Source organism: Pandoraea nosoerga, assembly GCF_902459585.1.
GTDB lineage: Bacteria > Pseudomonadota > Gammaproteobacteria > Burkholderiales > Burkholderiaceae > Pandoraea > Pandoraea nosoerga.
This window is the reverse complement of the sequence record NZ_CABPSC010000013.1, coordinates 1-55619: the sequence shown is the minus strand read 5'-3', so window position 1 is coordinate 55619 and position 55619 is coordinate 1. Positions and strand designations below refer to the sequence as shown.

Genomic DNA, 55619 nt, shown 5'->3' with positions numbered 1-55619 from the left:
TACGACGCCTTCGTCGAGAAATTGACCGCCGCCGTGGGCGAGCTGCGCGTGGGCAACGGCTTCGAGCCGGGCGTCGTGGTCGGTCCGCTGATCGAAGACGCCGCCGTGCAGAAGGTCGAGCGCCACGTGCAAGATGCCGTCGCCAAGGGCGGGCGCGTGACGGTCGGCGGCAAGGTGCTGCACGGACGCTTCTTCGAGCCGACCGTGGTGGCCGACGCCAGCGCGGACATGCTCGTCGCGCAGGAAGAGACGTTCGGCCCGCTCGCGCCGGTCTTTCGCTTCAAGGACGAAGCAGAAGGCGTGCGCCTCGCCAACGCCACCGACTTCGGCCTGGCCTCGTACTTCTTCGCGCGCGACGTCGGCCGCGTCTGGCGCGTGGCCGAGGGCATCGAAGCCGGCATGGTCGGCATCAATACCGGCCTCATCTCGAACGAGGTCGCACCGTTTGGCGGCGTCAAACATTCCGGGCTGGGTCGCGAAGGCTCCAGATACGGCATCGACGAGTATCTCGAACTGAAATACCTGTGCCTTGCCGGGGCATGAAACCGCATGGAACCGCAGGGGAACCTTTGATCTGACCCTTTAACGGTTCGTCATAGGCGCGTGTCGCCCTGCGCGAGCCGCGCCCTTGCTGGTTCGGGCGTGTTTTGACCGCTTGTCGCCGATCCGCAAGCCAATGCAAAAGTGTTACAAAGTCCCACAGACGCCGTCTGGCTCGGGTAGAATCGCGCTTTTTTCGCGAACGGCGACTCCGACCCCAATTCGGATGATGTCCCTCATCCGGACGCCGCAGCGTCGGAACCGCGTCGAAATTCGCGAGAAACCCATCAACGAAGTCGCACCGGTGAGCGCCGCCCCCGCGCCGTCATGCTCGCGCAGACGGCGACCGGCCAGCCGGTAGTTTGTCCGCCCTCGCGCAGGGCCGCTCCGCTCCGGGCGGGGCCGGCACCTGCCCCCCGGGCGTGGAGAAGACAATCAATGGATAACCACCCGTCCCTCATGCGCAACATCGGGCCGTTCGCCCTGATGCTGACCGGCCTTGGCTCGATCATCGGCTCCGGCTGGCTGTTCGGTGCCTGGAAAGCCGCCAAGATCGCCGGCCCCGCCGCCCTGCTCGCCTGGGTCATCGGCGCCGTCGTGATTCTGGCCATCGCCCTGACCTACGCCGAACTGGGCGCCATGTTCCCCGAGTCGGGCGGCATGGTGCGCTACTCGCGCTATTCGCACGGCAGCCTCGTGGGCTTCATTGCCGCGTGGGCCAACTGGATCGCCATCGTGTCGGTCATTCCGATCGAGGCCGAGGCGTCGATCCAGTACATGAGCACCTGGCCCTACGCCTGGACCCACGGCCTTTTCGTCGACGGCACGCTTACCACGAGCGGCCTCACGCTCTCGGCGCTGCTCGTGATCGTCTACTTCATGCTGAACTACTGGGGCGTGAAGCTCTTCGCCCGCGCGAACACGGCCATCACGCTGTTCAAGTTCGCCATTCCGGCCCTGACCGTGGCCGGCCTGATCATTGCGGGCTTTCATCCGGGCAACTTCAATCTCGCCGAACACGGAGGCTTCGCGCCGAACGGCATGTCGGCCGTGCTGACCGCGGTCGCCACGTCGGGCATCGTGTTCGCGTTCAACGGCTTCCAGAGTCCGGTGAATCTGGCCGGCGAAGCGCGCGACCCGGGCCGCAGCATTCCGTTCGCGGTGGTCGGCTCGATCCTGCTCGCGACCGTCATCTACCTGCTGCTGCAGGTGGCCTACATTGGCGCCCTCTCGCCCGAGCAACTCGCCGGCGGCTGGCACATGGTGAGCTTCAGCTCCCCGTTCGCGGAACTGGCGATCGCACTGGGCCTGAACTGGCTCGCTATCGTGCTGTACTTCGACGCCTTCCTGAGCCCGAGCGGCACCGGCACCACCTACATGGCGACCACGAGCCGCATGATCTACGCGATGGAGCGCAACCGCACGCTGCCCTCGATCTTCGGTCGCGTGCACCCGCTCTACGGCGTGCCGCGTCAGGCCATGTGGTTCAACCTGGCCGTATCGTTCCTGTTCATGTTCTTCTTCCGCGGATGGGACTCGCTCGCCGCCGTGATCTCGGTCGCCACCGTCATTTCGTATCTGACGGGTCCGATCAGCGTGATGGCGCTGCGCCATTCGGCGCCGGACATGCACCGTCCGCTGCGCTTGCCGGGTCTGTCCGTGATCGCCCCCATCGCGTTCGTGTGCGCGTCGCTGATCCTGTACTGGGCGCGCTGGCCGCTCACCGGCCAGATCATCGTGCTCGTGGTCGTCGCCCTGCCGGTGTACTTCTACTATCAGGCGAAGGACAAGTGGGCCGGCTTCGGCCGCGATCTGAAGGCTTCGTGGTGGCTGATCGGCTACCTGCCGGCCATGGCGCTGTGCTCGTATGTCGGCAGCCAGGAATTCGGCGGCACGGGCCTGCTGCCATACGGCTGGGACATGGGCGTGGTCGCCGTGCTCTCGCTCGCGTTCTATCACTGGGGCGTGAAGGCCGGGTGGCGCACGCCGTACCTGTCGGAAGAACGCGAACAGGACGCGGCCAGCATGGAAGGCATGCCCGCGCTGTCGCACTGAGCTCGCAGACACTCGACGACAAGCCCGCCGCCCGGCGGGCTTTTTCATTGCGCACGCCGGACCATATCCCCATATCGCGGTATCGACGCCTCACCGATGGGCGCGACGGCGTTCGATGAACAGGCTGTTGCCCAGCGCGCGCTTGGCCATCTTCTTCGCGTCGGCCGCCGCGGCGGAGACTTCCACGTGCGACGGAAAGCTCTCCGGCGTGACGGCCACCACACCGATCGACAGACTCGTAATCGGATGGAAAATGACCATGCCGCGGCGGTCCTCCGCCTCGAAGCCGCCCGCCGCGATCTGGTCGGGATGGAAATACTCCGTCACCGCCTCGCCGAAACGGGCGAGCGCCTCGCGGCACCGCGCTTCCCAGTCGGGGCTGCGAAACAGGATGAGAAAGTCGTCGCCGCCAATGTGCCCGAGGAAGTCGCACTCCGGATTGCGCACGGCCATGAGCACGCGCGCGACGAGCTGAATCAGATCATCGCCCCGCCGGTAGCCGAACACGTCGTTGAACGGCTTGAAGTTGTCCAGATCGACATAGCAGGCGTGAAACGACTGGCGCTCGCCGATCATGCGGTCCATGTAATCGTCGATCGGCACGTTGCCCGGCAGCAGCGTGAGCGGATTGGCGTAGCGCGCCGCATCGAGCTGCATGTCGGTGATATGGCGCATGAGCGCATGGCCTTGCGCCACGCCGAAATACCGCCCCTGGTCGGTCACGATGAAGCCGGCCGCGATCTGGCGGCTCGCGCCTTCGGCGATCATGCGGCTCAGGTCCTCCAGCCGCGCGCCCTTGTCGAACGTGAGCGGGCGCGGCTCCATCACGGCCGAGCACGGCTTGCGCCCGTATAGCTCGCGCGTGAACGGCCGCGCGAAGCGTCCGATGAGCGACGCCCGGCCGATCAGTCCCACGGGCCGGTCCCGCTCCACGACCGGCAGCACCTCGAGCGCCGGATCGCTCTCGAAGCGCGCCACCACGTCTTCGCTGCGCGTGTCCGGCGAGACAGGCGCGACAAACGAGGCAATGCGCTCGAGCGTGACATTGCCGGCCCCGAGCTGGCTCGGTTGCTGATGCACGTAAGCGCGCCGCTCGTTCACGACTTCCCTGACGTTCGCGGTAACCGCGCGCTGCGGCTGCGCCTGCGGACGCGCAATGAAATACCCCTGCCCGAGAAAGATGCCGAGGTCGCGCACCACCTGCAGTTCCTCGGCGTGCTCGATGCCCTCGGCGATCACGCGCGTGCCGCTCGTCTCGGCGATCTGCCGCATCGAGCGCACGAACTGCAGCTTGACGGTATCGGTGTCGATGCCGTCGACGAAATGCCGGTCGATCTTCACGTAATCGGGGCGCAGCTCGGACCACAGCCGCAGGCTGGCGTAGCCCTCGCCCATGTCGTCGAGCGCCACCTCGAAGCCCAGCGCGCGATAGGCCGTGAGCGACGCGCGCGTGCTGGCCAGATCGAGTGTCGGCGCGTGTTCCGTGAGTTCGAGCACCACGCGCTCGGGCGCGAGCCGCAACGACTGGAGCATGGCGAACGTTTCGTCCAGGCCGAGCGACTCGATCACGCCGCCGCCGGGCTGCGCGCGCGTGACCGGACCGATGTTCAGAAACAGCCGCTCCGGCAGGTCCTGCTCGACGAAGCCGCGCAGCACGGCACGCCGGCAGGCGAGTTCGAGCGGCCCGCAAAGGCCGTGGCGGCGCGCGGCGGCAAAGAGCGCCATGGGCGAATGGATCGACGTTCCCGCCGGACCGCGCACCAGTCCTTCGTAGCCCGCCACCTCGGACGTCCGAAAGTCGAGAATCGGCTGAAAGACGCAGCTCAGGCCAATGCCCTCGCAAAGCTGCGCGAGGATCGCGCTCTCATCGTCATCGCCGTGGCCGGCATGACGAGCCTGGTCGGCGCCGGAAACGCCGGCGGTCGGTGCGGCAAAGCGCTCCGGACGGATGACGACAGACGGGGGAGGATTCAAGAGGTACTCCGAAAGTCGATGCGGTGCGCCGCCATCGAGCCAACAGCATTGCGACGTGCGGGCCGATGTCGGGCGCGCTCAGACGCACCGCGGGCGAGCCGCATGCTCCGCGCATGTCTCACCCTTTCCCCGTGTTTCGCGTGCGGTCGCGGCTCGCGCCCATATCCGCATATCATTGACGATGCCCGCGGGCGCCCTCCTTTTTAGTTGCCGTTCAGGCTATCGCCGTTCCTTGACAAATCCGTGACAGTGTCGGAATTGCCACACGCGCGCGAGCGGCGCGAATGCCCGGTGTCGCACCACGCGGGAATACGACGCGGGAATACGACGCGGGAATACCACGCAGAAATAGCAGACGAAGACAGCGGCGTTCGGACGAAAAAAAACGGCAACGCCACAAAGCGTTGCCGTTTTCATGGGCGCCTCGGTAAGGCGTCACCGGCTCCTTACCATGCCGCGACGACCGAGCCGCCGAACTTCTGCTCGATGAACGCCTTGACTTCCGGCGAGTGATAGGCCTTGATCAGCTTGGCCACCCAGGGCTTGTTCCTGTCGGCCGTGCGGATTGCCAGCACGTTGGCATACGGGCCGTTAGCGTCCTCGATGGCGATCGAATCCTTCTTCGGATTCAGACCGGCTTCCATCGCGAAGTTGGTGTTGATGACGGCCACCGTCACGTCGTCGAGCGAGCGCGGCAGTTGCGCGGCGTCGAGTTCCACGAACTTCAGCTTCTTCGGGTTCTCGACGACGTCGATCGGCGTGGCCTTCAGACCGGCGTCGGCGCGCAGCTTGATCAGGCCATTCTTCTGCAGCAGGAGCAGCGCGCGCCCGCCGTTGGTCGGGTCGTTCGGCAGCGACACCTTGTCGCCCGTCTTGAGCTCGGCCAGCGACTTGATCTTCTTGGAGTAGACGCCCATCGGGAAGATCACGGTCTTGGCGATCGACTCGAGCTTGTAGCCGCGGTCCTTCACCTGCGCGTCGAGGTATGGCTGGTGCTGGTAGCTGTTCACGTCGAGATCGCCCGACGAGAGCGCCGCGTTCGGCTGCACGTAGTCGCTGAACTCGATGACCTTGATGTTGAGCCCTTCCTTGGCGGCGACCTTCTTCACTTCATCGAAGATCTGGGCGTGCGGGCCGCCCGTCACGCCGACCTTCAGGTTGACGGTGTCCGCGGCGAATGCGGGCGCGGCCAACTGCGTGGCGAAAACCGTTGCGGCGCCGACACCGGCGAGCAGCTTGAAAATCGAACGACGTTGCATAGAAAACCTCGCGTGTGAGTTGGGTGCCGGCTCGCCGGCGACGTTGTTATTCGAAACGTTATTTGTGGCTCAGACGGCGCACCAGCCAGTCGCCGAACGTCTGCACGAGCTGCACGAAGACGATCAGGATCAGCACCACGGTGACCATGACCTCGGGCAAGAAGCGCTGGTACCCGTAGCGGATGCCCAGATCGCCCAGGCCGCCGCCGCCGATCGCGCCGGCCATGGCCGAGTAGCCCACCAGGCTCACGAACGTGATGGTGAGGCCGGCCACGATGCCCGGCAGCGCCTCGGGCAGCAGCACCTTCATCACGATCTGGCCGGTCGTCGCGCCCATCGATTGCGCCGCCTCGATCAGGCCGCGATCGACTTCGCGCAGCGCGGTCTCCACCAGGCGCGCGACGAACGGCGCGGCCGCGATGGTGAGCGGCACCACGGCCGCCATCGTGCCGATGGACGAGCCCACCACCAGTCGCGTGAACGGGATCACGGCAACCAGCAAGATGATGAACGGCGTCGAGCGCACCGCGTTGACCACGATGCCGATGATGCGATTGGTCGGCAGGTTCTGCAGCACGCCATTGCGGTCGGTCAGATAGAGCAGTACGCCGAGCGGCACACCGACCACGGCGCCGATGAAGCCCGAGATCCCGACCATGATCAGCGTCTCCCAGAACGACGAGACGAACAGATCGAACATTTCACTCCACATGGCTGAGCTCCTCAACGACGACGCCTTGGCTGGCGAGGAACGCCATGGCTTCGGCCACACGGGCCGGGGTGCCGCCCGCCATCACGGCAAGCGAGCCGAACGCCTGGCCCTGAATCTCGTCTATCTGGCCATGCAGGATGTTGAAGTCGAGCTCGTAGCGGCGAATCGCCTCGGAGAGCAACGGCTGATCCACGCCCGCGCCCGAGAACGCCAGACGATACAGATGATCGTGGCCGTTGCCGATGCGCGAGGCCACGCGCTCGCGCACGCCGGCGGGCAGCTCCTGCGAAATCACGTCGCCGATGAGGGCGCGCGTGACTTCGTGGCGCGGACGCAGGAACACGTCGATCACGCGGCCTTGCTCGACCACGCGGCCGGCGTCGAGCACCGCCACGCGATCGCACACCTGCTTGATCACTTCCATCTGGTGCGTGATCAGCACGACGGTCAGTCCCAGCTCACGGTTGATGCGCTTGAGCAGATCGAGAATCGAGCGCGTGGTCTCGGGATCGAGCGCGGACGTCGCTTCGTCGGAGAGCAGCACCTGCGGCTCGCTGGCAAGCGCCCGCGCAATCCCCACGCGCTGCTTCTGGCCGCCGGAGATCTGCGACGGGTAGCGGTCCTTCTGCGCCGTCAGCCCGACGAGTTCGAGCAGCGGCAGCACCTTCGCGCGAATCTCGGCCGCCGGTGTGCCGGCCAGCTCGAGCGGCAGCGCCACGTTGTCGTAGACGGTGCGCGAGTTCAGCAGGTTGAAGTGCTGGAAGATCATGCCGATACGACGACGCGCCTGGCGCAGCGCGTCGGTCGACATTGCCGTGAGGTCCTGGCCGTCGACGCGCACGGTGCCGTCGCTCGGGCGGTTGAGCAGATTGATCACGCGCACGAGCGTGCTCTTGCCGGCGCCGCTTCGGCCGATGATGCCGAAGACTTCGCCGCGCTCGATCGACAGGCTGATGTTGGAGAGCGCGTCGATCGGCCCCTTGGGCCCAGCAAATCGCTGGGTGATGTTCTGGAGTTCGATCATGCAAAAAAATGGCAGCCCCACTGCCGAAAACTACCCGCAGTGCCGCCGCCTGGACTCGGTATTTAGCACAAAGGCGACATTCTAGCCCATGCACCTAAATAGTTGAAAATAATAAAATTTGATCTCTTTATATTGGAATTCACCTGAAATGCGGCAAGCGGGTTGTCGATACGCGGGAAAGCCGCGCGGCGTGCCGCAATGCAACAAGAATCGCGCAAACGGCGCGGCTCACGCCCTCTCCAACGAGAAAACGTGAGTTGATTTCACTACGCAGGGGTGGATTCCCATTTCGTGGGAACGACGGGAAACTGCGCCGCCCCGGCCCGCCTCAGGCCTGGCGGCTGGACGCGAAGTCGTCGAGCACCTCGATGACCCGGTCGAATTCGAGGGATTTGTCGAAGAAATACTGCACGCCCAGTTGCTGGCAGCGTTTGCGATACGTCGCGAGCGCATAGTTCGTGAGGACGACCGCCATGACGTTGGGCAGCATGCCGGCGTCATGCAGATAGGACAGCACGTCCATGCCGGAGCCGCGCCGCAACTGAATGTCGACGATCACGGCGTCGAACGAGTCCTCCTTGAGCGTGCGGACCGCCTCGTCGGCCGTCTCCGCCACACCTGTCACCTGAAGCATCCCCGTGGATCCGAGCGCTTCGGACAGACTCTCGCGAATGACCGCCGAGTCTTCGATCAGCAGCACTTTCAAGGGCAATCGGGACCCCGTGAGCGCGGCCGCTTTCCCGGTTGGCATGACAACCTCTCCGTCAACTGATCAGACCGTTCTTGAGCGCGTAGAGCGTCAGATCGGCATTGGTTTTCAAATGCATCTTTTCCAGCACGCGCGCGCGGTACGTGCTGACGGTCTTCACCGAGAGGTGCAGCTCGTCGGCGATCTCCGTGGGGGTACGGCCCTGCGCGAGCTTGCAGAACACCTGGAATTCGCGCTCCGAGAGTTGCTCGTGCATCGGCTCGTCGACCGGCTGGTCGAGCTTCTGCGCGAGCAGGTCGGCCGTTACTTCGCTTACGTAGCGGTGGCCGCGCGCCACCGTGCGGATCGCCCGAATGATCTCCTCGGGTGCGGCGTCCTTCATCAGGTAACCGTCGGCGCCGGCGCGCAGCAGGTTGACCGCGTACTGAGCCTCGGGATATGTCGACAAGAACAGCACGCCCTGCTCGGGGCGCAATTGCTTGATGACGCGAAGCGTGTCGATTCCGTTCTTGTCAGGCATGGCGATATCCAGCAGCACGACATCGAAGGCCGTCTCGCGCACGGCGCGGATCACTTCGTCGCCGCTCGCCGCCTCGCCCAGCACTTCCATGTCCGATTCGTCCGCGATGAATTGTTTGAAGCCGGTGCGAACGATCGCGTGGTCGTCGGCGATCAGAATTTTTATTGTCAGTGACATCTAAGCTCCAGAAACTTTCCCCCTCGGCCGGCTGGCCGAATCTATCTGGCGTGTGCGCGCGCAGCATGGGCGTCACTCCCGGTCGAGCAGGTCACGCATGTCGTCGGCGTGCTCTTCCTCGACGGCCAGGATTTCCTCGAGCATGCGCCGCGTCGTGGTATCCCGGTCGCCCAAATAATGAATCATCTCGCGATAACTCTCAATCGCGATGCGTTCGGCGACGAGATCTTCCCGGATCATGTCGCGCAGGTTCTGGCCGGGCACGTATTCGGCATGGCTGCGCGAGGACAGGCTGTCGGGCGAGAAGTCGGGCTCGCCGCCCAGTTGCACGATACGCGCCGCGATGCGATCCGCGTGTTCCTGCTCCTGCGCCGCGTGCTCGGCGAATTCCGCGGCGACCGGCTCGGCGTGAATGCCAGTGGCCATGAAATGGTGGCGCTTGTAGCGCAGCACGCACACCAGCTCGGTGGCGAGCGCTTCGTTGAGCATCTGGACGACCGCGTCGCGATCGGCCCGGTAGTCCTCCGTGACGGCACCGTCGTCGAGGTGCTCGCGTGCACGCTCGCGCAAAGCGCGAACGTCGATGTGGAAGTCCTCGCCCGCTGGCTTGCTGTGCCCATTACCCGTCATCGCGTGCTTGCCGGTGTCGACCGACTGCGAGGCATGGTGCTTGGCGTGCTTGGCGGTATGCATGTGCGATTCCTCCTTCCTGTCAGTATTGGCGGGAACGGGGACGCCCGGTGCCGGCGCCCCCGACGGCAACGTGCGGGCGGCTATCGCCGGAACACTCCGAAGAGCAGCGTGACCAGAAAGATCACGAGGAAGATGAAGAACAGGATCTTCGCGATCTCGGCCGCGCCCGCGGCGATTCCCGTAAAACCGAAAACCGCGGCGATCAACGCGATCACGAAAAACACGACGGCATAGTGAAGCATCGCAACCTCCTTGATTGTGGACGGGCTTCGGGCGACACGCATACCGCGCCGCCCCGGTCACTGCGGCGCACGGCGCGCGGCCGCGCCCCGCGGCGCGCCGTCTAGTCGACGATCTTCTTGGCGACGGTCAAGCCAAGCAGCAGGAAGATCACGAACAACACCAGGAACAGCACGAACAGGATCTTCGCGATCCCGGCCGCACCGGCGGCGATCCCGGTGAAGCCCAACAGGCCCGCCACGATCGAGATCAGTGCAAACAACAAAGCCCACTTCAACATAGCGTTCTCCTTGGTCGATTCAATTCCCGGAGACTTTCTTCGCTCCCCACGTCTCGCTCGCCCTGCGCGCGGAGCTTGCGCGAACGGCCCGCAATCCATCGGGTGCTGAATGTATGGTAGAAAAACGGGCTTTCCGGAACTGCCCGGGCGCTTCTGGTTTTTGCGTAGGAATTGGCTGACAATTCCCGTGTGCAGGCGATTTTCGACTTATGATCAAAGCGAAATGACGCAGTCTGCGGATATGCGCGGATTGGTATTGTCTTCGCCCAACCCTTCTCGACACGCCCTCATGCCTCGATTGTTTACGTCCTGGTTACGTCGTCGCAGCTGGATCATCGCCATGATCGCCGCGATCGTCATCACGGTCGGCAGCCTGGTCGGGCTGGAGTCGGCACACCGGCGTCTCGCCTCCACCTACGAATCGGCGCTGCAGGCCATGACGGCGGCCAACGAGCTCAACGAGATCATGGCGCGCACGTCGACCGTGGTTTCGAGCCAGCGCGGCTATCTGCTCACCAAGGATCCCCTCTATCTCGACCCCTATCTGTCGGCGGTACGGCGCATTCGCGACCTCTCGGCGCTGGTCATCCAGCATTACGAAGACGTGCATGACACGCAGGCCACGAAAGACTTCGCCGCGGTGATGACACTGTTCTCCAATCGGATCGCCACGATGGAGGCCGCGCGTGCCGGCGTGATCGCCGGCACGATGACGCTCGAGCAGGCGCTCTCGCCCGACTACCTCGGCATCGGCGCGATGGAGCGCGTGCAAAACGGCATCACCGATCTCTACAACCGAGAACTCGCGCGCGCGCGCGTGGCGCAGGACGACGGCCGCTTCGATCAAGTGATCTCGGCCGTGAGCGCCGGCGCGCTCTCGGTGCTCACCATTGTGCTGTTCATCCTGCTGTTTCGCACGCTCGGGCGGCAGATGCGCCAGGAGCAGCTCGCACGCGACCAACTGCACGAGCAGCAGGCGCATCTGGACCGGCTCGTGCGCGAGCGCACCGAGCAGCTCGACGAGCTCGCCACCCACCTGCAAAACGTGAGCGAGGATGAGAAAACGCGTCTTTCGCGGGAACTCCACGACGAGCTCGGCGCGATTCTCACCGCGTGCAAGATGGACGTCACCTGGGCGCACCACAAGCTCCGCAGCAGCGATCCGGTCGTGGCGGAGAAGCTCGCGCGCGCGCAACGCAATCTCGATTCGGGCATCCAGATCAAGCGGCGCATCATCGAGAACCTGCGCCCGACGGTGCTGATCAACTTCGGCCTCGTCACCGCGCTGCGCTCGCTCGCCGAAGAGACCGCCGACCAGCAGCACTGGGAGCTCGATCTCGATCTGCCGGAAGACGACTTCGCGTTGCCCGAGTCCACCGCCATCGTGCTGTTCCGCGTGGCGCAGGAGGCGCTCACCAATGCCGCGAAGTACGCGCGGGCGACGGCCGTGCGCGTCGCGCTCGCGTGCGACGATCAGCGCGTGCGGCTCGAAGTGATCGACAACGGCATCGGGCTCACGCCGGATCAGTTCAACAAACCCAAGACGCACGGACTGTTCGGCATGCGCCAGCGCGTCTCGGCCAAGGGCGGACGCATCGACATTCATTCGTTGCCGCAGCGGCTGGGCACGGAGATCCAGGTCGTGCTGCCGCTGTGCAACCCGGCCGACGCCCCCGAGATCGCCACGGAAGTCACTGAAAGTACCGCCCCCGCCGTACACGGCCCCGCACGCCCCGAGGCGCATGAGACGGCCGCCGCAGCGCCGGCCGACGACTCGAGCGCCGACGTGGTCGAGCACGAGCGCCCCGCCTGACACCCGCTGCTCGTGGGAATACGCCGACAGCGTAACCCGATTCCGCCTACGCCGCGACGGTGATGTGGCTGACAGCGCGGGCATTTCGCACTCCCTACCATGGAATCACCCGCCGTCCTGCGGGCGCGGCAACAACGCGCGAGGCACCGCGCGCGACATCGCCGCCGCGCGAGAATCCCATCTACCCAATATTGAGGAGTGGTCATGAACTCGGATCTGATCAAGGGCAAGTGGAACCAACTCAAGGGCGAAGTCAAGAAGCAATGGGGCAACCTGACCGACGACGATCTGCTGAAGATCGAAGGCAATCGCGACAAGTTCGTCGGCGTGATCCAGGAGCGCTACGGCAAGGCGAAGGCCGACGCCGAGCGCGAAGTGGACACCTGGAACGACCAGCACAAGCTCTGGTAAGCCCCGAGCCGCCGGCCCGCCCGGCGGCGGGCGCTCCCCCCGCGCAGCGCATTGCCGCCACGCGCCTGTGACGACCTCACCTCTCAAAGGAGAAATCCAAATGAAACGACTGATCGCCATTGCACTGCTGAGCGGCTTCGCGCTGGGTCTGGCCGGCTGCAACACCGTCCATGGCGCCGGCAAGGACGTCGAGCGCGGCGGCGAAGCCATCCAGGGCGCCGCAGATCGCAACAAATGACGGTAATTTCATTGCCCCCCACGATCCGCGATGCCCCGGCATCGCTTCCCACGATCGCCAGCCGATAGGAGGACATTGAGATGTCACGACTTGCCTTGAACCTGCTTACCTGCGCCTGCCTCGCGACGGGAGCTGCCGGCCTGCTGGGGACCGCCTCGGCCAACGCGGCCGACGCCGCTGCCAAGGACCGTTACGACGCCGCGCAGAAGTCGGCCGAAGCCGACTACAAGGCCGCCGCCGCGCGCTGCGACGACCTGAAGGACAACGCGAAAAAGGTATGCATCGAGGACGCCAAGGGCAACGAGAAGATCGCCAAGGCCAACGCCGAGGCGGATTACAGGCAAACCCCCAAAGCGCGCTACGACGCAGCTATCGCCAAGGCCGACGCCGACTACCGCGTCGCCAAGCTGCGCTGCGACGACAAGAAGGGCAATGACAAGGACGTGTGCCTGAAGGACGCCGAGGCCGCCAAGACGAAGGCCTACGGCGACGCCCAGGTCATGCGCACGAGCCGTGAATCCTCCAAGGACACGCGCGCCGCGCGCCAGGACGCGAACGACGATGCGAACAAGGCCCGATACAAGGCCGCACTCGAACGGTGCGATTCGCTCTCGGGCGACAGCAAGGACACCTGCGTGGCCGACGCCAAGGCCCGCTTCAACCAATAAGGCGCAAGCCGCTTCAACCAGCGAGTCAGGCGCAAGCTTTTAGCGGGGAGGAGAAGGCGCCCGCGCTCCCGGTCCCGGACCGGGCGGGCGCCGGCAGCAGGCGGATGTCGCGCGAGGCGGCATCCGCCGCTGTTTTTACGCCACACGCCAAGGCAGGGCCAGGCACGCCTTGTAAATGAATGTAACAAGTGCGGGAGGCGCCGGCCCGCCCTGGCCTCCCGCCGCGCCCGATCGTGTCAACCGAAACGAGCGCAAGTCGTTGATTATGAATAGAATAGGGGCCTGATTCACACGTTTGGCGGCCGCTTTTCTACGCCCGAACGTTCCCCACTGTCCGGGACCGCGCATACTTTGCAACAATTGCGCCACGCTCGCGATTCGGAACTTCAGTACAGTTAAGCCAAGGAATCTGACGAACCAGGGTGCCGGCGGGCACCGGGCGCGTCGGCCGGCATGGTGCCGGTCCGGGCGCTGTCATCAGTACGCTGCCAAGTCGCAGGAGAAATGTCATGAAAACCAAGTTTGCCGCCCTTGCCGTCGCCGGGATCGCACTCGCCGCGGGTGCGATCGGGACGGCGCAGGCGCACGTCTCCGTCGGTATCGGCATTGGCGTGCCGCTGATCGCACCGGCACCGGTCTATGCGCCCGCGCCGGTCTACGTGGCGCCGCCTGCGCCGGTCTATGTGGCGCCGCCGCCCGTGTACGTGGCGCCGGCCCCGGCCTACTACGGCCCGCCGCCGGTGTATTACGGCCGCCCGTACTATGGCCGCTACGGCCACGGCTACTGGCGCCACGGCCGCTGGTACGCCTATTGATCGACGCCCGCGGCGCGCGCCGTGTCGCGCCGTGCTGGAAAACGAACGCGCCGCCGACATCGCTGTCGGTGGCGCGTTTTCATTGGGCCGAACCGGGGCGCAGGCCGACTACCGGGCTACCCGGTAAGCAATCCGGAAGCCGCCCCAGTGACGGCCATTCACATAGATCGGCGCGGAAGCGTCCTTCATCACCACGAACTGGCCGCCGCCCATGTCGCGACGATAGGTTTGCAGCAGCAGCGGTTTGGTGTTGCGCCCGGCCGCCGCGCCGGTGCGGTCGTTGAAGAGCCGGCGGTTGCGGCAGTTGGCGGCGTTCCACACCGGGTCGTTGGTCGGCGTCTGCGAAAACTTGCGGTTATGCGTGGGCAAATAGCCGTTCTCGTCCACGGCCGCGCAGAACGCGATGCGGTCGTTGAGCGCGAGCAAGGGCTCCTGGATGGCAGGCAGCGTCTCGTCGGTAAAGCGCGTGAAGCTCGCCATCAATTGCTGCGGGTTCGAGCCGGGAATCGGCTGATAGCGGCGGTCGAACAGCTCCTGCTCGGTGATCCTGCCCTTGGCGAGCGCCGCCTCGAAAGCCTCGCCAACCTGCTTGGCCGCACGGCGCACCGCGCGAATGAACGGCGTGTCCTCGGTTTCCACGTCCGCCTCGGCGATCAGGCCGATCAATTGCTCCGAGACCGACAGCAGACCGTTGATGCGCTCGCGCGCGCTCTCCACGTGCTCGGCCGAATGCGCCACGCCGTCGGCCATTTCGTCGACGTGCGCGGCAAGCGTGCCGCACTCGTGCTCGATGGCCTCGCTCGCCTGCGCGATCTGGCCCGCCTGCCGATCGAACGTGTCGAGCGCGGTGCCGGCGGTCTCGATCACGCTCGCAATCGCGCGCGTACCCTCGCGCGCGTCGTTCGCGCGCGAGACGTTCGCGTTGCTCTCGCGCATGAGGCGCTCGGTGCGCTCCGCGAGTGCGCTAAGCGTCTGTTCGATCTGCTGCGTTGCCTCGGCCGTCTTGCTGGCGAGTTGTTTGACTTCGGTGGCCACCACGGCGAAGCTGCGTCCGGCCTGGCCCGCGCGCGCCGCTTCGATGGCGGCGTTCAGCGCGAGCAGATTGGTCTGGCGGGCGATCACCGAGATGCCCTCGGCCACCTTGCCCACATGTGCGAGCGCCTCGCGCAGACCGCCGATTTCCTCGGCCATGCCGGACACGCCTTCGACGAGGCCATGAATGGAGGCAAGTGATGCGTCGGCCGTGCTGCGCGAGGCGGCAATCTCGGCGCTGGCGCGATCGGCCACGTCGCGGGCCTCGCGAGCGGCCGCGGCGATGCGCTGGTTCCCTTCGCTGGTGTCGGCAGCGGCGCGACGCAGTTCCTGGAAGACCTCGGCCTGCCGCTTCGTCCGGACGGCGATTTCGTCGACGTTGCCGGCAATGTCGCACAGCTCGATGCCGAGCGTGCCGGCACTCCTGGCCACCTCGTTCATGATGTTGACGGTCTGCGCAGCACCCCGATTGCGCGTGAAAAGCCCCATCGTCAGTCTCCTCGCATCTCTGATCTGCTTGTTATGACGAGTGCGCGAGCTTCGCAGTGCCATCGCCTCCAAAGCCTTGAGCTTGCCCGCGAAAATGCCGCTCGGGCGCTCGCGCCACACGCTGGTGTGTCGAAAAGTATAACGGGAGAAAAAACGGGCGACTTGAGGGTTTCCTCGCCCCTTCCGACGTTATCGGGGCGCCCTCTCACGCGGGGCTTACGTTGGACTTACGCTCGAATCCGATCGGGATTACGCCGGATTTACATCGAACCCACGGCGGCGCTCGCCGGGCTTGGCGCGCTACTGCCCGCGCCGCGCAACGCCTTGGCGAGCGCCTCGCCCACGGCAATGGCCAGTGCGCCGGCATCGCGCCGGCGCAGCAAGGCGACTTCGCTGTGCGCGTTCGCGTCCTCCAGTGCCACGCGCCGCACGTCGGCCTGCACGAGCGCCGCCAGACTCTCGGGCACGATGGCTACGCCGAAGCCCGCGGCCACGAGATTGACGAGCGTGACCTTGCGCGAGGTCGCCATCGCCGCCGTCGGAAAGAATCCGTGTTGCTGACACAACTGGGCCACCCGGTAGCTCAGGCCGCCACGCTCGCGATGCGGCAGCGAGACGAACGGCTCCGAAGCGAGCGCCGCCACACTGACCGAGGTCTGCCGCGCCAGCGCGTGCCCGGGCGGCACGACCAACAGCAGCCGCTCGCGTGCCATCGTCTCGCAAACGAGCGACGGCGCAGGACGCAGCACGGGCAGCCGCACCAGCCCGAGGTCGATGCGCCCGGCCTCGACTTCGTCCTGCTGTTGTTCGGACGACAGCGTCGAGATGTCGACGCTCACACCGGGGTTGGCCTGCAGGTGCGCGCGAAGGGCGGCGGCCAGCGCTCCGGCAAACGGCACGGAACTGGAGTGCGCAAGGCGCACCGTGCCCTGCTCGCCGCGCGCGACGCTGCGGGTGAGCGCGACCGAGCTTTCGAGTTCGGTGAGCACGCGCCGCGCCTCGTCGACGAACGTGCGCCCGGCCGGCGTGAGCGTCACGCCCTTCGACGAGCGCTCGAGCAGCACGGCCTGCAATTCCCGTTCAAGCTCCGAGATCTGCCGGCTCAGCGCCGACTGGGCGACGAACAGACGCTCGGCCGCCGCGCTGAATCCACCCGCGTCGACGACTTCGAGGAAATACCGCAACTGCCGCAGCGACACCATGACCATGCCGTTTCGAGATCGAACACCGCCACATTCTATATTGGCGCCGCGCCCGCCGGCCGCCCTATGCTGACGGCAGCCCCGCACGCCATGCGGCTTGCGGCTCCTCCGTCCTTCCTGCCTTGCTACGGTAGCTCGCCATGCCCGTCTCGCTGTCCGCTCCGCTCGTCGACACATTCATCAGCGCACTGCCCGCCGCCGGCGACTGGCTGCTGATGAGCGCCGCCGTCATCGTCGCCTATGTGATCTTCGGCATCGCCGGTTTCGGCACCGCGCTGGTTGCAAGCCCCGTGCTCGCCTGTGCGATGCCGGTCGCCCAGATCGTGCCAATGCTCGCGCTGCTCGACTTCGGCGCCGCCTCCGGCAGCGTCTTGCGCAACGTGCGCGAGGCCGACACCGGCGAGCTGCGTCGCCTGTTGCCAGCAATCATCGTGGGCAGCGTGGCCGGCGCGACCTTGCTGCTGCATCTGCGGCCGGACGTCCTGTTGCGTGCGTTGGCTTGGTTCATCTGCGCTTACGCGGTGTTCTCGCTCGTCGGGCCGCGCGCGAAATCCCGCCTCTCGCAGGCGTGGGCGATTCCGTTCGGCGCGGCCGGCGGCATGCTCGGCGCCATGTTCGGCAGCGGCGGCTTCCTCTATGCGATCTACCTGACGAGCCGACTCGAACGCGTGGAGGCGATGCGCGTCACGCAAGCCACGCTCATCGGCCTGAGCACCCTCGTGCGCGCGGCCATGTTCCTGCTCGCCGGGGTCTATGCCAGTCTGCCGATGCTGATGAACGCCGTCTCGCTGATCCCGGCGATGGCGGCCGGCATGTGGCTGGGCAGGCACATCACGCTGCGCCTGTCGCGCCAGCAGTTCGTGAAGGCGGTGAATCTCGTGGTGCTGGCCGCCGGGCTCGCGCTGCTGCTGCGCGGTCGCTAGGGCCGGAGCGCATGAGGACACGGCGGCACCCCGGCACCATGGCGGTCGCCGCGCGGCCTCACAACGGGTATGCTGACGACCGTCATTGCCCTGTGCGCCCTGTCATGCCCCTGCCCGCCCTTGTCGTCTTCGGCGAAGCCCTCACCGATCTGATTCGCCAGCCCGATGGCGACGGCCGCCAGTGGGTGAGCCGCGCCGGCGGCGCCTGCTGGAACGTTGCACGCGTATGCGCCGCGATGGGCGTGCCTACGGGCTTCGGCGGCGCGATCAGCACGCACGCGCCGTTCGGCGCCGAACTGCTCGCGCTCTCGCACGAGGCCGGACTCGATGCGCGCTACCGGCAGGCCGTGGACGCGCCCGCGCTCGTCGCCGTCGTGCATCGCCACGATCCACCGGCGTATTTTTTTCTGGGCGAGGGGGCGGCCGACCTTGCGTTCGATCCGACAGTGCTCCCGCACGGCTGGGAGGCTGCGGCGCGCATCGCGCATTTCGGCTGTATCAGCCTGGTTCGCGAGCCGCTGGCCTCGCGGCTCATCGGGCTGGCCGAGGCGCTGCACGCGCGCGGCGTTGCGATCAGCTTCGATCCGAATCTGCGCAACCTCATGGGGCCTGGCTACTTCGCGACCTTTGTGCGGATGGCCCGGCTTGCCCGCTGGCTCAAGCTTTCCGTGGAGGACCTGCGCGCGCTCTTTGCCGGCCGCGCGGACGCCGACGCACTCGCCGAAGTGCACCGCATCGCACCGCGCGCCAGCGTGCTGTTGACCGATGGCGAGCGTGGCATGCAACTGCGCCTGCCCGATGGCATCACGCTCGATCAACCCGCTTACCGGGTCGAAGTGGCCGACACTGTCGGCGCGGGCGACGCCGCGATCGGCGGCTGGCTCGCGAGCCTGTCGCGCGAGCCGCGGGCGAGCGTGGCCGAGCATCTGCGCCGCGCCGCGGCAGCGGCCGCACTCGCATGCACGCGCACGGGCGCCCACGCTCCGCGGTGGCACGACGTGCAAACGCTGATTGCCTCGCAGCGGCCCGCGCGCTGACGCCGCCCGCTGCCACTCGTTGTCACCCGTTGCGCCCCGTTGCCGCCGGCGTCTGTCCGGCGTCTGTCGCGCCCGCGGCGCGCCAATTATCCGAATAATCGCTATGATGAGAGCCAACCATCACCTTAGCCGATGCATTCGACATGACTCCGGATCAATTGCTGACGTTCGCGACGGTGGCCGAGTTGGGCAACATCAGTCACGCGGCGCAGGCGCTGCACCTCTCGCAGCCCGCGGTTTCGGGCCAACTGCGGCTGCTGCAGGAGTCGTTCGGCGAGCCGCTGTACCGCCGCGACGGGCGCGGCATCCGGCTCACCCCCGTGGGCGAGCAGGTCGCCGTATACGCGAATAAACTGCGCCAGGACTATCGCCAGGCGCTGGCGCTGCGCGACAGCTTGCGGGGCATGGAAACGGGTGCGCTGCGTATCGGCGCGAGCACCACGCCGGCAAGCTATCTGTTGCCCTACGTGATTGCCGCGTTCCACCAGCGCTATCCGGCCGTGGCGCTGCATATCATCGACGGCAACACCAGCGAGATCGTGGCGCAGCTCGAGCGGCTCGACGTCGCTTTCATCGAGGGCGCGGTGCCGCCCGGCCTGTCGCCGGAGGTCGCCGTGCGTCCGTGGCGCGACGACGAGATCGTCGCCATCGCGCGGGCCGATCATCCGCTCGCACAGCAGCCGGAAGGCGCGTCGTTGCAGCGCATCGCGGACTATCCGCTGATCCTGCGTGAGCCGGGTTCGGGCGTGCGCGCCCTCGTGGCGCGGGCGTTTTCGGTCGCGGGACTCACGCCGCGCGTGGCGCTGGAGCTCGCCGGGGTGGAGAGTATCAAGGAAGCGGTGCGGGCCGGCATGGGGGTGGGCTTCGTGTCGGCCATGTCGATGCGCCACGAAGACGCCGCGCTGGCGGCCGTGCGCATCGACCCGCCGCACGGCCTCAAGCGGCTGCTGACCGCGCTCGTGCCGCATGCCGACGCACTGTCGCGCCCGACCGAGCGCTTTCTCGAGCAGTGTTTCCGGGGCGACGCCGCCGATCCGGCGACCGTGCGGTGACACGCGCGGGCGACCCCATCGAACGCCCCGCGGCACTCGTCGCACGGCCCACCGGACCGGCGCGTCAGGCCGATCTCCTACGGCCTCATTTGAAATCCCACGCCATCTGCTCGGCAACCGGGGTCGCCTCGGACGAGCGCACGCACACTTCCAGGTAATCGGTCACGGGCGTGGGCGCGCGCACGCCCTCGTCGAGCAGGCGCCGATTGTCGAACACGTAGTCGAGCGCCGCGAACGCGCCGTAGCGGCGCAGCGCCTTGGCCATGAGCCGGCCGTTGCCGTGCCCGAGCTGATGCGCGAGTGCGGGCGTGAGCCGCTCGATGTCCTGCTCGCCGATGCGGCGAAAACGCTCGCCAAGCGGCGGTACGCCGCGCGCCTTCGCGAGCGCCGCCTCGATCTCGCCGACCGTGCGCGCGCTCGCCGCGCCCGCCGACACGTGATACAGGTCGTGCCGCAGATGCGGCAAAAACGCAAGATCGATGAGCGCGTCAGCGCAGAAATCCACAGGCACCACGTCGAGACGATCGTCCAGCGCACACGTGAACGCACCCAGCAACTGCACCATGCGAAACATCCAGAAGATGCTGCCGGACGGCTCGCAGCCCAGCCGCGTGTGCCCCACGACGATCGATGGCCGCGCGATCACCAGCGGCAGCCCCGGCCATTCGCGCCGCAGGCGCCGCTCCGCTTCCGCCTTGGAAGCCGTGTACGGCACCAGTTGGTGTTCGGCACGGGCGAGCTCGTGCGATTCGCCGACGACGCCGGCGACGCCCGCCCACTCGTCGCCGCATGCCATGGCAGTGCCCACGTGAACGAACCGTTCGAGCACCGGCGACGCCGCCACGGCGCGCGCGAGGGCCAGCGTGCCGGCGACGTTGACCGATTCGAGCTGGGGGTGCGGTGAAAAACTGGCGATGGCGCCGGCGTGAACGACATGGGTTACCCGCCGCATGAGGGCATCGTCCTCGAAGCTCACGGGCTGTGCGAGGTCGCCGCAGACGATATTCGCCTCGGTGAGCGTGAGCCGATGCACGGGCGGCACGCGAAAGCGGTCCATCGCTGCGCGCACGCGCGCCAGTCCGTCGCCGGTCGTGCGCGCACGCACGAGGAGTAGCAACGACGGGCCAAACCCGTCCTTGAGGAGCTGGGCGACGACGGCGCCGCCGACAAAACCGGTGCTGCCGGTCACAAGAATTCGCATGGCAATGGCCTCGCTATACATCAGGGTGCCGCTGATGCATCCGCTGCATCGGACACATTGAACGAGAAGAAACGGCGCGCGGCGAACGCGCTCGTCAGAACGTGTAGTCGAGCGTCGCCGCCGCCTGGTAGTTGGTCTTGTTGAACACGATCGGGCTCTTCGAGGCGTTGCCGGTATAGCGCATGACGCCGCCGGCCACCGTGGTGCTCCAGTGCTTGGTGAACCTGTGGGTCCAGTTCGCGGTGAGGCTCACGCCGTAGAGGCCGCCGCCGGGCGCGTACTGCCGGAAGCCCGAATTCAGGCTCTGGTCGGCCGTCACGCCGAAATACGTCTGCGCATACTTGCCGCTCGCGAAGTGCGCCGTGGCGCCCAGGCCCACGGAGTCGGTCGGCGTCTTGTAGACGAGGCCGTCCACGGCCAGGCGGTAGACGTTGCCCCGATCGCGGTGGGACAGCGGAATGTCGGTGGCCACGCTCACCACGGCCACGTCGCCGATCGCATAGCCGGCCTGCAGCGTGGTGAGCACCGAGCCCTTGACGTCGCCCATGCCGCGCAGTTTGTCCGAGCCAGTGTCAAGGCTCTTCTTGCGGTCCTTGCGGCCTTCGTCGTAAGACAGCGCGGCCGAAACGAAGAACCCGGCGGGCAATGTCAGGCGGTAGCCGACGCCGCCCAGGCCGACGAACACGCCGAACGGCGTTTGCAGCGCAAGGTTGAGCGCGGGCGTGACGCGGTACTCGTCGCTGCCCATATAGCGGGGAGAGTAGCCCACACCGCCGCCGATCGTGAACTCGTAGCCGCTCTCCGGCTTGTTCGCGGGCAGGCTCTGGTCGGGCTGGATGCCGCTGTAGCGCGCCGGATCGACGGCATGCGCCTGCGAGGCGGCGCCGGCCAGCGCGAGCCCGGCGGCGCCCGCAGCGGCGAAGCGGGACAGGGGGCGGCAGTGGCGACGATGGTGACGGCTTTTCATGGCACTCCTACAAGATCCGTTGAACTTCTGTCTTTTCCGGGAAAGGGAAACCTGCGCAGGGACGGCAAGTTGAGCGCATGGTAGGCGCGAAGCGCCGCCTTGGCTGTTATTCGATTTAGGAGCTTTGTGAATAAATGTTTTCATTTGTTCGCAGGTTTGAAACGCCCGCCCGGCGGGGTTTCGGGGCAGTAGAATGCGCCTCACGGGAGTGCCGCCGCGATGGCGGCACGGCACATAACAGGAAAGGAATACGGCCATGTACCGTGTCTTACTGATCGAAGACGATGCGCGCCTGGCCGCGCTGGTCACGGAATATCTGCACGCGTACCGCTTCGAAGTGATGGTGGTGGCCAACGGGGCCCGGGCGCTCGAACGTTTTCGCGCGTTTGCGCCGGATATCGTGATCCTCGATCTCATGCTGCCCGGCATGGACGGCATGGAGATCTGCCGCCAGCTGCGCGCGCTCAGCACCACGCCCATCCTCATTCTCACCGCGCGGGAGGACACCTACGACCAGGTCGCGGGCCTCGAAGTCGGCGCCGACGACTACGTGGTCAAACCGGTCGAGCCGCGACTGCTGCTCGCGCGTTTGCGCGCGCTGCTGCGTCGATCGCTGCCGCCGGCCGAGCCGGTGGTCGAGGGCGAGGACGCACTCACGTTCGGCCAACTGCGTATCGTGCCGCGCGATCGCACCGTGTTCTGGCGCGGCGCCCCCGTCGAGCTCAAGTCCAACGAATTCAGCCTGCTGCTGATTCTGGCGCGCGGCGCGGGCCGCGTCGTGACCCGCGACGAGATCCTGCAACAGTTGCGGGGTATCGAATTCGACGGCATCGACCGCACGGTCGATGTCGGCATCTATCGGTTGCGCAAGCGCTTCGAAGACACGGACGGCGAGCCGCAACGCATCAAGACCGTGTGGGGACGGGGCTATCTGTTCAGCCCGTCCGCGTGGGAGAGTTGAATCATGTTTCGCATTCTTCTGAAGCTCTATGCCCTGGTCGGCGTCTCGGTGGTCGCGGCCATCCTGCTGATCACGCACACCTTCGGCACCGTCTTCTACGACACCATGAACCGCGCCGCGCAAGCCCAGCTCGGCGGCTATGCCTGGCTGATCAACCGCGCTCTGGGCGAGATCCCGGAGGCCGACTGGCCGGCATTCGTGGCCGAGTTCGGCGCCCGCGGCAACGACACGCTCGAGATCAGGCCGCTCAAGGATTTCCCGCTGCCGCGCGAGTCCGTGCGCAAAGACCTCGAGGCCGGGCTGCCCGTAGCCAACGATACCGACGGCGATCACTACGCCATGCGGCTTCGCGACTCGCAATGGGTGCTCACCTCCACGACCGGCACCGACCTGAGCCTCAAGCAGATCAACTACCTGGCCTATGCACTGCTCGCGCTACTCATGCTGATCGCGGTGCTCACTTGGGTGCGCTGGTACTGGACCGACGTGCAGGCGCTCAATCGCGCCGCGCGCCGCTTCGGCGAGGGTGACTTCAGCGCGCGCGCGCGTGTGTCGCGTTTCTCGAACCTCAGTGCGCTCGTGCGCGTCTTCAACACGATGGCCGACCGCATCGAGCACTCCATCAAGACGCAGAAGGACATGATCAACGCGGTCTCGCATGAGCTTCGCACCCCCATCGCGCGCCTCGACTTCGGGCTGGAAATCCTGCAGCAGCGGCGTCACCTGCCCGACGGCGAGGAGCGGATCAACGCGCTCAAGGGCGACATTCGCGAGCTCGACGAACTGGTCACCGAACTGCTCTCGCTCGCGCGGCTCGACCAGATCACTGCGCCGCCCACGCGCCATACCGTATCGTTGCGCCTGATGTTCGACAGCCTTGCCGCGAATTGCACCGAAGTGCTGGCGGCGCGCTCGATCACGCTCGACATTGCCGCCGAACCCGGCGCGGACTGCGTGCAGGTCGAGCCGAAGCTGCTCGCGCGCGCCGTACAGAACCTGCTCAACAACGCCATGCGCCACACCACGCGGCGCATCGTCTGCGGTGCGAAAACGTGCGAAAGCGGCGAGATCATGATTTACGTCGACGACGACGGCGAAGGCGTGCCGCCGCCCGAACGCACGCGCATCTTCGAGCCGTTCCACCGGCTCGACAGCAGCCGCAACCGGGCCACCGGCGGCTTCGGCCTGGGGCTCGCCATCGTGCGCCGCATCGCGCTGCTGCACGGCGCCCGCGTGGGCGTCGACACCTCGCCGCTCGGCGGCGCGCGCTTCACCATTACCCTGCCCGGCACCCCCGCCGCGTAGCGCCAGGGCGCGCCACATGGCTTTCTGACGGCGAGCGGCCGGCGTCCACGCGCCGGCCGTTCGCGTTTGCAGCGCCTTCTCCCGCGGGTGGAGACCTCGCCGTGTTCCGCGCCGCCCGGCCCTCCCGGCACGTCCGCCCTGGTCCTCGCCCCCAAACCCTCGTCCCCGACCATCGCTCTCCTCCCCTCGCTCCCCCCCGCTCTCACCCCCGCCCTCACCCGATATTTCGGATGGCGATCGATTGTCATGCTCGCGACATGTTGGGCGCCTACATTGGCGGCTCAATTTAATCCCAAAGAGGACCCTGTAATGAAACCCAACTTCCGCATCGCGGCGGCGGGGTGCTGCCTGGCGCTCGCCGGCGGCCTGCCCATGCCCGCTCTGGCCCAGTCCAACGTTCAGCTCTACGGGCTGATCGATTCGGGCGTCGAATTCCTCACCAATGCCGACAGGAACAGCGCCGGCAACACCGTCAGCCTCTCGCGCGTCACCTCGGGCAACCTCGCCGGCTCGCGCTGGGGCCTGAAAGGCACCGAAGACCTCGGCGGCGGCAACAAGGCGCTGTTCCTGATCGAAAACGGCTTCAACCTCGGCAACGGGCAGTCGCTGCAAGGTGGGCGCGAATTCGGCCGTCTGGCCTACGTGGGGCTGTCGAACCAGTCCATCGGCACGTTCACCATCGGCCGTCAGGGCGGCGTGTTCCTCGACTGGGTGAGCAAGTTCAATCCGCTGAACAACGCCGTGTACGCCATCAAGATGCAGGACACGGCGTTCTCCGACCGGCTCGACAACAGCCTGCGCTACACCGGCAAGTTCGGTGGGTTCGAGGCGATGATCCAGTACTCGAAGGGCTATGACGACGTGAGCTTCGGCAGCGCAACGCCGGGCGACAACCGCCGCGCGCAAGTCGTCGACGCCGGCATTCGCTACGCCAGCGGCCCGCTGTCGTTCGTGCTCGCCTACGACCAGAAGAACGGCGGCTCGGTGCTGCCCAATGCGGCCATGACCGCGAAGGTCGGCGGCTATGAAGGCAACGTCGATCGCCGCATTGCGGCGGCCGCACAGGTCTCGCTGCAACGCGTGGACCTGTACGCCGGCTATCGCTACCTGAATGCGAAGGCGATCCACCTCTCGGCGCTGAACAGGAGCCCGGTCGAAGCCTCGAGCTACTACTGGCTCGGCACGACGTGGCACGCCACGCCGGCGCTCGACCTGTCGGCGACGGCGATGTACCAGGACTTCTACGGGACCAACCGCGATCCGCTGTCGTTCCAGGTGAGCGCCGATTACAACTTCTCGAAACGCACAGACGTCTACGTGAATCTCGGTTACGTCGTGAACCGCAACGGCTCCGATCTCGGCCTGAACGGTTTCGGCGCCAACGTCGTTGCCGGCAAGAACCAGTTCGGCACGATGGCCGGCATCAAGCACACGTTCTGATGACAGGCGACACTCGCGCGCTCCGGCGCGTCGCGCCGACGGCGCAATCGAACGATGTGCCGGAAGCGGCGTTGCCGGCCGCGTCGGCGGGCGCGTCGAATGGGACGTCGAATGGGGCTCCGAATGGGGCTCCGAATGGGGCGTCAGCGGGTGTCGCCGTCTCGGTGCGCGCACTGCACCAGCACTTCGGTGCGATGCGCGTGCTCGACGGCGTCGATCTCGACGTGCCGGCAGGCACGACCACCGCGCTGCTCGGCCCGTCGGGCTGCGGCAAGAGCACGCTGCTCAGGCTGCTCGCCGGCCTGCTTGCGCCAACCGCGGGCGAGATTCGCTTCGACGACACGCTCGTCGCAAGCGACACCGTCTGCCTCGCGCCGGAGCGCCGAACGCTGGGCATGGTGTTCCAGGACTACGCGCTGTGGCCCCACATGACGGTTGCCGCCAACGTGGCGTTCCCGCTCGAGATGCGCGACCACATCAGTCGTGCACAGCGCGCCGAGCGCGTGGAAGCGGCGCTCGCGCTCGTCGGCCTGGCCGGTTTCGGCGTGCGCCGCCCGCAGTCGCTCTCCGGCGGTCAGCAACAGCGTGTTGCACTCGCGCGCGCGATCGTCGCGGCGCCACGCCTGCTGCTCTTTGACGAACCGCTATCGAACCTCGACCGCGATCTGCGCACGCGTTTGTGCGCCGACATCGGCGCGCTGCTCTCGCGCCTTGGCACCACGGCCGTCTACGTGACGCACGATCGTGAGGAAGCCGAGGCGCTGGCCGACCAGATCGTGATCCTCGCCCACGGGCGCGTTGACAAACGTATTACGAGGTAGCCCATAATGCTCCACCGCAAAATTATCGCGACACTCACCATGGCCTTTGCTGCAAGCGTCGGCGTGCAACATGCGCATGCGCTGACCGTCTACACCGCCGGCCCCGGCAACCTGAGCAAGAAGCTCGCCGCAGGTTTCGAGAAGAAGACCGGTATCAAGGTCGACGTGTTTCAGGCCACGACGGGCAAGGTGATGGCCCGCATCGAAGCCGAGCAGGCCAATCCGCGCGCCGACGTGCTCATCTCGGCCTCGTGGGACACCGCTCAGGATCTGGAAAAGCGCGGCTGGCTCGCGCCGTTCCAGAGCGCCAATGCCGCGCGCGTGCCGGCACCGTTCAAAACCACGCATTACGTTGCGCAAGGCTTGTCCGCGCTCGGCATCGTGTGGAACGCCAAGTCCGGCACGCCCGAGCCGCACGACTGGCGCGACCTCACCCAGCCGAGCTATCGCAATCTCGTCACCATGCCGGACCCCGCGCTCTCGGGTGCGTCGGCTGATCTGCTGCTCGGTCTGCAGGCGCGTCTGGGCGGCGAGGCGTGGAAGCTCTTCGACGAGCTCAAGCGCAACGGCATGGTCGTCTCCGGTCCGAATGCGCAAGCGCTCAACCCGGTGCTCCAAGGCGCCAAGGCGGCCGTGTTCGGCGCGGTCGATTACGTCGCGTATGCGGCGGCGGCGAACGGCGAAGCGGTGAAGGTGATCTTCCCGACCAGCGGCACGGTCATCGCGCCGCGCCCGATGATGATCCTCAACACCTCCAGGCAGCAGAACGAGGCGCGCCAGTTCATCGACTACGTGCTCTCGGAAGAAGGACAGCAGATGGTCGCCGAGGCGTGGCTCATTCCCGCGCGCGAGGACATCGCCATCAAACGCGCATCGTTCAAGGACCTGCGTCTGCTGCCGCAAGGCGACGCCCGGTCGTCGGGTGCGTCGCGCGCCGAAGTCCTGGCTCGCTTCGCCAGACTCAACGGCCAGCACTGACGGTGAAATCGCTTCGACTACTGCCGGCGGCGACGCTCGCGGCGCTCGCCGTCGTGGTGGCGTTGCCGCTCGCGTTCGTTGTGCTGCAGGCGGTGTTTCCGCACCTGGCGCAAGGCTCGCTCGACGCGTTGCGCGCGCCGTTCTCCGCCGTGTGGCCCACGCTCTCGCACGCCAGCACGTGGCCGTTGGTGACCAACACCTTGCGACTGGGACTCTCGGTCGCGCTCGGCACCGCGCTCGTGGGCGGCGCGCTGGGCGCGGTGCGCGGGCTGTTCCACGTGCCGGGCGCGCGGCTCTGGGATCTGTGCTTTCTGTTGCCGTTTCTCGTGCCGCCATACCTCGCGGCGCTGGGCTGGATGCTCCTGCTGCAAACGGGCGGCTACGCTCAGCAACTCGCCGGGCTCGATGCCGGACGCTTCCTCTTCTCGCTGCCGGGCCTCGTCTTCGTGATGACGCTTAACATCTTCCCGGTCGTGTACTTCGCCGTGTCGCGCGCGCTGGCCACCACCGGCTCGCGGCTCGCTGACGTGGCCCGGGTACATGGGGCGTCGGCGTGGCGGGCGTTTGCGCGCGTGAGCCTGCCGCTGGCGCTGCCCGCGTTCGCGGCCAGCCTGCTGCTGGCGTTCACGATGGCGATCGAAGAGTTCGGTGCGCCGGCCGCGCTCGGTGCGCGCGCGGGCTTCGACGTGCTGGTCACGGCCATCGAGGGCCGCTTCGCCGATTGGCCGATCGACTTGCCGGGCGCGTCCCTGCTGTCGATGGTGCTCGCCGCGATCGCGCTCCTCGCGTTCGTGCTGCAGCATCGGCTCGCCGCTGGCAAGGACTTCGAGACGCAGACGGGCAAGCCGATCGCCTCGCCGCCGCGCGCGCTGGGACGCTGGCGCGTGCCGGTGTTGTGCGGCTTCGGAGGGGTGGCGCTCGTCGCGACCGTGGCGCCGCTCTTCTCGATTCTCGCGACGGCATTCTCGGGCACGCTCTCCGGCGGGCTTTCGCTGGCCAACCTCACGACGGCGCACTTCGCGGCGCTGCTCGGCCAGGGCGCGGAAGGGCTCGATGCGCTGGCAACGAGCCTGTCGCTCGCGCTGGGCACGTCGCTCGTCACGGGGGTGCTGGGATTTCTGTGCGCGTGGTGCGTCGTGAAGTCGACGATGCGCGGGCGCCTGGCGATCGACGGCCTGTCGCTCATGCCGCACGCGTTGCCGGGCATCGTCGTGGGGGTGGGGCTGATCCTCGCGTGGAACCTGCCGTTCTGGCCCGTCACGCCATACAACACCTGGGGCATTCTGCTGCTGTCGTATAGCTGCCTGCTGCTGCCCTACCCGGTGCGTTACACGAGCGCGGCGCTGCGTCAGACGGCGGCCTCGCTCGAGGCGGCCGCGCGCGTGCATGGCGCGTCCTCCGGCGTTGCCCTGCGGCGCATTACGCTGCCGCTCGTGATGCCGGCGCTCGGCGCATCGCTCATGATCGTGTTCGCGATCGCATCGCGCGAGCTCGTCACGTCGCTGTTGCTCGCCCCGAGCGGCGTGCAGACGGTATCGATCTTCGTGTGGCGACAGTTCGAGCAGGGTTCCATCGGGCAGGGCATGGCGATGGGCGTGGTGTCGATGGCAGTGAGCGGCACGCTGCTCGCGCTGGCCTCGAAGCTGACCGGCCGGGCGGCGAACGGCTAGCCGGCGGCAGACATCGGCGAGGTCCGCCGGCCGGCCCCGCGCTGCCGCAGCACTGTATTGCTGTATCGCCGGCGCTGTACCGCTGAATCCGGCGTCGACGTTGCGCCGCCGGGCCGCAGTCGGGACCACAGTCGGGGCCGCACCCGGGCGGCCCGCGGTGCGGCACCGGCTCAGAACGGCATGCGCACCAGTTCCTCGACGGCGCCGACAACCTTGTCGCGCGTCTTCATCAGCATCGAGAACGAGAGTTCGGCCTGCGCACTTGCCAGCATGGCGCCGGTCAGGTCATTGCTGTGCCCCAGGTCGACCGCCATCATGCGCTCGCCCGCTTCGCGCTGCGCGGCATCGACGCCGCGCAGCATGGCACCGAAATCGGGGGCGCCGGACGTGCCGGCGTGCGCGAGATCGGACTCGCTCGCACCGGCCGCCCGGCCCAACTCGCGTTGTGTCGCGTGCATGCGATGCAACTCGTTGGTCAGCGCTTGTGTCATCGAGACGGGCATTCAGTTCTCCATCGTTGGCGGCGGCGTCCCCCCGTATGGGTTTCGCCTGAAAGACCCCGCACTTTACGCACGCCCACTATCGCCATAAATAGGCATCCCCCCAAAGCGCGACGGGTTGGGGCATTCCCCAACAACAAGGCCCAGCGCGGCCATTAGGATGCGAACTTCCCTGCGCTCACGAGCGCTGCGAACCGTCTCCCACCATAGGAATCCCATGCACGCGCCTACGTCGCCCCCGGATATCCGGGCCCTCGATCCGTGCCGGCTCGGCCAGCCCACGCAACACCTCGATCCGCTCACCGAGCGGTTGCGCGCGCGGCTCGATGTCCAATTGCCGCAGCACGTGCGCCATCGCCATGCTATGGCGTGGCGCGTGGCGGCCATGTCGGTAAGCGCGAACGCGCCCGCGGGCGGCAACCTCATCGTGCAGCGTTTTCGCGTCGCTGATCAATCCATCGACGTGGCGCTCGATGCGGGCCTGCTGCGCGACGCCTTCCGGCTTCGATACGACGCCGACGACTTCGTCGGCCCGCCCGCGCTGCACATCGCACCGCGTGCGGCGACCTACGAGCGCTTCGTCGTGCGGTTCGCGCGGCAGATGCTCGACGCGCTGCGCCAGGCGCTCTCGCCCCAGGCGCCTGCGATGCCGCCGGACGTCGTCGAGAACGTCGACGCCGATCCGCGTCTCACGCCGCCCTCGCTGTGGATCGTCGCGAGCATCACGGATCGCGCGGGCCCTGACGAGCATACCGCCGGCGCGCCGCTGGGCTCTGTCGCGTATCGGCTCGCCGCCGAGGACGCCCGCCAATGGCTGTCGAAGCTCGGCCCCGACGCCGGCGAGCGTGCCGCGCAACGCACCACGCCGCCGTGCGAGCTAGCCGCGGTTCCGGTGCGCCTGAGCGCGCACTGGCTCGACGTCGAACTGACGCTGGGCGTCCTGCTCGATGCCAGGGCGGGCGACGTGCTGCCGGTCCGCTTCATGCCGCGCGCTCTCGTATGCATCGACAACGATCCGCTGATGAGCGCCGACATCGTCGAGCGTGAGGCGCATCTGTGCCTCACGCACTTTCAAACCCTTGAATGACCCCGCCATGTCTGCCACTTCCCTCATGTCCGCCGACCTTCCGAACGCATCCGACGCCCACGCGCCGGATGCCGCCGCCATCGATACGCTCCACGACGACCTCGCGACCCTGGGCAGCGCCTCCGACGAGCTCGGCGCCGACTGGCTCGATGACGCCGCTCCCAGCCACGCAAATGCTGCCGGCGGCGGCGAGCAGGCCGCCCCCGCCCCGCTCGCCATGCGCGAGACGCTTCGGCGCGTGCCGGTGAAGCTCACGCTCGAAGTGGGCGCCGCGCGCCTCACACTGGGCGAGCTCGCGGCGTTGCGCGCCGACGACGTGCTCAGTCTCGACCGGCCCGCCGGCGCACCGCTCTCGGTGCTGGTCAACGGCGTGCCCGTCGGGCTCGCCGAGGTGGTCGTCTCGGGAACCCAGTACGGACTGAAGATCCTCACCCTCGACGCGATCGAGCTCGATCGGCTCGCGCAATGAACACCACGCGCCATCTCGCGCCCCAGCGGCAGCCGCGCAGGCGAGAACGCCGCCTCGTGCCGCGCACCTCCGGGACATTCGTGCTGGCACTGGTCGCGGCCGGCCTGGCGCTGGCCGCGACCGGTGCACGCGCGGACGACGCCGCCGCCCTGATGCAGATTCGCACGCAGGGCGGGAGCACCGACTTCACCGTCAAGACGCAGTTGCTCATCCTGATGACGCTGCTCGGTCTGCTGCCGATGCTGCTCATGGTGATGACCACCTTCGTGCGTTTTGCCATCATCCTCGCGCTGCTGCGTCAAGCGCTGGGACTCCAGCAGGGCCTGCCCTCGCGCGTGCTCACCGGCATGGCGCTGCTGCTCAGCCTGCTCGTGATGCGCCCGGTGGGCGAGACGATCTGGACTCAGGCGGTGGTGCCTTACGACCAGAACCGCATCACGCTCACCGAAGCGCTCGCCGCCGGCGAAGCGCCGCTCTCGCGCTTCATGCTCGCGCAAACGCGCCAGACGTCGCTCGACCTGATGGCGCGGCTCACCGGCGAGACGGACGTTGGCGAGCCGCAGGCGCACAGTTTCCTCGTGAAGGCGTCGGCGTTCCTGCTAAGCGAGCTGAAGACGGCGTTCCAGGTCGGCGCAATGCTGTTCATTCCGTTTCTCGTGATCGACCTGGTGGTCGCGTCCGTGCTCATGGCGATGGGCATGATGATGCTCTCGCCGCTGGTCGTCTCGTTGCCGCTCAAGCTTCTGCTGTTCGTACTGATCGACGGCTGGACGCTCACCGTCAGCACGCTCGTGACGAGCGTTCAGGCGGTCTGAGGAGGCGCAATGCTCACCAGCGACATCGCCATCGACCTCGGGCTCGACGCCCTGCGCCTCGTCATCGTCATCGTGCTCGTGCTGATCGTGCCGAGCCTCGTCACCGGCCTGGTGGTCGCGCTGTTTCAGGCCGCCACGCAGATCAACGAACAGACGCTGTCGTTCCTGCCGCGGCTGATCGTCACGCTGCTCACGCTTGGCCTTGCCGCGCCGTGGCTGGCGGGTTCGCTCACCGACTTCGCCGCCGAGATCTTCGCCCGTGCGGCGTCGCTCGCGGGCTAGCGCCGTCGCGCGCGCCGCAGTCCGGCCATGTCGATTCCGCTGCCATTCTCGTCCCCGCTCCCGATTGCCGCCTGGCCCGGCCTCGAAGGCTGGCTCGCCCAATGGCCCGCGCAGCTCGCGCTGCTCTGGTGGCCGTTCTGCCGCTTTCTCGCCGCGCTCAGCATGCTGCCGCTCGTGGGCGAGGGCGCGGTGCCGGTGCGCTGGCGCATTCTGGCATCGCTGGCGTTGAGCCTGGCCCTGTGGCCGGTCCTCTCGCGCAGCGGCGTGCCGGCCACCGATCCGTTCTCGCTCGCCGGCGTGGCGCTGGCCGCGCAACAGGCACTCATCGGCGCAGGGCTGGGCCTCGCGTTCTTCGTCGTGCGTGCCCTGCTCACGCTCGTCGGATATCTATGCGCGTCACAAATGGGATTGGCCATGGCGGCCATGAACGATCCCATGAACGGGGAGGCAACCGAGCCCGTCTCGCTGCTCATGATGTGCCTCGGCATGTTGCTGTTCTTCATCGCGGACGGGCATCTCATCGCGCTCGCCGTCGTCGCCCGAAGTTTCGACGTGTGGCCCATAGGCGTGGGCTTGCCGCCCGATGCGCTGGGCGCGCTGCTGCGCTCGCTCGGCTGGACGCTCGCCGCGGCGATGACGCTGGCCCTGCCGGTGGTCCTGACCACGTTCATCGTCCAGTTCGGGCTGGGACTGCTCAACCGGGCCGCCCCGGCATTGAACCTGTTTTCGCTGGGCTTTGCCGTCACGACGCTCGTCGGCCTGGTCGTACTCGCCGCCGTGGTGCCGGCGCTGCCCGCGCATTACCTCTCGCTCACCGAGCGCGTGCTCGACGCGCTCGGGCCCGTTTCACGAAGGCACTGACGCATGGCCGCACACGACACCGGCGACAAGTCGGAAGCCCCATCCGCACAGAAGCTGCGCCGTGCACGCGAGCAGGGGCAGGTGGCGCGCTCGCGCGACACCGCGACGGCTGTCGGCATCGTGGCCAGCGTGGCGGTACTTGCCGCGAGCGCTGCGTCGCAACTCGACGCCTTTCGCTCGCTCTACGCCGCCGCGTTTGCCGATCTGGCGGGCGTCGGCTTCGACGATGCCTGGACGGCGCTGCTGCCCGCCGCGATGTGGCTGCTCCTGAAGCTCCTCGCCCCGCTCGCCGCGATCCCCTTGTGCATTGCGGCAGCGGCGATGCTTCCCGGCGGACCTGTCCTGAGCGCCTCGCTGCTCAAGCCAAAATGGCAACGCCTCTCGCCGAAGGCGAACCTCGGCCGGCTCACCTCGCCGAAGCACTACGCGCAGGTCGGCGCCGCCGTCCTCAAGGTGGCGCTCGTGGCGAGCGTGCTGGTGCTCGTGGTACGCACGCGCTGGGAGGCCCTGCTCGCGCTGCAGGCGGGCGCGCCACGCGAGGCCATCGCCGTCGGCCTGGATCTGGTGCGCGACGCACTGCTCGTGCTCGGCGGCGCGTTCGTGGCGTTCGCGTTGCTCGACCTGCCGCTGCAGCGCTTTTTCTTCCTGCGCGATCAGCGCATGACCCGGCAGGAAGTGAAGCAGGAGCACAAACAGACCGAGGGCCGGCCGGAGGTCAAGCAGCGCATCCGCCAGATTCAGCGCCGCCTGGCCGAGCGCAGCCTGCGCCGCACGGTGCCCACGGCCGATGTCGTGATCGTCAATCCGACGCACTACGCCATTGCCCTCAAGTACGACACGGGCCGGGCGCAAGCGCCCTTCGTCGTGGCGCGCGGTCTGGACGAGACGGCCGCAGTGCTGCGCCGGATCGCCCGCGAGCACGACGTCGACGTCGTGAGCGCCCCGCCGCTGGCCCGGGCGCTGTATCACACAAGCCAGGTCAACCAGCAGATCCCGGCCGCGCTCTACGACGCCGTGGCGGTGGTGCTGGCTTACGTGCTTCAACTGCGCGCCTGGCGCGCGGGCGAACGCGCCACGCAACCCGAGCGACCGGACTCGCCGCGCGTGCCGGCCTCGCTCTCCGATCCACCCTCACCGCCACCGCGCGCCTGATTCCATGTCCCGATTGCTGCTCGATCTGCGGCGCCAGAAATTCCTGACGCCCCTTCTCGTCTTCGCCATCCTCGCGATGGTGATTCTGCCGCTGCCGCCGCTGCTGCTCGATACACTCTTCACGTTCAACATCGTCCTGTCGATGGTCGTGATTCTCGTGAGCCTGTCGGTGCGGCGGCCGCTCGACTTTTCCGTATTCCCCACGGTCATTCTCGCCACGACGCTCATGCGGCTCACGCTGAACGTCGCGTCCACGCGCGTGGTGCTGCTCAACGGCAACGAGGGCACGCAGGCCGCCGGACGCGTCATCGAGTCCTTCGGGAACGTGGTGATCGGCGGCAATTTCGTCGTCGGCCTCGTGGTGTTCGTGATTCTGATGATCATCAACTTCGTGGTCGTCACCAAAGGCGCCGAGCGCATCTCGGAGGTATCGGCACGCTTCACGCTCGACGCCCTGCCCGGCAAGCAGATGGCGATCGACGCCGATCTGAACGCCGGTCTCATCAACCAGGAGGCGGCCCAGGCGCGCCGCCGCGAGGTGAGCGCCGAAGCCGATTTCTACGGCGCGATGGACGGCGCGTCGAAATTCGTGCGCGGTGACGCCATCGCGGGCATTCTCATTCTGCTCATCAATCTGATTGGCGGCGTGGCCATCGGCGTGACCATGCACGGCATGAGCGCCGGCGATGCGTTCCGCCAATATTCGCTGCTCACGATCGGCGATGGACTGGTAGCGCAGATTCCGGCGCTGCTGCTCTCGGCGGCCGCGGCGATCATCGTCACGCGCGTGTCCGACGCCGGCGACTTCGAGCAGCAGGTCGGAGACCAATTGCTCGCCTCGCCGGCGGTGCTCGCGAGCGTCGCGGTGCTGATGTTCGTCCTAGCCTTGATTCCCGGCATGCCCACGGCGCCGTTCCTCGCGTTCGCCGCCGTCATGGGATTCGTTGCGTGGCGTGTGAACGGGCGACGCACGCCTGCGGCGGCAGACGACGCCGAAACCCTCGAAGCGGCGCTCTCGGCAAGCGAGCCGCCGGCGCTCACGTGGCAGCAACTGCCGTTCGTCTGTCCGGTGAGCGTGACTCTCGGCTACCAGATCGTGAGTCTCGCCGACAAGCGCGAGGGCGCGCCGCTCCTGCAGCGGCTCCACGGCATGCGCCAGACGCTCTCGCAGACCATGGGGTTCGTCGTACCGGCGGTGCGGCTCGACACGGGCCTCGGGCTCGGTCCGAGCGAGTATGCGATCGACATCGGTGGCGTGCGCGTGGCCGGCGCGACGCTGCCGCACGACCGGTTGATGGCGATTCCCGCGCCGGACTGCTATGGCGAACTCGACGGCATGCCGGCCCTCGATCCGTCGTTCGGCATGCCGGTGGTCTGGATCGAGCCGGAGCAGCGCTCGCACGCGCTCGGGCTGGGATATCAGATCGTCGATGCGGCCGGCGTGATCGCCACGCACGTGCAGCAGGCGATGAAGGCGCATCTGGCTGAGCTGTTCACGTACCAGGACGTGACCTCGCTCGGCGAGCGTCTGCGCGAACTGTCGCCGTCGCTGGCCGACGCGCTCGACAAGGCGCTCACGCATCAGCAGCAATTGGCCGTGATCCGCCTGTTGCTGGCCGAGGAAGTGTCGTTGCAGGACATCGACGTGGTGGCCACGGCGCTCGTACACGCGGCGAGCACGACCAAGGATCCGCTCGCGCTCTGCGCGGAGGTGCGCACCGCACTCAAGCGACGCCTGGTGCACGACCTCATCGGCGACGAGTCGACATTGCACGTCTATCAGTTGACGACGGATCTGGAGAATCTGCTGCTGGGTGCTTTCACGGCGGCGCAGCAGGCAGGCAAGACGAGCGCCGACGCCTTCCCGCTCGATCCACAGTTGCTCGAGCAATTGCAATTCCACATGCCGCAGGCGCGCGAGAACCTGAAACACGCGGGACGCACTCCGGTGTTGCTCGTCATGCCGCAGATCCGGCCGTTGCTCGCGCGCTACGCGCGCATGTTCGCGAGCGGCTTGCATGTACTGTCCTATAACGAAGTGCCGCAGACGAAGGAGATCGAGGTGGCAGGGACGTTGGGCTGAGGCGGCGCCGCACAACGCGGTACTGCGGTACTGCGGTACTGCGGTACTGCGGTACTGCGACATTGACGTGAAACAAAAAAGAGCCAACGAAAAACTCCGTTGGCTCTCTTCGATCCGGGATCTGCCTGGCCGGTATCCGACCGGCCAGGGCGACGAGAATCAGCGCAGCAGCATCTGGATCATGCCCGGCATTTCGCCGGCCTTCTGCAGCATCTGCAGGTTCACGTTCATCTGCGTCTGCAGTTTGGTCAATTCCGACACGGACTCGGCGAAGTCGACTTCGTTCAGACGCGAGTTGGCTTCGCTGGTGTTCTGCAGCAGCGTCGATTGCACTTCCTCACGGCCGTCGAGGTCCATCATGGCCGCACCGATGCTGGCCTGAACGGTCGCGAGTTTTTCAATGGCCGCCTCGAGATTCTGAATCGCGGTGCCGGCGCTTGCCCCGTCGCCCAATTGCGTTTGCGCGGTCAGCTTCGATTGCAGCACGTTTCGCACTTCCATGACGAGTTCCGCGCGCTCGATATGAGCGCCGCCCGCCGCGCCAGCGGGTTTCAGGCCTTCCATGGCGTCGCCGAGGCTGCTGGCGAAAGCCGTTTCATCGCCAGGGGTTTTGTTCAGCTCGACAATCAACGCATCCGTGAGCGCTTCCTCCCACGTCTTGGCGCTGTTACCGCCCGAGGCTGCCGTATGAACGGAGGCCAGCATGCCTGCCATTTTCGAATTCGCCTTGAGTGCCGAGATCACCGCGCCGGCGGCAGACGCCGCGTCGGCCGCGCCCATGGCCGCAAACGCCGTCGTCGAGCCGTCGAACGGGCGGGTCTGCCGCGTGCCGAAGTTGCCGGTCGCGTCGCCCACGCTCGCGAAAAGGCCCTGAAGCTCCGCGCTGATGTCCAGCGCCTTGGTCTCGCTGCGGTCCGCGCCGACCTGCAGGTCGATCTGGCCTTGCGCCAGGATGCCTGTCGCGGTGCCGCCGAATTCCATCTTCAGGAGATTCTTGCCGGCGAACGTCGTGTTGTCGAAGATCGCCTTGAGTGCCTGGGCGTTGTTGGTGTACTGCTGCTGGAGCGCGGCCTTTTCGGCATCGCCCTTCAGACCGTCCTTCGCTTGCGTGGCCAGGTCCTTCATCGTGACCAGCAGTTCGTTGGCCTTGTCCAGCGCGCCTTGCGCCACGCGTGCGCTCGATTGCGCGTACTTCATGTTGCTGATCGCCGACTTGGTGCCGCTGGCGTGCATGTTCAGCATGGCCGAGATGCGGGCCGCGGCCGGGTCGTTCTTGTACAGGTCGTTCTTCTTGCCGGTGGACAGATCGCGCATGATCGCGCTCAGCTTGCCGCCGGTCGTGCGTTGCGTGTTCAGCGACGACATTTGCGCCACGTTGGTGTGCAGAGTCAACATTGCTCAGGCTCCTTTGTGTTGTGAGCGACGACGGGCCGGGTGGCCCGCCTCACCGTATCAAGGCGTCTGTGCGAAGGATTTGTTAATGCATCACCGCGGTGATTCTTCCCAACTCTCGATGGGTGCGCTCCCCGTCACGGCTTCAGCCGGCCAGCAGCGCGCGGACGTTGGCTCGCGACATGGGCACGCCGCCCGGCATCGCGCGGGCCATTGCAACAAAGGGCGGCAGCTTGCCGAGCCGCGCCGTCCAAGCCGTCGCGCAGGCCATCGCCGCGTCGTAGTCGAGGCCCTGCGCAGCGGCGAAGCCCCGGTCCGCCACTGACTGGCTGACCGACTGCGCCGAAGCTCGCGCGGCCTGGCTCGCTTGGGCATGCGCCGCGCGGATCGCGCGCACTATCGAGGCGAGCGCCTGTCGCACCTGCGCGACGGTGTCCCGTCCATCGATCCGCCACGTATGCGGTGCGATGGCATCGGGCGCATCGCGAAGGATCGCCGGGCGCGCGGCGCCGGGAACGCCCGCCCGGACCAATGCGGCGGTGCTCGTGCCCGTGACATCCGCTTCGGCGCCGGTTGCTTGCGGCGGGCTCGCCCCGCCCGTCTGTGCGAGCGCGAACTTCGAGGCGATCGACGGCCAACGCGCACCATCGGCGCGCATGACCCAGATATGCTCGGGCGGGGGGCCCTCCAGCGTAATGCCATAGGCTGCCAGCGCACGTGCCGTGTGACGGCGCAACCCCGCGGCGGACAACGCGTTCGACACATCGATCTCCACACCCGCGCCGCCAGGACCGGTCGGAAAGAGTGTCAGCCGCTCCGGCATCGAAGCGCGCCACTGCTGCGGCGCAACGCCGTCGATGGTGAAACGCCGGGGCGCCGCACCGCGCGCATCGAAGTGCAGACGATCGTCGACGGTTCCGAGACTTTCCCGATCCCGCCCCTGCCACTGCGCGCACAGGCTGGCAAGCGCACGCTGCGCGCGCTCGTGCGACGCCGCGTCGCCATCACGCCAGCGTGCGAGGGTCGCGAGCGCGGCATTGGCCGCGGCGTGGAGCCTGGCAAGCCAGTCGAGCGCCGCGCTGGCACGACTGGCCGCGGCATGGTGCGAAATCAGGTCGGCCGTGCGGACCGCGCGCCGTTTGTCGAGTCCGTCCGGCCTGTCAAAGGACGCCCGGGCGGGCGACACCGGCCACGACGGCGTCGCAGTGCGTCGCGCCCCACGTGTGCGCCCGGGCGCGTCAGCCGCCGCTACCTGCTTCGGCCGCGCGGCGCCGGTCCCGGGCTCCGCGCCCGGCCCATGCGGCAAGGACGATGGACGTGCGGCAGCGCGCGCGTCGCCGAGCGCCGGGTTGCCCGGGATATCGCGGATAGCCTCAACCATGAACCGTCTCCGACGAACTCAGCCAGTGAAAACGCATCGTGCCGGCATCAGACGACCTCGAAGAACGAAAGCTCGCCCACCCGGATGTGCGCCTGTCGCGCGGTCGAAACGGCGGTAAGCAGCGTCACCCAGGCCGTCATGGCCTCGGCGGCGTCCTGCCCCTCGAGCGCGAGGCGGGTCTTCGCCAGCACCTCGCCTTTCAATGCATGTTCCGTCTTCAACGCCTCGAGCCGCCGCGCACTGTGGTCGTTCGTGAACTGCACCTCGGCAATCTGCCGGATCTGGGCGTCGAGCGGGTCGACGAGGCCACGCAGGACAGTCGTCGCATCGGCGGGCGCGGCGTGTGTCAGGTCGGCGGCCGCCGCCGCGAGCCGGTTGAGCAGGTCGGGCACGCCCTGCCAAACGCGCGGGGGATTGGCCTGATACACCCCCTCGCCGATCTCCACGGCCAACGGCGGACGGGCAGCGCCGCTCAGTACGAAGTCGGCGACGCCGGCGCCAGGCGCCGCCGCGTCGTGCACGGGCGCGCCGCTCCCGGCGAATACGTAGCTGCCGTCCGGGCGCCGCGCGTTGAACGCATCGGCAAGGCCGCGCATGAGCTCGCGAATCCGGGTGGCACTCGCCTGCGCGTCGCCCACCTGCAGGGCGTCGGCCTTCATCGACACCTCGCTCCTGAACGCGCTCAACCGGTCGAACGCGCTTCGCAGGCTCGCGCCGGCGTGCCGGAGGTCGGCGTCGAGACCGGCGATGAGTTTCGTGCGGCGCGCGATGGCCTGCTGCTCGCGGTCGATGCGCGCGATGCGCTCGAAATCGACCGGGTCGTCGGACGCGCGCAATACGCGCTTTTGCGCCCGGGACTGTTCCGTCGCGCGGTCGAGCCGTTCCTTCATCTCGCGCAGGACGTACTCGCGTTCGAAGCGGCTGAGGTGGGTCACTTGCATGATGTCTTCCTTTGACGCGCGCCGCTCAGACCATCGCGAGCGTGGCGTCGAACAGTTCGTTGGCGACCGAGGCCACACGCGCGTTGGCTCGGTACAGCTTCATGTACGCCATGAGCGATCCTCCGGCCTCGGTCTCGTCCACGCCGGCCTGCTTCTGAAATTGCGTGCGCGCGGACACGAGCACGGCTTCCGCGGAGCCGGCGCTTGCGGCGATCTCGCTCGCGCGACGTCCGGTTTCGCCCGCCAGGGCACTCATTGCCTCGACGAGCGTGACGCCGGAGCGCCCGGACAGCGCGACGCTCGCATCGAGCGCGCCCCTCAGACGACGCAGCGTCGTGCCGTTTCCCTGGGCGCTGTCGACGCGCAGCGCCAGGTCCTCCGCGCGCCCGATGGTGCGTTGCATCCTGGGCACACCATCCGCACCGCTCGTGAGCGAGAGCAACGGCGTGCCGGCAAAAGGCCCCGTCGCCCTGTCGGCATGCGCGCGGTTGAGCTGCTCGGCCACGGTGCGGGCGACTTCAGTCACCTCCCCGATGCGCCGGTCGAGCTCACGCGTGAGGAAGCGATCGAGCCCGCCCAGCCGGCCGCCAAGGCCCTCGGCCGGCACGCTCACGCGCGACGCGCCGGCACTCAGCGTGTAACCGCCATCCGCCTGCGCCTCGAGCTGCGCGGCACGCCCGCCCAGCACGAGCGGCTGCCCACCGCGCGTGAGCACGTGGTACGCACCGCTCGCGTCCTCGTGCACGTCGAGGTCGAGCAGCGCGGCCAGTTCGCCGAGCGCCTGATCGCGCTGATCCTCGATGGCGAGCCGTCCGGCCGCATCCGGGGCAAGACGATGCAGGCGATTCAGTTCCGCCACGCTGGCCGTGAGCCGGTTTACCTTTTCCGCCTCGCCCGCCCGGACCGAGTTCAGGTCGCCGCGCAGGCGCGCCAGCGACGCGAACATCGCGCTGGTCCGCTCCGCCACGCGCCCCAACGCCGCGAAGACCTCGTCGGCGTGTACGTCGCCTCCCGTGGTCTGCGCTTCGTGATCGAGCGCCTTGATGAAGTCTCGCAAGCCCAGCGGATCGCTGGCCACGTCGCTGCCGCCCAGTTGGGTGAGCAACGCCTCGGCGTGCGGTTTCTGCACCTCGAGCTCGCTCGCGTTCGACACCGCGCGCCATAGCCGTTCGCGTTGCGCCAGGCCCGCTGCGCGCGCCGCGTCGCCGGCCTGCGCCGTACCATCGGCGCGCGAAGTCACGCGAACTTCGCGACGCGTGTACGCCGGGTTTCCCATCTGCGAGATGTTGAGCGCCTCGTTGTCGAGTAGCGACTGTGCAGTTTTCACGCCTTGCGTGGCGATATTGAGCATATTCATCGTAAGTGGCCTGTTCCGTTCCGGTGATGTCAGCGCTGCGCCATCTGCCGCACGATGGTGTCGGCAATGCCGAACGCACGGCGTGCGGCGAGCGCCTGCGCCACTTGCGTGTCGGCCCATTCGTGCAGGCCGTCCGCCGCGCGCTCGCGCCTGCCGAGCCCGCCGGCGCCCTCGCCGTCGTCCCTGAGGGCCTGTGTGGCGCGGCGCATCTCGCCCAGCAGCCGGGCGATGAAGATCGCCTCGAACTGCTCGGCGGCCGCCTCGAGCTCCGCACCGGGGCGCGGAATCGGTGCGCCCGCACCGTACTCAGGCGACCCGGACGCGGAAATTGGCAAGTGATTGGGTGTCATGGGGGGTGTCATGGGGGGTGTCATGGCGAGTGTCATGGGGTCCTCCGGTCGATCAAATGACGTGCAGCTCGCCGTCGAGCGCCCCTGCCTCGTCGAGCGCCTGCAAGATCGCGATGACGTCGTCCGGTGTCGCGCCGGAGCGCCGCAGACTGTCGACGATGGTCTGCAGGTCCACGCCGGCCGGCCACACGTGGATGTCCGCGCCGTCCTCCTCGACGTCGATGCGCGATCGCGGCGCGAGCGCGGTCCGCCCGCGCGAGAACGGCGCCGGCTGCGACAGCATCGGCGACTCGCTCACCGTCACGCGCAGCGAGCCATGCGATACGGCTACCGGGCGCACAGTCACGCCCTGCGAGATCACGACGGTCCCCGAGCGCGCGTTGATCACCGCGCGCGGCACACGGCTCACACCGGGCACCGGCAGCGAGTGGATATCCGCGAGAAAACGCACGCGCGCGTCGGCGTCGTCGGGCGCGACCACTTCGATCGTGCTGCCGTTCCTGGCCTGCGCGGTGCGCTCGCCGAAGCGCGCATTGATGGCGTCCGCGATGTTCGCCGCGAGTTGAAAGTCGGGACGTTTCAGGCTCAGACGCATGGCGCCGCCCTCGCCCACCGGCATGGGAATCTCCTGCTCGATGGTCGCGCCGTTGGGAATGCGCCCTGCCGTGGGGGTGTTCTTCTGAACGCGCGACCCGCTGCGCCCCTCGGCCTGCATGGCGCTCACCACGAGATTGCCTTGCGCGAGCGCATACGTCTGGCCGTCCACCGCACGCAATTGCGTGAGCAGCAGCGTGCCGCCTCGCAAACTGCGTGCGTCGCCCATCGACGACACCGTGACGTCGATGGTCTGCCCTCGCAGGAAGCCGGACGGGTATGTCGCGCTTACCATGACCGCGGCGACATTGCGCGAGCGCAGTCGCACGTTATCCGGCATGCTCACGCCGAATTGCTTGAGCAGATTGGCCAGCGACTGACTCGAATGCCGCGAGCGCGGGCCGTCGCCGGTGCCGGCGAGCCCGACGACGAGGCCATAGCCCACGAGCTGGTTGTCGCGCACGCCTTCGACGTTGACGTAGTTGCGCACCGTCTGCGCATGCGCGAGCGGCGCGCCAAGCGTGCCGAGGAGCACAATGGCGACGAGCGCGGCGGCCGCCACGGCGGGCAGCCCCCGCGACATCGACATCAGCGAGGATAGCCGCCCCGCACGGACCGGGCGCGCGAGCGCGCCGAGCATTCTGAACATGACGATGTCCTCAGAGCGGCGCGAACTGGCTGTTGAAAAAGCGCGTCAGCCAGCCGGGGTTGTTGCTGTCGGCCAGTGCGCCGGTACCGAAGTACTGGATGCGCGCATTGGCCACGCGCAGCGACGACACGCGATTGGTCGTGTCGATGTCGCCGGCGCGCACGTAACCGGCCACGCGCACCGTCTCCTCGCCCTGGTTCAGGAACAGCCGCTTCTCGCCGCGCACATGCAGCAGGCCGCCGGGCAGCACGCGATGCACGACCACCGTGATCGCACCGCGCAACGTGTTCTGTGCGGAGCTCGAAGTGTCGCCGCGAAATCTCCGGCTCGCGCCGAGCGACGTATCTCCGACGAGCGGCCGCCCCATGAGCGTGGCGTCGTCGACGGACATCTCGCTGCGCTTGTCCATGCGCGTGCCCGCACGCTTGCTCGCCTGCGTCTGTTCCTGCAGCACGATGGTGAGTACGTCGCCCGCGCGAAAGGCGCGCTGGTCCGAGGTGAGCGACAGCGCGTGCCCGGGCGAGAACAGACCGCCCGCCTGTCCGGCCGACGACATCTCGGCCGTGCTCGGCAAGTCGTCGCTTTCTTCGAGCGTGGGCGGCACGAAGCCCGCGCAGCCGGCCAGCGCGAGCGCCAGCGCTGCCGGCGCCCACCGCACCAGCGCCGTCTGGCGAGTGCGCAAGCCCGCCATGCGATGACGCGGGAGGACATCGCGCACACGACCGCCATTTCCGTGCGTCATTGCCGTATTCCCCCGTTATCGCGCGACTTGCGCGAGGCTTTGCATCATGTTGTCGGCCGCCGACAGCACCTTGGTGCTCATCTCGTAGGCGCGCTGCGCCGTGATCATGTTCACCATCTCTTCGACCGCGACGACGTTCGAACCTTCGAGCGCCTTCTGTCGCAGCAGACCGAGGTTTTCCTCGCCCGGGCTGCCTTCGATGGCGGGGCCGCTCGCGCTCGTGCGCGCAAACAGGTTGCCGCCGAGCGGCTGCAGGCCGGACGGGTTCACGAAGTCGGCCAGCAACAGGCGGCCGAGTGAGGTGGGTTCGGTGTCGCCCGCCTCCACCGCGCTCACTTCGCCGTCCGCGCTAATCGTCACGTCGCGGGCGCCGGGCGGCACCACGATGTCGCCGACGAGCGGATGACCGGCCTGCGTCACGAGACGCCCCTCCACGTCAAGGCGCAGATTGCCGGCACGCGTGTACGCGGTTTCGCCGTCGGGCATTTCGACCTGGAGGAAGCCACGCCCCGTGATGGCGACGTCGAGCTCGTTGTGCGTGTCCTTTTCCGCGCCGTTGGTGAACTGCTTCTGCGTGCCGGCCAGCCGCACGCCCGTGCCGAAGTACGTACCGCCGGGCAGCGTCGTGTCGGCCTGGGTGCGCGCGCCGGCTGGACGCACAGCGCGATAGAACGTGTCCTCGAACGCGAGCCGGTCGCGTTTGAAGCCCGTGGTGTTGACGTTCGCCAGGTTGTTGGCGATGGCCTGCAATTGCGCGTCCTGCGCATGGACCGCCGTGCGGGCGATGAGAAGTGCGGGATTCATCGGATGTCAGGAAAAGAGAGTTTTTGAAGTCGGGGGCGTCGGACGATTCTCGAGTGTGGACCACATACAGACATACGCGGCCTCCTACAGACATCTCAAAGGCCGCTCATGTGGCGCCCCATACGGTCCGCGATGCGGGCCATGGCGCGCTGCACCGGTATCAGGCGCGCATGAGACGGTTGCCTCCTTCGGCGAGTTCGTCGGCGACCTTTAGCACGCGCATCTGCATCTCGAAGTCGCGGCTCGCGTTCATGCTCTGCACCATGGCACCGACGGCCGAGACGTTGCTCGCCTCCAGATGCGCGCCGCGCAGCGTCACGCCGTCGCCCGGCAACGTGTCGCCGTCGGCCACGAGCACGCCGCCGCCCACGCCGCGCATGGCACCCGGCATGGCAAGCACGCGCCGCAGGCGCGCGACGGGCACGAGTTCGCTGTCGCCGTCGAACGCCACGGCGAGCGTGCCGTCCGCGTCGATATCGACTTCCCGATGCGGGGGCACGACTACCGGCCCGCCGTCGCCCAGTACCGCCCGTCCGTGCAATCGCAACGTGCCGTCGCCGTCGAGCGTGAGCGACCCGCCGCGCGAATAGACGACGTCCACGCCGTCGCCCGGAAGTGCCGCGAGCGCGAGATAGCCCTGGCCGTCGATGGCGACATCGAGCGCCCGGCCCGTCGCCTCGAGCACACCGGGCGTGGTGTCGATGCCGGCCCGCGCCTGCATGGCGAAGTGGCGCGAGGGCAGTCCCGCGCCGGGCAGTTCGCCCGCCTGCGCGACCGCCAGCTTGGCGCGAAAGCCTGTGGTCGTCGCGTTGGCGAGGTTGTGCGCCAGGACCTGTTGCGCGTCCTGGGCGCGCTGGGCTCCGGACATCGCCGTATAGATGAGGGCGTCCATGGCGTCAGATCGATTGCATGAGGTTGCGCATCATCTCGTTCTGCGTGGAGATGACCTTGGTGTTCGCCTGGTAATTGCGCTGCGCGGACATCAGGTCCACGAGCTGGTCCGTCACGTTCACGTTGGACCCTTCGAGCGACTTCCCCACGAGCACGCCGGTGGCGCCCTCGCCGGGACGGCGCAGTTGCGCGAGACCCGACGTGCCGGTTTCGCGCCAGACAGTGCCGTCCGCCGGCGCCAGGCCGCCGACGTTGGCGAATTCCCCAAGCGCGAGCTGGTACTGCGTCTGGGTCGTGCCGTTGCTGTACTCCGCGACCACCGAGCCATCCTGCTCGATGCGCGCGCGGACGAACTCGCCGGCCTCGCGGCCGCCGACTTCGGTCGCGTTGGCGGCGAAGGCGCCCAACTGATGCGTCATGCCGCTGAAGTCGAGTTCGGGCAGCGTGCCGGCGTTAGCCGATGTGAACCCCATCGTCGCCGTATCCAGGGTGCCTACCACCGTTTCGTTGCCGCCGTTGACTTCGGAGACCTGCACGACCCCCTGAGTCGCCGTCGAGGAGAAGCGCAGCGTTCTCACCGCGACGTCGCCGTTAGCGTCACGGAACGTCACGGACGCCTCGCCGATTTGCGTAGGCGCCGGGGGCAGCGGGCTGGGCAGCCGCCCCGCAATGGCAATGCTCCGGCTCGGCAGCGCAGGCACCGGACGCTTGTCGATCGTCACGTCCGAGACATTCGACTGGCCACCGGCGAACCCCTGCACGACGCGCCCGGCGCCGTCCACGAGGCGATTGTCCTTGTCCACGCTGAAGTCGCCCACGCGCGAGTACACACGTTGGCCGTTCGTCTCCTTGAGCACGAAGAAGCCACCGCCCTGAATCGCCTGATGCAATGGGTCCGCCGACGTGCGAAGGCTGCCGTTCGCGTTCAGCGAATAACGTGTGCCATTGGCGCGTACTCCTCCAGGCTGCGCTCCCGCCATGGCCGACGCGAAACTGGTGGTGCCCGACTTGTAGCCATGGGTACCGACGTTGGAGATGTTTTGCGAAATCGTCTCGAGCGACTGATTGATGGCGTTGATGCCCGACAGGGCGATATCGAAACTCATGCTGAACTCCTTGATTAGCTCGCGTGCGGCGACGCGCCGCCCGATAGTTCCACCAGGCTCGCGGCGTCGATGCGGCTGTCGACGCCCGCGACATCGACGCGCGCCTGTCCGCCGTCCAGGTGCACGCGCGTCAGTTGTCCGGTGACCCGCACCGGCAGCCGCTGGCCATCCGCCTCGGCGTGAATCGCGTAGGTTCCCGCACCGAGCCTGTGCTCGGCAAACCACGCGTCGTCGAGATGGAACGCCGTCTGAGCGTTGGGCGACGGCACGATCGCCTTGCGCACGGACACGCCGCGACTGTCGCGCAGCACGATCTCGGCGCGTCGGGTGTGCTCGGGCAGCTCGACAGCGCCACGGACCGCGCCGCCGTCGGCGCGCACCACGCGCTCCACCGCTACGCTCACTTCACGGCCAACGTGGCCGCCGAGCGCGAACGCCTGCATGCTCGCGAGCGCCTTGGTCTGGTCGAGCACGCGGCGACTCACGTCGTGCATGGCGTCGGTCTGGCTCATCTGGGTGAGCTGCGCGACGAACTGCGCCGGATCGCTCGGATTGAGCGGGTCCTGGTGGCGGATCTGCGCCACCAGCAGCTTCGTGAACATGTCGCGCGTGTCGCTGGCGGCCTCGCCGGGCGCCGGCGCCCCTATCGCCCGGCCCCCCCCGATTCCCCCGATTCCCCCGATCCCCGTACCCGTGCGGGCCGCGGCGCGCGCCGCGTCGCCCGCACCGCTGTCGATCATTGGCGTCATCCGCGCTCTCCCAGTCGTAACAGTTCCTGCTGCGCCGCGCGCACGCGGGCCAGCACTTCAAGGTTGGTTTGGAACGCCCGCGAGGCGTCGAGCATGTCGGTCATCTCCTCGATCGCATTCACGTTCGCGTAAAAGACGTTCCCGTCCTCGTCCGCCAGCGGATTGCCCGGCTCGTGCGCCACGCGAGGCAAGTCCTCGCTTTCGTAGATGTCGACGACCTGTACGTGCTGCGCACCTTGCGCCGCGCCCAGTACGGTCGCGAACACCGGCTTGCGCGCGCGATAGGCGGCGTCCGCATCCGCGGCCACGGCACTGGCATTTGCGAGATTGCTCGCGACAGTGTTTAGCCGGATGGTCTGTGCCGCCATCGCGGAGCCGGCGATGGCCGCGATCTCCCGGAAGCTCATCGTCAACGGCCTCCCTCGATGATCTTGTGCAAGCCGGCGAGGCGCCGGTTCAGAAACGACAGGCTGGCTTGCCAGTCCGACAGGTTCTGCGCGAAGAGCGCCTGCTCGACGCCAAGCTCGACGGTGTTGCCGTCGGCGCGCGTCTGCATCGGCACGCGATAGCGCAAGGCGTCGGCCGGCCCGGCGGCGCCGAGCGCGTCTGCGCGCGCGCCGGCCTCGAGATGCCAGCGCACCTGTTCGGCGAAATCAAGGTCGCGCGCCTGATAGCCGGGCGTCGCCTCGTTCGCGAGATTCGCCGCCAGCACGCGAGTGCGCGCCTCACGCGCCTGCAGGGTGGCCGCATGAACGCCGACCGCCTGGGAAAAGAATGTTTGCAAGATTTCGCCTCCGTGGGTGGCTGATGACATGACCGTCCCATTGTCGGCGCAGCTATCGGAAATCGACGCAAAATCGCGGGAAATTGACAATTTTCCCAAGCGCCCCGAAGCGTTTTGGGCGATTTGCTCGACGCATGGGTGCAGGCGGCTGGCGGAAATCGCAATGCGACGTGGCCCTGCCATGGTGACGTGCCGACGTCGAGGTGCATTGGCCATGGACACGACTGCCGCGCGGCAGACCGTGGACGCGTTACCGTTGCGGCGCGTAGGTGGTGGCCATAGGGGAGAGAACGACGTCGAGCGCCTGCAGCCTCGCACCGATGTCGCGCAGATTGCGCGCGTTGATCGTCTTGCAGCGCGCCGCGATCGTCTGAAGCGACGTCCAGCGCGATGCAAACGTCTCGTAGGCTTCGGGGTCGTCGGTTGCCAGCCAGCGCATCACGGGCGCCATCGTGTTCGCGGACGTTGCGCCGAACGCCTGCAAGAGGCATTGCACCCGCCGACGCGCGCGCGTGCGCAGCCGGCTCACCAGTTGCAGCGCCGCCTCGTGCGTTCGGGCCAGCGCATCGAGATGCTCGCCGGCGAGCGCGCGATGCAACGCGTCGAGCACCGCGATCAGGCGCCGATAGTCCGCAAGATCGGCGTCGACGTCGGCCACGAGGCGCGCGACGCAGGCGCGGCGGCGTTCGTGTTCGGCGGCGCTCAACGCACCATCCCGTGACGATCGAGAATGCAGTCGGCCACGCGCTCGCCATCGAACGGCAAATCGCCATTGGCCAGCATCGCCTTCAGGCGCGCGACCTTGACGGCGTCGACGCGCGGTACCGATTCGATGGCGGCGCGCGCGTTCATCAGCCATTCTCCGGCGCCCTGCGGCGCCGTGCGCGCCGGCCGGCCCGCCAGCGCCGCCGAGGACATGGAAGGCCGCCGCGCCTCGGCCGCCGTGCGGCGCACGGGCGCGCCGTCGATGGGCGCGATGGATGAAATCGAGTCGATCTTGGTCATGAGCAGTTCCACGGATCAGGGTTCACTAGAACCAGGCGACGCACCGGCGCCGCTTGTTAAGCTCGCCTGGCCCCGTGCCATGGCCGCGGCGTCAGCCTGGGCGTTCCGCCCGGTGATCACGACCTCGCCGGCGTGCGACGCCCCGAACATCGTGGCCAGTTGTCGCGCTCTCGCCTGCGTGAGCACGACGAATTCGATGCGACGGTTCGTCGCCGCCGTGGGATCGTCGGCACGCAACGGAGCGTGGTCGGCCATGCCGACGGACATCAGCACGCGCTCGAGCGGGAGCCCGCCGGCGACCAGCGCCGTGCGCGCCGCGAGCGCCCGATCCGACGACAGATGCCAGTTGGTATAGCTGTCGGCCCGGGTCGCGCGATAGCGCACCGCGTCGGTATGACCCACGATCATCAGGGAATTGTCGATGCCGCTAAACAATTGGCCGATGCGTGAGAGCAGCGACGTCGCGGCAGACGACGGCGTCGCGCTGCCGCGCTCGAACAGCCCCCGCTCGTCGGAGTCGGACAGGCGCACGCGCAAACCGTCGGGCGTGATGGACGTACTCACATGATCGGAAAGGTCGGCCGCTTCGCTCAACTGCTGCACGGCGCTGGCGAGGCGCACGAGATCGGCGGGCGACTCGAACTGGCCGCTGGGGAGCCCGGCGAGCGGCGCGCCTCGCGCAGCCTGCAGCGCTTCGGACACCTCGGGGCCGGCCGGCTGCGGCGCTTCGAAGACGCGCCGCTCCAGCACCCACATCACGACGAACAGGCACATGAGCACGAGGCAAAGGTCCGCGAACGCCACCTTCCATGCGCCGCCCGACTCCTCGTGCCCCGCCGCCGGGGCGCGTCGCGCGCTCATCGCTCGCCCTCGGCCTGCCGCACCCAGCCTTCGAGCGCGCCGAAACTGGGCAGTGCGCCGTATTGCAGCATGCGTCGCCCGGCGTCTGCCGAGAGCAGCGGCGACTTGCCGTTCACGAACGCGACGAGCGCCGCACGCACGCACTCATACGCGGTCATCTCCACCGTCACCGCCTGCGACAGACGGTTGGCCAGCGGACTGAGCACCGCGTAGCACGCGAACACGCCGAAGAACGTGCCGACCATGGCCACGGCGACCTGACGCGTCACCGTGGCCGTCGCCTCGCCCGCGCCAATGTCGTACATGGCGAGCACCAGCCCGAGCACGGCCGCGATGATGCCGAAGCCCGGCATCGAGTCGGCCAGCTTGTTGAGCGCCCTCACCGGCTGCATCATCCGGCGCTCGCGACTCTCGATCTCCATGCCGAGCAGGCTGTCGAGCTCGCCGCGCGCGCCTTTGCTGAGTGCGGACACCCGCAATGCATCGACGGTGAAGTCCACGAGCCTCGCGTTGGCCAGCACATGCCGGCTACGCCCGAAGATGCTGCTGCGCCCGGGATCGTCGAGATGCTCGTCCAGCGCGCGCACCCCGTCGCGCGCCGACGTTTGCAACAGCGTATAGGTGAGCGTGAGCAGTTGCTGCTCGAATGCCTCGCCGTGCCGACGCCGCCTGATGGCGGCCGCCACCACGGCGCGCAGATCGCCCAGCACGCGCGGCGTGTTGCCCATGAGGAACGCGCCCAGCGCCGTACCGACGACCAGCACGAACTCGTTCAGGTGAAAAATGGCGCCGAACTGGCCGCCATTGAGCCAGAACATGCCGAAAACGCTGGCGAGGATGATCGTCGCCCCAAGCATCAGTAAAGTCATTTCCCTTGCCTCGTCCCACGATTGCGTTGCGGCGCGCGCGCATCCTGCGCCGCACCGGGTGCGGTTTCCCGCATGGCCGACCTCATCTTCCCGAGGGCGCTGCGGTGGATCTGGCAGATCCTTGCGCGGGTCAGCCCCAGCGCCTCGCCGATCTCCTCGAGATTGAGGTCGAATTCGTAATAGAGCTGCACCACGCGCTGTTCCCTCTCGCTTAACGCGGCGAGCGAGCGCACCAGGCTTTGCCGCGTGGCGACGAGCTCCTCGGGGCTGCGCCGCTCGACCAGTTGCTCGCTGGCGGCGCCCCCGCCGTCGGCGAGCAACTGATCGAAGCTCGCGAGGCTCTCGGCGTACTCGGCCATCTCCGCCGCTTCGAGCGTGGCCTCGTCCATACCGGCGTGCGCGCTCAGCTCTTCGCGAGTCGGTGCGCGGCCAAGCGCCCGCGTCAGTTCGCGCGCCGCATCGCGGCGTCGGTGCGACGCCTGGCGCAGCGTGCGCAGACGCCAGTCGAGCCGCCGCAGCTCGTCGAGCACCGCACCGCGGATACGGGTTGCCGCGAAGGCGGCGAAGCGCTCGTCCGGCGGGCCATAGCGACGCACGGCGTCCAGCGCCGCCATGAGCGCGATCTGCGTCATGTCGTCCTGCGACGTGGCGACCGTCGTCTGCGGCGCCAGCGAACGCACGATGCGCGCGATCACGGGCATCAGTTGCAGCACGCGCGCCTGTTCGTCGGCAACCGGTGCGGCGTGGCGGGCTGACCGCGGCGCAGGGGGTGCGGCGCTTGCCGGCCGGGGCTCGCCCGACGTCCCGGAAGGCGGTTCCCGATGCGGGGCGGACGGCTCGCCTCGCGCACGGCGCGCATGGGCGAGGGCGCCGTCGGGAAGGTAAGAGAGGTAAGGGGGGCGAGCGAGGCAAGGGGGCACGGTCATAGACGGAACGCCCCCTGCGCTTCACGCTGTCCCTGCCCGGACGCACCGAGCGCCAGCCCCGGTCCTGCGTCGTCCTCCGGCGTCTCGCGTGCACGCTGCTTCGGCGCGTCGCCAGACGCACCGCCGCCATCGAATGCCGCCATGGCGCTCGCGCTGACCTGCACCTCGCCGGTGTGACGCTGCGAGAGCATGTCGCGCAGCAGCGCGGCAGTGCCCTGCACGAGGGCGAGCACCTCGGGACGCGAGACCTGTAGCGTCACGCTGAGCTGCATCGCCGACTTGCGCACGACGATGCCAATGTCGCCGAGTTCGGCGGGCGTCAATCGCAGGCGCGCCTCGTGCACGCCGTCGTGCGTCATCGATGCCACTCGCTCGGCCAATGCGCGAGCGAGCGCCGGACGATCGCCCGCGAGCACATGCGCGCCGACTCTCTCTTCCGACGTCACGGCAGCGATCCCGTCGCGAGCGCCCGTGCCCGTGGACCCGCCTTCGGCGAGCGCCACGCGTGCGAGCGCAATGGACGCGCTGTCGGCAGTCTGCGCCGTGTGCGCGCTCGGCTCGCCGGCGTCCCTGAGCGCGGCCCCCTCCGAGAGCGCCAGGAAGGAAGCGCCATGACGGCCCGTGCCCGGCAACAGAAGCGGGAACGGGAGCGGCGTGGTGTGACCGGCCTCTGCCTTTGCCGTGGGCGTCTGAAGCATGGCGTCCTGCGCTGGCTGCGAGACGTGCAAGCCCTCCATACGCGAGGCCATGTCGCCATCCGAGCGCGCGTGCGCCAGGAAACCCGATACCGGCGTGCCGGACGCGCCGCGCATGCGGTGCAGGTGCGCGGCGAGTAACGTCTCGATCGGCGCAAACGCCCCGGCGTCGCCAGACACACGGCTGTCGTGCGCGAGGACGTCGTCCGGCAGCGAAACATGCCCTCCCGGCGCTGCAGGCGCTACACCGGCGTCGTGAACGGGCAACGCCGAATCGCTCCGCTCGACGAGCGCGTCGTCACCCGGCGTGCGCCGGCCGCGCTCCACGTCGCCCAGGGCGTCCGACGTCGCCAGGGCGGGCGGCGCGAACTCGGGCGCGACGGCGGCAGCGACGGCCGTACCCGGTGTCTGCGACGCCGATGTCACGCCGCGCCCCGCAGCGCCCGCTTCGGCGTTGGCGCCCAACGACCGGCGCAGCGTGGCGGCGAAATCGGTCGAAGCGCGCGCCCCCTTTGCGAGGGCGAGACCCTCGCACGACGCGCCGTGTCGCGCGCCCTCACCCGATGCCGTCGTTGAGCCCTCGACCGATCCGGGAGTCGGGCGATGGCGGGCAGACGCGGTCAATGGCACGGCAGGCGTGGATTCAGCGATCATCGTTCATCCTCAGATAGCCGAGCGCGCCGTCTCGCCACGGACCGAGCTCTCCGAGACGGCGCCGGGCGTCGGCGGCCGCGCGGCGCGCGATCGCCTGGGCCTGCGCGTGCGCCACGAGCACGTCGGCCATCGCCTGGGCCAGCGCCTCGCTGCGTGCATCGGGCGCGCTCGCGCGCTGCCACGCTCGCCGCAGCAGCGCGTCGGTGGCCTGGAGCCGCTCCCATTCGCGCGCCGCGGAATACCGCCGCAGGTCGCGCGCGAGCGCCTGGAACGTCGCCACGTCAGCCACGGCGCGTCTCCAGTGACCGCCAGCCGTCCGCCAGCTGCGTGACGACGGCCGTCACCTCGTCGAGCTTCGCAACATCGCTCTCCACACTCGCCTGTGCCACCGCCCGCATGCAGAATTCGTACACCTTGGCGAGCGGCTGCGTCACGCCCGGGCCGTCGGCGGCGTCGACGTGCGAGGCCAGACCGTTGAGCAGATTCAGGCATTTCGTGACGCTGCGCAGGCGCGCTTCATGCCTTGCATGTTCGATGTGCGCCCGCGCGCGCGCGAGCTCGTCGCGCAGGCCATCGAGCAGGATGAGCATCAATTGGAGCGGCGTCGCGCCCGCGATGCGGGCGTCGAGATCCGACGCCAGGTATCGTTGGTAAGTCATGGGTATTCCAGTGTCATCGAGGGGAACTCACGCCTCATCTGTCGGATTTGCGTCCGCTGCCGAAGAGCGCATCGACGAAGCTGCGTGTTTCCTCCATTTGTTGTCGGACCTGTTCGGCGCGAGCGAACTCGCTCGTGTAACGGGCGACGAGCGTGCGAAACCGTGCGCTCAGGCGCTCCTGCTGCTCCGCGAGCCGGCGCGAGACGATCTCGTCGCTGTCCGTGCGGTGTTTGAGCACACCGGTCACCTCGTCCGTCCACTCGCGTATGCGCACGGCAAGGCGCATGCCCGCGCCCTGCCTGTCCAGATCCGCGGCCGTGTCCCGTTTCATGACGTCGGCGCTCTCGCCGAACCACGCGGCGAGCAGTTCCTTGTCCTGCGCGTAGGCGGCCTCGAAACGTTTCTGGTCGAAGCTCACGGAGCCGTCGGCGCTGCGTTTCACGCCGAATGCCGAGGGATCGAACGTCTTGCCGGCGATCGTGACCGGGCGCTCGAAGTGGCGCTCGAGATCGCGCAACAACGCGCGCACCCCTGCGTCCGCATAGAATGGCCCGGCCGGCGTGACGTCGGTGCGCTTCTCGTCGCCTTCGAGCGGCGCCAGCCCCCCTGGCGCGCCCGGGTCCATCAGCTCGCGCAGTTGCTTTCTCAGCGTGTCGTAGGCTTGCACCAGCGCGCGCATGTTCGCGGCCGTGCCGTCCATGTCCGGCGCGATCGACACGCGCGTGGTGTCGTTGGGCGCCTGCGTCTTCTTCAGTGACAGCTTCACGCCGGTGAAAAGCGCGATCTCGTTGCTTGCATACGATTCGCTCCGATTGCCGAGCACCACGACGGCGTCCTGCCCCTGCGCGAGCACGTCGACGCCAGGCAAGGCGCCGCCCTGCGTCGCCGCGGCGCACGCCAGCGTGAACGCGGCGGCAGCCCCGGACTTCGTGGCCGTGAGCAGCAGATGGGGCGTGCTGCTGCCGGGCGCGTGGCGCAGATCGGCGCGCACCGCATCCTTGAGCGCGGGGTGTTCGTTCAGGCGCGTCGCGAGCGCCTTCACACCTTCGGATCGGGTCAGATCCAGCCCGGCAATGTCGAGCGCGACAGTGCGTGGCGGATCGCCGAACGTCAGCGCAGCCCCGGCCAACGCCGAGGCTTCGCGGACCTGTATCTGGTGCACGGTTGCCAGTTGCTCGACGCGCACGTCGAAATCGAGCTGCTGTGCACCCTTTTCCAGCGTGACGGAGAACGCGTCGTCGCTCGACTGCGTCGCCTTGTGCTGACGCAGATCGGCACGCTCGCCGAGGCGCCGCAGTTGTTTCTCGAAGTTGCCCAGCACTTCCTGGAGCGTGGCGACGCCCTTCTGACGAGCCTCGGTGTCGGTGCGGTCCTTGCCGAGACGGCCGAACTCCGCCTGCATGCGAGTGGAGGCGACGTCCTGGGCCAGCTTCTCGATACGTTCTTTCACTTGCAGCATGGGGCAACTCCTGATGTCGGATGGGCGGGTCGCGCAACGTGCGCGGTTTGCCCAGGCAAAGCGACCATCGTGCAGACTTTGTTAATGCGACCGGCTGGTGCGACCGGCTGGTGCGATCGGCCAATGCGGTCGGACGGTGTGACGCCGTGGCCTCGCGCAAGCGCCGCTCGTGTGGCGGCGCCGCGTCGCCACGCGGCCAGCGCCTGCTCCGAGAGCTCACGCGCCTCGCGACGCCGCAGCGCCTCGCGCGCCGCGGCTTCGTGGCGGGCGACGAGCGCCGCAACGCCTTCGCGGCG

Annotated in this window: 59 protein-coding genes (1 of these 59 running past the window's edge); 23 read left to right on the top strand and 36 right to left on the bottom strand. The window is 67.9% G+C overall.

The genetic code is table 11. The features are described from left to right. Together PNO31109_RS16360 and PNO31109_RS16355 are read left to right on the top strand one after the other, a co-directional pair. Positions 1-543, top strand: the 3' end of a protein-coding gene (locus tag PNO31109_RS16360; RefSeq protein WP_241014168.1) for an NAD-dependent succinate-semialdehyde dehydrogenase. The gene continues 909 nt to the left of window position 1, outside the view; only the last 543 of its 1452 coding nucleotides appear in the window; the start codon falls outside the window, past its left edge; the stop codon is at positions 541-543. Positions 544-978: 435 nt separating this feature from the next. Then, a complete protein-coding gene (locus tag PNO31109_RS16355; RefSeq protein WP_150556520.1) occupies positions 979-2595 on the top strand; it encodes an APC family permease in 1617 nt (538 codons plus the stop codon). 90 nt (positions 2596-2685) lie between these two features. On the opposite strand, the gene PNO31109_RS16350 is transcribed toward PNO31109_RS16355, so the two are convergent. The 9 genes from PNO31109_RS16350 to PNO31109_RS16310 all read right to left on the bottom strand — a co-directional run bounded on the left by PNO31109_RS16350 (position 2686) and on the right by PNO31109_RS16310 (position 10183). Continuing rightward, a complete protein-coding gene (locus PNO31109_RS16350; protein ID WP_150556519.1) occupies positions 2686-4569 on the bottom strand; it encodes an EAL domain-containing protein in 1884 nt (627 codons plus the stop codon). A gap of 446 nt (positions 4570-5015) precedes the next feature. Continuing rightward, on the bottom strand, positions 5016-5828 hold the full coding sequence (locus tag PNO31109_RS16345; protein ID WP_150556518.1) for a MetQ/NlpA family ABC transporter substrate-binding protein: 813 nt from the start codon (positions 5826-5828) through the stop codon (positions 5016-5018). Between the two features lie 58 nt (positions 5829-5886). Beyond that, positions 5887-6540 (bottom strand): methionine ABC transporter permease, encoded by a 654-nt coding sequence (locus PNO31109_RS16340; RefSeq protein WP_150556517.1) that lies wholly within the window; start codon positions 6538-6540, stop codon positions 5887-5889. After that, positions 6530-7564, bottom strand: a complete 1035-nt coding sequence (locus tag PNO31109_RS16335) for a methionine ABC transporter ATP-binding protein (protein ID WP_150556516.1) — start codon at positions 7562-7564, stop codon at positions 6530-6532. Before PNO31109_RS16335 ends, PNO31109_RS16340 begins: the two co-directional genes overlap by 11 nt. Before the next feature lie 328 nt (positions 7565-7892). Beyond that, the gene (locus PNO31109_RS16330; protein WP_150556515.1) at positions 7893-8315 is read right to left on the bottom strand and encodes a response regulator; all 423 of its coding nucleotides are present in this window, start codon (positions 8313-8315) and stop codon (positions 7893-7895) included. A 13-nt stretch (positions 8316-8328) separates the two neighbouring features. Next, complete coding sequence (locus tag PNO31109_RS16325) at positions 8329-8970, bottom strand: response regulator (RefSeq protein ID WP_150556514.1); 642 nt, start codon at positions 8968-8970, stop codon at positions 8329-8331. 72 nt (positions 8971-9042) lie between these two features. Further along, a complete protein-coding gene (locus tag PNO31109_RS16320) occupies positions 9043-9600 on the bottom strand; it encodes a ferritin-like domain-containing protein (protein ID WP_150556615.1) in 558 nt (185 codons plus the stop codon). A gap of 143 nt (positions 9601-9743) precedes the next feature. Then, on the bottom strand, positions 9744-9905 hold the full coding sequence (locus PNO31109_RS16315; protein ID WP_039414459.1) for a DUF1328 domain-containing protein: 162 nt from the start codon (positions 9903-9905) through the stop codon (positions 9744-9746). Positions 9906-10006: 101 nt separating this feature from the next. Then, on the bottom strand, positions 10007-10183 hold the full coding sequence (locus tag PNO31109_RS16310; protein WP_042114863.1) for a DUF1328 family protein: 177 nt from the start codon (positions 10181-10183) through the stop codon (positions 10007-10009). Positions 10184-10472: 289 nt separating this feature from the next. Between PNO31109_RS16310 and PNO31109_RS16305 the strand changes: the two genes are divergently transcribed. The 5 genes from PNO31109_RS16305 (at position 10473) to PNO31109_RS16285 (ending at position 14128) form a co-directional block, all read left to right on the top strand. Continuing rightward, positions 10473-11996, top strand: a complete 1524-nt coding sequence (locus PNO31109_RS16305) for a sensor histidine kinase (protein WP_174966434.1) — start codon at positions 10473-10475, stop codon at positions 11994-11996. A gap of 204 nt (positions 11997-12200) precedes the next feature. Continuing rightward, entirely contained in the window at positions 12201-12407 is a 207-nt protein-coding gene (locus PNO31109_RS16300) for a CsbD family protein (protein ID WP_150556512.1), read from the top strand. Positions 12408-12507: 100 nt separating this feature from the next. Next, positions 12508-12645: an entericidin A/B family lipoprotein gene (locus PNO31109_RS16295; RefSeq protein WP_150556511.1), complete on the top strand. Its 138-nt coding sequence runs from the start codon at positions 12508-12510 to the stop codon at positions 12643-12645. Positions 12646-12725: 80 nt separating this feature from the next. Next, positions 12726-13313 (top strand): hypothetical protein, encoded by a 588-nt coding sequence (locus PNO31109_RS16290; RefSeq protein WP_150556510.1) that lies wholly within the window; start codon positions 12726-12728, stop codon positions 13311-13313. A gap of 509 nt (positions 13314-13822) precedes the next feature. Next, positions 13823-14128 (top strand): hypothetical protein, encoded by a 306-nt coding sequence (locus tag PNO31109_RS16285; RefSeq protein WP_174966433.1) that lies wholly within the window; start codon positions 13823-13825, stop codon positions 14126-14128. Between the two features lie 108 nt (positions 14129-14236). Here the strand turns inward: PNO31109_RS16285 and PNO31109_RS16280 are convergent, their stop codons facing one another. Together PNO31109_RS16280 and PNO31109_RS16275 are read right to left on the bottom strand one after the other, a co-directional pair. Continuing rightward, on the bottom strand, positions 14237-15649 hold the full coding sequence (locus PNO31109_RS16280) for a methyl-accepting chemotaxis protein (protein WP_150556509.1): 1413 nt from the start codon (positions 15647-15649) through the stop codon (positions 14237-14239). A 260-nt stretch (positions 15650-15909) separates the two neighbouring features. Further along, positions 15910-16857: a LysR family transcriptional regulator gene (locus PNO31109_RS16275; RefSeq protein ID WP_206111218.1), complete on the bottom strand. Its 948-nt coding sequence runs from the start codon at positions 16855-16857 to the stop codon at positions 15910-15912. 134 nt (positions 16858-16991) lie between these two features. Between PNO31109_RS16275 and PNO31109_RS16270 the strand changes: the two genes are divergently transcribed. From PNO31109_RS16270 to PNO31109_RS16260, 3 genes are all read left to right on the top strand, one after another. Beyond that, a complete protein-coding gene (locus tag PNO31109_RS16270) occupies positions 16992-17774 on the top strand; it encodes a sulfite exporter TauE/SafE family protein (protein ID WP_150556508.1) in 783 nt (260 codons plus the stop codon). 104 nt (positions 17775-17878) lie between these two features. Beyond that, positions 17879-18811 carry a carbohydrate kinase family protein gene (locus PNO31109_RS16265; RefSeq protein WP_150556507.1) on the top strand — a complete coding sequence of 311 codons (933 nt, stop codon included), beginning with the start codon at positions 17879-17881 and terminating at the stop codon, positions 18809-18811. Between the two features lie 143 nt (positions 18812-18954). Then, on the top strand, positions 18955-19863 hold the full coding sequence (locus PNO31109_RS16260; RefSeq protein ID WP_150556506.1) for a LysR family transcriptional regulator: 909 nt from the start codon (positions 18955-18957) through the stop codon (positions 19861-19863). 85 nt (positions 19864-19948) lie between these two features. Here PNO31109_RS16260 and PNO31109_RS16255 read toward each other — a convergent pair whose 3' ends face one another. Further along, a complete protein-coding gene (locus PNO31109_RS16255) occupies positions 19949-21064 on the bottom strand; it encodes an SDR family oxidoreductase (RefSeq protein WP_241014167.1) in 1116 nt (371 codons plus the stop codon). 94 nt (positions 21065-21158) lie between these two features. Beyond that, positions 21159-22031 carry a MipA/OmpV family protein gene (locus tag PNO31109_RS16250; protein ID WP_174966432.1) on the bottom strand — a complete coding sequence of 291 codons (873 nt, stop codon included), beginning with the start codon at positions 22029-22031 and terminating at the stop codon, positions 21159-21161. A gap of 256 nt (positions 22032-22287) precedes the next feature. On the opposite strand from PNO31109_RS16250, the gene PNO31109_RS16245 reads away from it, so the two are divergent. From PNO31109_RS16245 to PNO31109_RS16220, 6 genes are all read left to right on the top strand, one after another. Next, entirely contained in the window at positions 22288-22992 is a 705-nt protein-coding gene (locus PNO31109_RS16245) for a response regulator (protein WP_150556503.1), read from the top strand. Positions 22993-22995: 3 nt separating this feature from the next. Continuing rightward, positions 22996-24297, top strand: a complete 1302-nt coding sequence (locus PNO31109_RS16240) for an ATP-binding protein (RefSeq protein WP_150556502.1) — start codon at positions 22996-22998, stop codon at positions 24295-24297. Positions 24298-24606: 309 nt separating this feature from the next. Beyond that, complete coding sequence (locus tag PNO31109_RS16235) at positions 24607-25737, top strand: porin (RefSeq protein ID WP_150556501.1); 1131 nt, start codon at positions 24607-24609, stop codon at positions 25735-25737. A gap of 164 nt (positions 25738-25901) precedes the next feature. After that, positions 25902-26558 (top strand): ABC transporter ATP-binding protein, encoded by a 657-nt coding sequence (locus tag PNO31109_RS16230; protein WP_370750397.1) that lies wholly within the window; start codon positions 25902-25904, stop codon positions 26556-26558. Between the two features lie 39 nt (positions 26559-26597). After that, positions 26598-27536, top strand: coding sequence for an ABC transporter substrate-binding protein (locus PNO31109_RS16225; RefSeq protein WP_244958193.1), 939 nt, complete (start codon positions 26598-26600; stop codon positions 27534-27536). 2 nt (positions 27537-27538) lie between these two features. After that, positions 27539-29206, top strand: a complete 1668-nt coding sequence (locus tag PNO31109_RS16220) for an ABC transporter permease (RefSeq protein WP_150556499.1) — start codon at positions 27539-27541, stop codon at positions 29204-29206. A gap of 170 nt (positions 29207-29376) precedes the next feature. Here the strand turns inward: PNO31109_RS16220 and fliE are convergent, their stop codons facing one another. After that, positions 29377-29709 (bottom strand): flagellar hook-basal body complex protein FliE, encoded by a 333-nt coding sequence (gene fliE, locus PNO31109_RS16215; protein ID WP_241014275.1) that lies wholly within the window; start codon positions 29707-29709, stop codon positions 29377-29379. A 214-nt stretch (positions 29710-29923) separates the two neighbouring features. On the opposite strand from fliE, the gene PNO31109_RS16210 reads away from it, so the two are divergent. From PNO31109_RS16210 to PNO31109_RS16180, 7 genes are read left to right on the top strand one after another with little or no spacing between them, the layout of a single operon-like run. Continuing rightward, the gene (locus PNO31109_RS16210; protein WP_150556498.1) at positions 29924-30793 is read left to right on the top strand and encodes a flagellar motor switch protein FliM; all 870 of its coding nucleotides are present in this window, start codon (positions 29924-29926) and stop codon (positions 30791-30793) included. Between the two features lie 7 nt (positions 30794-30800). Further along, positions 30801-31262 (top strand): FliM/FliN family flagellar motor switch protein, encoded by a 462-nt coding sequence (locus PNO31109_RS16205; protein ID WP_150556497.1) that lies wholly within the window; start codon positions 30801-30803, stop codon positions 31260-31262. Further along, the gene (locus tag PNO31109_RS16200) at positions 31259-32077 is read left to right on the top strand and encodes a flagellar type III secretion system pore protein FliP (RefSeq protein ID WP_150556496.1); all 819 of its coding nucleotides are present in this window, start codon (positions 31259-31261) and stop codon (positions 32075-32077) included. The genes PNO31109_RS16205 and PNO31109_RS16200 overlap by 4 nt, the downstream gene beginning before the upstream one ends. Positions 32078-32086: 9 nt before the next feature. Next, complete coding sequence (gene fliQ / locus PNO31109_RS16195; RefSeq protein WP_150556495.1) at positions 32087-32359, top strand: flagellar biosynthesis protein FliQ; 273 nt, start codon at positions 32087-32089, stop codon at positions 32357-32359. Positions 32360-32386: 27 nt separating this feature from the next. Further along, a complete protein-coding gene (locus PNO31109_RS16190) occupies positions 32387-33220 on the top strand; it encodes a flagellar biosynthetic protein FliR (RefSeq protein ID WP_150556494.1) in 834 nt (277 codons plus the stop codon). Positions 33221-33223: 3 nt separating this feature from the next. Further along, on the top strand, positions 33224-34372 hold the full coding sequence (gene flhB, locus PNO31109_RS16185) for a flagellar type III secretion system protein FlhB (protein WP_150556493.1): 1149 nt from the start codon (positions 33224-33226) through the stop codon (positions 34370-34372). 4 nt (positions 34373-34376) lie between these two features. After that, positions 34377-36455, top strand: a complete 2079-nt coding sequence (locus PNO31109_RS16180) for a flagellar biosynthesis protein FlhA (protein WP_150556492.1) — start codon at positions 34377-34379, stop codon at positions 36453-36455. Between the two features lie 159 nt (positions 36456-36614). Here the strand turns inward: PNO31109_RS16180 and PNO31109_RS16175 are convergent, their stop codons facing one another. From PNO31109_RS16175 to fliD, 22 genes are all read right to left on the bottom strand, one after another. Continuing rightward, positions 36615-37850, bottom strand: coding sequence for a flagellin N-terminal helical domain-containing protein (locus PNO31109_RS16175; protein ID WP_150556491.1), 1236 nt, complete (start codon positions 37848-37850; stop codon positions 36615-36617). A gap of 142 nt (positions 37851-37992) precedes the next feature. Then, on the bottom strand, positions 37993-39033 hold the full coding sequence (locus PNO31109_RS16170; protein ID WP_150556490.1) for a hypothetical protein: 1041 nt from the start codon (positions 39031-39033) through the stop codon (positions 37993-37995). Between the two features lie 242 nt (positions 39034-39275). Further along, positions 39276-40169 (bottom strand): flagellin family protein, encoded by an 894-nt coding sequence (locus PNO31109_RS16165; RefSeq protein ID WP_150556489.1) that lies wholly within the window; start codon positions 40167-40169, stop codon positions 39276-39278. Positions 40170-40194: 25 nt separating this feature from the next. Next, positions 40195-41526, bottom strand: a complete 1332-nt coding sequence (locus tag PNO31109_RS16160) for a FlgK family flagellar hook-associated protein (protein WP_150556488.1) — start codon at positions 41524-41526, stop codon at positions 40195-40197. A 29-nt stretch (positions 41527-41555) separates the two neighbouring features. After that, the gene (locus PNO31109_RS16155) at positions 41556-41876 is read right to left on the bottom strand and encodes a peptidoglycan hydrolase (protein ID WP_174966431.1); all 321 of its coding nucleotides are present in this window, start codon (positions 41874-41876) and stop codon (positions 41556-41558) included. A gap of 52 nt (positions 41877-41928) precedes the next feature. After that, entirely contained in the window at positions 41929-43119 is a 1191-nt protein-coding gene (locus PNO31109_RS16150) for a flagellar basal body P-ring protein FlgI (RefSeq protein WP_241014273.1), read from the bottom strand. Positions 43120-43129: 10 nt separating this feature from the next. After that, positions 43130-43780 carry a flagellar basal body L-ring protein FlgH gene (gene flgH, locus PNO31109_RS16145; RefSeq protein ID WP_370750435.1) on the bottom strand — a complete coding sequence of 217 codons (651 nt, stop codon included), beginning with the start codon at positions 43778-43780 and terminating at the stop codon, positions 43130-43132. A 96-nt stretch (positions 43781-43876) separates the two neighbouring features. Continuing rightward, positions 43877-44665, bottom strand: a complete 789-nt coding sequence (flgG, locus tag PNO31109_RS16140) for a flagellar basal-body rod protein FlgG (protein WP_150556486.1) — start codon at positions 44663-44665, stop codon at positions 43877-43879. 160 nt (positions 44666-44825) lie between these two features. Continuing rightward, positions 44826-45557 carry a flagellar basal body rod protein FlgF gene (locus tag PNO31109_RS16135; protein WP_150556485.1) on the bottom strand — a complete coding sequence of 244 codons (732 nt, stop codon included), beginning with the start codon at positions 45555-45557 and terminating at the stop codon, positions 44826-44828. Between the two features lie 4 nt (positions 45558-45561). Continuing rightward, complete coding sequence (locus PNO31109_RS16130) at positions 45562-46662, bottom strand: flagellar hook protein FlgE (protein WP_150556484.1); 1101 nt, start codon at positions 46660-46662, stop codon at positions 45562-45564. Positions 46663-46676: 14 nt separating this feature from the next. After that, positions 46677-47402: a flagellar hook assembly protein FlgD gene (locus tag PNO31109_RS16125; protein WP_280525234.1), complete on the bottom strand. Its 726-nt coding sequence runs from the start codon at positions 47400-47402 to the stop codon at positions 46677-46679. A gap of 5 nt (positions 47403-47407) precedes the next feature. Further along, positions 47408-47818: a flagellar basal body rod protein FlgC gene (gene flgC, locus PNO31109_RS16120; RefSeq protein WP_150556608.1), complete on the bottom strand. Its 411-nt coding sequence runs from the start codon at positions 47816-47818 to the stop codon at positions 47408-47410. A 2-nt stretch (positions 47819-47820) separates the two neighbouring features. Beyond that, positions 47821-48411 carry a flagellar basal body rod protein FlgB gene (gene flgB / locus PNO31109_RS16115; protein ID WP_306345266.1) on the bottom strand — a complete coding sequence of 197 codons (591 nt, stop codon included), beginning with the start codon at positions 48409-48411 and terminating at the stop codon, positions 47821-47823. A 34-nt stretch (positions 48412-48445) separates the two neighbouring features. Continuing rightward, on the bottom strand, positions 48446-48901 hold the full coding sequence (gene flgN, locus PNO31109_RS16110) for a flagellar export chaperone FlgN (protein WP_174966429.1): 456 nt from the start codon (positions 48899-48901) through the stop codon (positions 48446-48448). Continuing rightward, the gene (locus tag PNO31109_RS16105) at positions 48898-49200 is read right to left on the bottom strand and encodes a flagellar biosynthesis anti-sigma factor FlgM (protein WP_150556481.1); all 303 of its coding nucleotides are present in this window, start codon (positions 49198-49200) and stop codon (positions 48898-48900) included. Before PNO31109_RS16105 ends, flgN begins: the two co-directional genes overlap by 4 nt. Positions 49201-49215: 15 nt before the next feature. After that, positions 49216-50061, bottom strand: a complete 846-nt coding sequence (locus tag PNO31109_RS16100) for an OmpA family protein (protein WP_150556606.1) — start codon at positions 50059-50061, stop codon at positions 49216-49218. Beyond that, a complete protein-coding gene (locus PNO31109_RS16095; protein WP_150556480.1) occupies positions 50058-50930 on the bottom strand; it encodes a motility-associated protein in 873 nt (290 codons plus the stop codon). Before PNO31109_RS16095 ends, PNO31109_RS16100 begins: the two co-directional genes overlap by 4 nt. After that, positions 50927-51643 (bottom strand): FliA/WhiG family RNA polymerase sigma factor, encoded by a 717-nt coding sequence (locus PNO31109_RS16090; RefSeq protein WP_244958192.1) that lies wholly within the window; start codon positions 51641-51643, stop codon positions 50927-50929. Before PNO31109_RS16090 ends, PNO31109_RS16095 begins: the two co-directional genes overlap by 4 nt. A 209-nt stretch (positions 51644-51852) precedes the next feature. After that, on the bottom strand, positions 51853-53205 hold the full coding sequence (locus PNO31109_RS16085; protein ID WP_150556479.1) for a flagellar hook-length control protein FliK: 1353 nt from the start codon (positions 53203-53205) through the stop codon (positions 51853-51855). After that, a complete protein-coding gene (locus PNO31109_RS16080; protein ID WP_150556478.1) occupies positions 53195-53494 on the bottom strand; it encodes a hypothetical protein in 300 nt (99 codons plus the stop codon). The genes PNO31109_RS16085 and PNO31109_RS16080 overlap by 11 nt, the downstream gene beginning before the upstream one ends. Beyond that, the gene (gene fliS, locus PNO31109_RS16075; RefSeq protein WP_150556477.1) at positions 53487-53864 is read right to left on the bottom strand and encodes a flagellar export chaperone FliS; all 378 of its coding nucleotides are present in this window, start codon (positions 53862-53864) and stop codon (positions 53487-53489) included. Before fliS ends, PNO31109_RS16080 begins: the two co-directional genes overlap by 8 nt. 34 nt (positions 53865-53898) lie before the next feature. After that, the gene (fliD, locus tag PNO31109_RS16070; protein ID WP_150556476.1) at positions 53899-55323 is read right to left on the bottom strand and encodes a flagellar filament capping protein FliD; all 1425 of its coding nucleotides are present in this window, start codon (positions 55321-55323) and stop codon (positions 53899-53901) included. Positions 55324-55619 lie beyond the last annotated feature (296 nt).

Coding starts and splice junctions, on each gene's coding strand:
- PNO31109_RS16290 (WP_150556510.1), top strand. CDS start 12,726: ATGTCACGACTTGCCTTGAACCTGCTTACCTGCGCCTGCCTCGCGACG.
- PNO31109_RS16255 (WP_241014167.1), bottom strand. CDS start 21,064: ATGCGAATTCTTGTGACCGGCAGCACCGGTTTTGTCGGCGGCGCCGTC.
- PNO31109_RS16205 (WP_150556497.1), top strand. CDS start 30,801: ATGTCTGCCACTTCCCTCATGTCCGCCGACCTTCCGAACGCATCCGAC.
- flgB (WP_306345266.1), bottom strand. CDS start 48,411: ATGGCCAATGCACCTCGACGTCGGCACGTCACCATGGCAGGGCCACGT.
- PNO31109_RS16210 (WP_150556498.1), top strand. CDS start 29,924: ATGCACGCGCCTACGTCGCCCCCGGATATCCGGGCCCTCGATCCGTGC.
- PNO31109_RS16315 (WP_039414459.1), bottom strand. CDS start 9,905: ATGCTTCACTATGCCGTCGTGTTTTTCGTGATCGCGTTGATCGCCGCG.
- PNO31109_RS16100 (WP_150556606.1), bottom strand. CDS start 50,061: ATGAGCGCGCGACGCGCCCCGGCGGCGGGGCACGAGGAGTCGGGCGGC.
- PNO31109_RS16260 (WP_150556506.1), top strand. CDS start 18,955: ATGACTCCGGATCAATTGCTGACGTTCGCGACGGTGGCCGAGTTGGGC.
- PNO31109_RS16160 (WP_150556488.1), bottom strand. CDS start 41,526: ATGAATATGCTCAATATCGCCACGCAAGGCGTGAAAACTGCACAGTCG.
- PNO31109_RS16250 (WP_174966432.1), bottom strand. CDS start 22,031: ATGAAAAGCCGTCACCATCGTCGCCACTGCCGCCCCCTGTCCCGCTTC.
- PNO31109_RS16085 (WP_150556479.1), bottom strand. CDS start 53,205: ATGATCGCTGAATCCACGCCTGCCGTGCCATTGACCGCGTCTGCCCGC.
- flgC (WP_150556608.1), bottom strand. CDS start 47,818: ATGAGCTTCCGGGAGATCGCGGCCATCGCCGGCTCCGCGATGGCGGCA.
- PNO31109_RS16335 (WP_150556516.1), bottom strand. CDS start 7,564: ATGATCGAACTCCAGAACATCACCCAGCGATTTGCTGGGCCCAAGGGG.
- PNO31109_RS16280 (WP_150556509.1), bottom strand. CDS start 15,649: ATGGGGCTTTTCACGCGCAATCGGGGTGCTGCGCAGACCGTCAACATC.
- PNO31109_RS16225 (WP_244958193.1), top strand. CDS start 26,598: ATGGCCTTTGCTGCAAGCGTCGGCGTGCAACATGCGCATGCGCTGACC.
- PNO31109_RS16275 (WP_206111218.1), bottom strand. CDS start 16,857: ATGGTCATGGTGTCGCTGCGGCAGTTGCGGTATTTCCTCGAAGTCGTC.
- PNO31109_RS16200 (WP_150556496.1), top strand. CDS start 31,259: ATGAACACCACGCGCCATCTCGCGCCCCAGCGGCAGCCGCGCAGGCGA.
- PNO31109_RS16125 (WP_280525234.1), bottom strand. CDS start 47,402: ATGATCGACAGCGGTGCGGGCGACGCGGCGCGCGCCGCGGCCCGCACG.
- PNO31109_RS16235 (WP_150556501.1), top strand. CDS start 24,607: ATGAAACCCAACTTCCGCATCGCGGCGGCGGGGTGCTGCCTGGCGCTC.
- PNO31109_RS16325 (WP_150556514.1), bottom strand. CDS start 8,970: ATGTCACTGACAATAAAAATTCTGATCGCCGACGACCACGCGATCGTT.
- PNO31109_RS16270 (WP_150556508.1), top strand. CDS start 16,992: ATGCCCGTCTCGCTGTCCGCTCCGCTCGTCGACACATTCATCAGCGCA.
- fliD (WP_150556476.1), bottom strand. CDS start 55,323: ATGCTGCAAGTGAAAGAACGTATCGAGAAGCTGGCCCAGGACGTCGCC.
- PNO31109_RS16295 (WP_150556511.1), top strand. CDS start 12,508: ATGAAACGACTGATCGCCATTGCACTGCTGAGCGGCTTCGCGCTGGGT.
- PNO31109_RS16320 (WP_150556615.1), bottom strand. CDS start 9,600: ATGACGGGTAATGGGCACAGCAAGCCAGCGGGCGAGGACTTCCACATC.
- PNO31109_RS16105 (WP_150556481.1), bottom strand. CDS start 49,200: ATGACCAAGATCGACTCGATTTCATCCATCGCGCCCATCGACGGCGCG.
- PNO31109_RS16265 (WP_150556507.1), top strand. CDS start 17,879: ATGCCCCTGCCCGCCCTTGTCGTCTTCGGCGAAGCCCTCACCGATCTG.
- fliQ (WP_150556495.1), top strand. CDS start 32,087: ATGCTCACCAGCGACATCGCCATCGACCTCGGGCTCGACGCCCTGCGC.
- PNO31109_RS16130 (WP_150556484.1), bottom strand. CDS start 46,662: ATGAGTTTCGATATCGCCCTGTCGGGCATCAACGCCATCAATCAGTCG.
- PNO31109_RS16310 (WP_042114863.1), bottom strand. CDS start 10,183: ATGTTGAAGTGGGCTTTGTTGTTTGCACTGATCTCGATCGTGGCGGGC.
- PNO31109_RS16190 (WP_150556494.1), top strand. CDS start 32,387: ATGTCGATTCCGCTGCCATTCTCGTCCCCGCTCCCGATTGCCGCCTGG.
- PNO31109_RS16240 (WP_150556502.1), top strand. CDS start 22,996: ATGTTTCGCATTCTTCTGAAGCTCTATGCCCTGGTCGGCGTCTCGGTG.
- PNO31109_RS16330 (WP_150556515.1), bottom strand. CDS start 8,315: ATGCCAACCGGGAAAGCGGCCGCGCTCACGGGGTCCCGATTGCCCTTG.
- PNO31109_RS16150 (WP_241014273.1), bottom strand. CDS start 43,119: ATGTTCAGAATGCTCGGCGCGCTCGCGCGCCCGGTCCGTGCGGGGCGG.
- PNO31109_RS16340 (WP_150556517.1), bottom strand. CDS start 6,540: ATGTGGAGTGAAATGTTCGATCTGTTCGTCTCGTCGTTCTGGGAGACG.
- PNO31109_RS16285 (WP_174966433.1), top strand. CDS start 13,823: ATGAAAACCAAGTTTGCCGCCCTTGCCGTCGCCGGGATCGCACTCGCC.
- PNO31109_RS16245 (WP_150556503.1), top strand. CDS start 22,288: ATGTACCGTGTCTTACTGATCGAAGACGATGCGCGCCTGGCCGCGCTG.
- PNO31109_RS16355 (WP_150556520.1), top strand. CDS start 979: ATGGATAACCACCCGTCCCTCATGCGCAACATCGGGCCGTTCGCCCTG.
- PNO31109_RS16300 (WP_150556512.1), top strand. CDS start 12,201: ATGAACTCGGATCTGATCAAGGGCAAGTGGAACCAACTCAAGGGCGAA.
- PNO31109_RS16345 (WP_150556518.1), bottom strand. CDS start 5,828: ATGCAACGTCGTTCGATTTTCAAGCTGCTCGCCGGTGTCGGCGCCGCA.
- flhB (WP_150556493.1), top strand. CDS start 33,224: ATGGCCGCACACGACACCGGCGACAAGTCGGAAGCCCCATCCGCACAG.
- fliS (WP_150556477.1), bottom strand. CDS start 53,864: ATGACTTACCAACGATACCTGGCGTCGGATCTCGACGCCCGCATCGCG.
- flgG (WP_150556486.1), bottom strand. CDS start 44,665: ATGAATCCCGCACTTCTCATCGCCCGCACGGCGGTCCATGCGCAGGAC.
- PNO31109_RS16175 (WP_150556491.1), bottom strand. CDS start 37,850: ATGTTGACTCTGCACACCAACGTGGCGCAAATGTCGTCGCTGAACACG.
- PNO31109_RS16155 (WP_174966431.1), bottom strand. CDS start 41,876: ATGACACCCAATCACTTGCCAATTTCCGCGTCCGGGTCGCCTGAGTAC.
- PNO31109_RS16305 (WP_174966434.1), top strand. CDS start 10,473: ATGCCTCGATTGTTTACGTCCTGGTTACGTCGTCGCAGCTGGATCATC.
- PNO31109_RS16095 (WP_150556480.1), bottom strand. CDS start 50,930: ATGACTTTACTGATGCTTGGGGCGACGATCATCCTCGCCAGCGTTTTC.
- PNO31109_RS16180 (WP_150556492.1), top strand. CDS start 34,377: ATGTCCCGATTGCTGCTCGATCTGCGGCGCCAGAAATTCCTGACGCCC.
- PNO31109_RS16165 (WP_150556489.1), bottom strand. CDS start 40,169: ATGCAAGTGACCCACCTCAGCCGCTTCGAACGCGAGTACGTCCTGCGC.
- fliE (WP_241014275.1), bottom strand. CDS start 29,709: ATGCCCGTCTCGATGACACAAGCGCTGACCAACGAGTTGCATCGCATG.
- PNO31109_RS16135 (WP_150556485.1), bottom strand. CDS start 45,557: ATGGACGCCCTCATCTATACGGCGATGTCCGGAGCCCAGCGCGCCCAG.